Raw genomic sequence first — 42,040 nt, 5'->3', positions numbered from 1 at the left:
CAGGCGCGGATGATGGCGAGCACATTGTCGCATAGCGTGAGCAGCATGGCCCACCTGCTGTCAGCAAATCTGAGCAGAAATCCGCGCTGTTTGCGAGCAGAGGCCAGTATCTTTGCAATCGCCTACATCTATCAATCCTTCTAGGTGAGAATCTGGATGCCGCGCCGCTTCACCAGCGTCAGCAAGGCGAGCGCCGCGCCAGTCGGCCGCATCGTGCCGGCCTCCCAGCGCTGGACCGTGCGCTTGTGCGCCCACAGCAAGCGCGCAAACCCGGCCTGGCTCAAACCGCTCTCCTGGCGCACCGCCGGATTTCGGCCGCCTCCATCGGTGGATAAAGGATTTCGCCGTTTCGATCAGTCCCCGTCATGGTCGTTCATCCCGGCCATGCCGGCTGCTGCGCCGGCTTCGGCGATGGCGTCGTTGATTTCCTCGATCGTGAACCGCGCGCCGTTGCCCTTCACTATCCCGCGCAGGTCATCCCACGAGCTTTTGCGCGGTGCCGGCGGCGCGATGCCCGCCGCCGTCGCGGCGGTCATCAGGTCATCCAGCGAGAATCTGTTAAACTTCCCGCGCAGGAGGTCGTTGAGGCGGGGCGGCGTCAGCCCGAGCCGCTTGGCGGCCTCGCCCAGCGGCACGTCCCACGACTTCACCCGCGCGGTGATGCCCCGCATCAGGTCCGCGCGCGTCCTCAACTCCGTCGCCTCCTCCGGCGTGTCGGCGATTGCGTCAAAGACGCAGGCGAAGGTTTCGACCTTCATGTCGTCGGCGTTCATTGCCCTGCCTTCCAAACGTTCGGCCGTCGAGCCGATTACTCGAACAGTTCCGAATGGGTTCCCGCGCGCACGAAGTTCACCAGATTGCCCTCAATCGTGTAGATCAGCAGGAAATCGCCGCCGATATGGCACTCGCGATGATCGCTCCAATCGCCCTTGAGGGCGTGGTCCAGCCATTCCGGGCCAAGCGGCGCATCGTTGGCGATGAGCAGCATCATCGCTTCCTTGAGCTGGTTCATGTTGTAGCGGCCGCTGCGCGACAGCCGCTCCCAATCCTTGACGAACCGCTTTTCGTAGGATGCCTCTCTTGGGAACGAAGCCCGCTTACTGCTGGCGGGCTTCTTGGTCGAGGGCATCGAACAGTTCCTTGGGATCGGTGAAGCGCGCACGACGCGCCTTCATGGTCGCGCGGGACGATTCGATCGCGGCGCGCGTCTCGGCGTTGGGCACCTTCAGCTCGAACGGCAAGGCATGGTCCTTGGCGACCCGCGTAAGCGTCATGCGGACCACATCGGAAACCGTCAGCCCCAGCTCGGCTAGGACGGCGGCGGCTTCATCCTTCAATGTTTCGTCGATGCGCGCACGCACGAACGCGGTAGCAGCCATTGGAATCTCCCTAGTCAGACGAACGATGTAGCTCATTTGAGCAACAATTTCAATCTAGGCGAGGAGACTGCGCCTGCCGCTGCGCGGCACCGTGGCTCTACTCGCTTCGCTCCCCAAGCCCGCAAGCGGTCTTGGCCGAAGGTGACGACCCACATGGCGGGGCCGAGATCGCAAGCGGATCTCGGGCATGGTGCCGGCGTGCGCCGGCATGATGTTCGTTCGCATGGGGAAAGGCGGTCCCGGCCGCCTCTCCCCAGCAACGGCAATCAGCGGGACCGGGTTGGCGCGAAGCGCCCGCCCGCACCACTCCCGCAGATTCCCGCTGCCCCCCTCTCTCGCCGGCTGCTCCGCGCGAACTCGGGAGCGATGGCCGCAGCCATCGCCCCGCAGGGCGATTTGAAGGGAGTAGAAGGTATGGAACAGGACAACCGGGAAAGCTGGCTCAATCGGGTGGCGGCGGGCATGGCCCCCTTGTTCGCGGCGTTGGACGCTCCCCTGCCCGCGCGTATCCGCGTGGCGATCGGCTTCACCAGCTCGGGCCGGAAGGGCAAGGCGATCGGCGAGTGCTGGGATAACCGGCTGAGCGCGGACGGGCATTTTGAAATCTTCATCCGGCCCGACCTCGCGCACGCGCCTGACGCCATGCCGGCGCAGATCGCGGCCATCCTCGCGCATGAGCTGGTCCATGCCGCCGTCGGCATCCCGGCAGGGCATGGGAAAGCGTTTAAACGGATCGCGCTGGGGCTGGGGCTCGTCGGGCCGATGCGCGCCACCACCCCCGGCGAGGCGTTTCTTGCGGCCGTCGCGCCGATCTTGGACGCCGTTGGCCCCCTCCCCCATGCCCGTCTCGACACCGATGGGGAGTCGACCGCGCCGAAGAAGCAGAAAACCCGGATGCTCAAATGCGAGTGCGCGACGTGCGGCTATACCGTGAGGACCGCGCGCAAATGGCTTGAGCTGGCCGGAGCGCCGCTTTGCCCGATCGAGGATCACGGCCGCATGGAGCATGAGCCGCTGGACGACGGCAGCGAGGATGAGGGCGGCGACGACGGCTAGACCGCCCTCCCCTCCCCGCAATTCGGGGTTTCATTGACGCTGCGCGCCAGTTCGGGGTTTCGTTGACGCAACCGGAGCAAGCCAGTATGACCACATGCAAACATGCGATCATGTAAGGATATTCACATGCCAACAATCGCGATCATCAGCCAGAAGGGCGGCGCGGGGAAAACCACCCTCGCCTTGCACCTGGCCGCCGCCGCCGAGGATTCCGGGCATACCGCCCTTGTGATCGACGTCGACCCGCAGGCGACGGCGAGCCAGTGGGCGGCATGGCGACAGGATGCGCCCCCGGTCGTGATCGACAGCGCGCCCCCTCGCCTTGCCGCCAAGATCGAGCAGGCGACGGGCCAGGGCGCGGCGTTCATCGTAATCGACACCCCGCCCCACGCCGACAGCGCCGCCAGCGCCGCCGTCGAGGCGGCCGACCTAGTGTTGATCCCTTGCCGCCCCAGCGCGTTCGATTTGGCGGCGATCAAGACGACCGCCAGCCTTGTGAAGATGCGCGGCAAGCCTGCTTTCGTGATCTTCACGGCGGGAAGCCCGACCGCGCCGCGCATGTATGACGAAGCCGCGCAGCTCGTGCAGGATTATGGGCTTGACGCCTGCCCCCACCATATCGCGGATCGCGCCGCCTTTCGCCACGCGGCGGCCGAGGGCAAGACGGCGATGGAGATCGAGCCGAGCGGCAAGGCGGCCGATGAGGTGCGCCAGCTTTACAAGTGGACATGCGAGCATGTAAACATGCAAGCATCTAGGAAGCGGAGGGCCAACGCATGAGCCGGAAGGGATCATTGCTCGCATTGCGGGATCGCGATGCAGCGCCAGCGCCGGCGATGGTCGAGCCGGAGGGGAGGGCGGCCGCGCCGATCGCCCGTGGCACTGGCGCAGGCTCCGGCAGCGGATCGAGCAGCAACCCGGTTGCGCCGAGCCGTCAGGGCAAGAAGGCCATGACGGGCTATTTCAGCCCGGAAATGTCCTTCGCCATGCACATGACCGCCCGCAAGCACGGCATGAGCCTACAGGACGCGATGGCCGAGGCGTTCAACGACTGGCTTCGCAAGATGGGGGAAAGCCCTGTAGGCAAGTGAGCATGTCCACATGCAAACATGCGGGTAAGTAAACATGGCCGCTTGCCCGCATAGAGCAGGGGATCAGCGTAGTGGTTTGCGTTCGTGCCGTTTCTTGCAGAAGCCGAGGAAGGCCCCGGCAGGGCTTTTGAGTTCGGGCTTGCCCATGTCGTGCCACCACGACACCCATTCGTCATAGAGCGCATACACGTCATAGCCTGGCGCGGCCGTCTTGGCGTCGTGCATGGTTTCCGGGTCGATATAGGGCGCATCGTCGCCGGCGCTGGCGACCGGATCGGGCTTGGATTTGAGGCCCGAGCGGTTGCGGAACAAGATCACGTCATCATCCATCGTCACCGCATAGTCGGGGAAATGGCCGTGATCGGCGTCATGCTCGCAGACCTTCTTGACCAAGGCCCGGAACACTCGGAGCGGGCTGTTCGAGCCGCATTTCTTCTGTAGCAACTCTAGGCCGATCTTCCATTCGTCCTTCACGCCGCAATGCTTGCGCGCCAGTTCATACATGCGCCGCTCGAACGGCTTGCGGAGCCGGAAATAGTCGCGGTGGAGCGTCAGGACGTTCTTGCTGATGACCGAGCGATAGACCCAATCCGACAGGGTGATTTCGAGATCAAGCATCCGGCCATCGAACGTCTTGCGCGTGATCTTGGCCTCTTCGATCAGGCCGAAAATCCGCGTTTCTTCGACACCGCCCGTTTGAATATTGGTCCGCACCGTGGTCCCGCGCAGGCGGGTGAGGGCGTCGGCCATCAGTCGATAGCCTTCGCCGCTGGTTTGCCGGTTGGTGGCGACGAGCATGTCATAGGCTTGCAGGCGCACCGTGCGGCTAGGTTGCTCGCCCTGGTTCATCTTCGCGACGAGCTGCGAAATGCAGTAGATCAATATGTCCTTGTCGTGGATCGTCGCCAGCCCCTTGCCCGAGGGGATAATCTCGATGACGTTGCCGTTATGCTCGTAGCGCCGCGTCCGGTTGTCGGGCTTGGTCGAGAGCGAAAACACCGGATGCTCCATTGAGGCCATGTCATCCTTGGGGATGGCGTCCAGCACGTCGCAGATGAACAAGTCCTGGTTGGGATGGCGCACCGGCAGCAGCGGCGTGCGATCGTCGCCGTCCACGGCCGAGACCGGCGCGGCGATCGGCGCGTCAAACAGGGAAGGGGAGGGGTCTATCGTCATTTCACTAACGCTAGGGCTACTATCGTCATTTCACATACGCAAGCGGATTATCGTCATTTCAGATTCACCGCCGCGCTATCGTCATTTCGATTACGCTTGAGCGCGGCAGGGAAGGCCTGGCGCTATCGTCATAGTGGATTCGCCTTTTCGTCACTCTGGATTCGCTTTTTCGTCAGAGCGGATTCACCGCGCGGCAAATTTCTGCCAAAAAAGCGAGGATTTCTGCGCCTTTCCGGGCAGGCCGAATTTCCGTAACACATCACTAAACCCATATTTTAACACTAGGCTGACCTGTGGATAACTTCAGCGGAAGATTATGACGAGAGGCTGGATCATCGTGGTTTCACCCACCAGCGTCCCGCCAGATCGGACAGCTTGTCCCGAAAATCGGGACAACGGCAGCGCGACTCACCAGCGCCGCGCTTCAGGCACAATCAGAAAGAAGAAAAACACCGCCTCTTGGGGCTTCGCCCCGCCGGCTCGCGGCCTTCGGCCGCCCCGGATCGCTTTAGCGATCCTCCCACCCGGCATCCCCATGATGAGCCGGCTTCGCCGGCACGCTTTTTGTTAGAAAGGGGATCGTTTAAACGCTGCGCCTCCATCGCAGCCACAGCGCCAGCAGCACCGTCGCAATTGGCTTTCCAGAAAAGCCAGGCGGATAGGACAGCGATCAATCCGAGAGGGCAGGGCAGGCGGAAATGTCGCCACAGGCGCGATTTCCGGGCCGCTGGGCCTCATTTCAGACGTTCGGCAAGGTCGGGGAGGGTTCGGCCGGCATGGCGCTCTACGGGCTTCCCAGGCGGCTGATTTTTTGGAAAGCTAGATCCTCGCGGGGTCAGAGGATCTAGCGCGTAGAATTTGAGCCGGTCCTAATGGCGCGTCCGCTTCTGTGGCGGCGGCGCTGCCATAAGCCCATCAAAGGCGGAGTCATCGCCCAATGCGTAGCGGCGCAGCGGATCATCCTCCGTCATGCGACCGGCCTGCACCTCGCGCCCGGTCACATACCGCAGCCGGTCCCGGTCCAGCACGCCATCGACAAGGCATTCCGCGCGCAGGAACATCCATATCTGGCCCTGGCGGTGTTGGGCGAAGGCTTCAACATTGCCGTTCGTCTCTTGGAGATGCACGGCCACCAGGTCGCAAACGAGATTGAATATCCGCATGAGGCCAAGCCGGCTTTCCTCATCGGTAATCGCCGCGTGCAGCTCCAACACTTCATCGCGGATCGCGGGGAGAGGGGCGGAACCGCTCTCTCCATAGGCCATGAGCCGGTCCCAAAGATCAATGACGCGCTGATCCATATCCTATCCTTCCGCCCTTGGCGGCGGTTCTGACACTATACAACAATCGGCCTATCCCCTTGCTCGATAGTCCGGTTCACGGTTTGTCGAATCTCCCGGCGAACTCGCGATCGGCATAGTAAGCGAGCTTGGTCGCGACGATCGGGCGTTGCCCCGCGAGGAACAACAATTCCAGATTGGCCGGCATGGTGCGGACCTCATCGGGCGTGAGTAGGGGCCGCGCGACATGCTGCGACCCGAACGATATGCCGGTTTCCTCCGCGTCGATCGCGCGGCTCATGGTCTCGAACACGACCGTCTCCTGGCCGAGCAGATCGGAGACGAGCTTGGCGCTGTCGTGATCGTTGACCCCGAATATCTGCAAGACGCCGGCGTTGGACAGGAAGGTGCCGGCGCGGCGCTCGTAGAGCGCGCGGAGCTGGTGAACGTCCTGCAAGATCGGCCAGAGCTGGATGCCGTAACCGGCCATCAGGCCCATAGCGCGCTCGACAGGTTCGAGGCGGCCGAGCGCGGCAAATTCATCGAGCAGGAACAGGACGGGGCGGGCAGGGGAGGCGGGTGCGCGCGCCAGATCGGTCAGCCCTTGCGCCAGCATCAGGCGCAGCCAGCGGGCATAGGTGGCGAGCCGATCGGGCGGCAGCACCAGATAAACGGTTGTGGGCTGCGCCTTCACATCGGCGAAGGTGAAATCCGAGCGGCCCAGCACGGCCGACATGCGCGGGGAATCGAGAAAATGGGTATGGCGCTGCGCGGCCGACAGCACGCCGGCTGCCTCGCGGTCGGACTTGCCCAGGTGGCGGTTGGCGGCACGCGCGATCAGGCCCCGCGCCTGCGTGCTGCGCGACATTTCCCGCAGCATCCGCTGGAAATTATCAGGGGCGAAGGTGAGGCAGTCGCGCAGGGCTTCCAGCGTGCGATCCTGGCCTTGCGCTTGCGGGTCACAGGCCACCCACAGGAGGATGCCGGCGATCAGCGCCTTGGCTTCCTCGTTCCAATGCGCCTCGCCGGCTTCGCCGGGAGCGTCATAGACCAGCGCATCGGCCAGAGTCATCGCGTCGTCGGCGAGATCGAGGCCGGCAGGGTCGAGGCGATCGAGCGGGTTGAACGCGGCCGAGGCGATGCCCGTCACCCCGAAGGGATCGAGGACATGGACCGGGCCGAACCTGGCGCGATGGCGGGCGGTGATGCGGGCGTTCTCGCCCTTGGGGTCGATGCAGATGACCGAACCGGGATAGTCGAGCAGATTGGGAATGATGGTCCCCACGCCCTTGCCGGTGCGCGTCGGCGCGATCGTCAGCAGATGGGAGGGGCCGGCGTAGCGCAGCAGCTTGCCCGACTTGCGATCACGACCGATCAGCAGGCCGTCGCCATTTTGGGCGAGGGGCTTTGTCTCGCGATCGGTGGCGAAACGGGCCGAGCCGTGCGTGTCGTCGCCGGCAGGACCGCCATAACGCAGGATCAGCGGTTGGAAGAGGGCGCGCAGCGTGACGAGGAAGATGACCAGGCCCGTCAGCATCATCACGATCTGGTAGATATTGGAATCGCGGGGCAGGCCGAGCAGCTTGCCGAGGATGAGCGGCACCCCAAGCCCCAGCACCAGGGCGGTGATGAGGAACAGCACCAGGACGCCGAACAGATGGCGGATGAGGGCGACCGGGCTGACCACAAGGGCGGTGATCGCCCATATCGGGTTGGTCCGCGCGATGCGCGCAAGGTTACGGATCGCGCGGCCGAGCTGGCGGAACCATTCCATCATCAGGACTCCCTCCCATCGTCATTTCCCAATATCCGGCGCGGATCACGGCCGATCGCGGGCCTCCCATGCGGCTTCGAGTTCTGCGAGGCTGGCGAAATAGTCCTGCGCCGGCGCGCTTGCGGGCAGGCTGTTGGCATGAGCGAGCGCGGCGGCGATGTATTCGCTTTCGGAGAGTTCGCCGGCGACGAACCGGACGCCCAGCGCCGCCATTCCCGGCGAGAGAGCGAAGCCCGACAGCTCGATATTGGTCCGCGCGAAATCGATCGCCTTCTGGCGTCGGGCGCGTTCGTCGTCCGATATGGGATGCTCATTCATCGGCGGGGCTTTTCTCGGGGGTGTCGTCGCCGGCGAGGTGTTCGGCGCAGATCGCGCCGGCGATCGTGTGGAGATGCTTCACGCGGTCAACGAGCCAGGCCAGTTCGTCGGCGGTGATTTCATAGGCATGGGAATAGCGGGCCTCGACATAGGCGCGCTGCAACTGCGCGAAATGGCGGCGGGCGGCGCGGGTATCGCGCGGCCAGGCTTCGATCAGCCGGGGATCGAGATTTTCGGCGAGCGAGCGCAGGATGCCGAGACGGTGCGATTTGGGCGCGTAGAGCGTCAGGACGAGCAGCACGGCGTTATAGACCCGCTCGACGGCCTGGTGGAGCATGAACGCGGCATCGCGCGGCACGCCATCGGCAATGCTGTCCCGGGCGAGCTTGAGCGCGTGCGCGGCGAGCGGGAACCAGTGGTCGCGATGGCGCAGGGCTTCGGCGTGGCGTTCCTGCGCGTCGAGCTGGCGCGGCACGGCGAGGGCTTGCCCTGGCGCTTCGTAGAGGGCGATGCCGTCGCGGGCTATGTCGGCGAAGAAGGGACGGCCGCGCGCGAGCTGGTCGTTCACGTCCATCAGCGAATGCACGATGAAATTGACGGGTGTGGCGAGGTGCCTGGTGACGGTCAGCTCGCGCACCAGATGATCGTCGGCGACCGCCCACCATGTTTGCAGATCGGTGAAGGTGTCGGCGTTGACGACGACGAGCAGGTCATAATCGGAAATGTAACCGCTGGCGCGATCCTCGACCCAATCGCCGCGTGCGTAGGAGCCGAACAGGATCAGCTTGAGGATGCGGCCGCCCTTGCGCTTGTCCGAGAGCTTGGTTTTGACGGCATCCTCAAATTCATCGAACAGGACGCGGGCGACCCGTTCCAGCTCGCGGCGCTTGACGGCGGGCAGATGGTCGAGGCCGGTCCGCATCGTCATCCGATCGTCGCCGGCGAGATCGCCAGCGTCGGGTCGGCGTCGGGATGATCGAGGAGCTTGAGGACGATCGCGGTGGCGAGGGGAGGGGGCACGGATTCCTCGCGGAGCATGTCGAACAGGGCGTGTTCAGCCAAGTCGAGGTCCATGCCTTCGATCGCGAGATTGGCGCGTGCGTCGGCATCGTCCTCGCGCCATAGCGCGACTTCGGCCGGGGTGCCGCGCGTGAAATCGAGCGCGCGGACCTGGGCGCGGATCGCTTCGACATCGAGCCTGTTCATGGTGCGTCTCTCCCTTCCGCTTCCGCGTCGAACGCGCGCTTGCCGCGCCGCTTCCAGAGCATGAGCCGGTCGCGGTCCTCGCGCGCCTTGGCGGCCAGTTCGAGCAGCGCGCCGTAGAGGGTGGCGCGATCGTCGTCGGCCAGCTCGACCAAGCCGGCTTTCTGGACCAGGCCGCCCAGCTCTATGAGGTGGCGGGTGCGTTCGCGGCGAGCCACGGCCCATTCCCTCGTATCGGTGCGGCGCTGTGCGGCTTCAACCCTGCGTCTCGCCTGCGCCAGTTTTGCTTCCGCCTCCCGCGTTGCCGCCAGTGCTTCGGCCAGCCTTTCGGCCGCGTCCTTGAAAGAAGGCGGACCCCTTCGCGCGCCACGCCTCCTTTTCGTCGGCGCTGGCAGATTCGACGGCGGCGAGCAGCACCCCGGCCAGCACATCGAGATCGAGCGCATCGGCCCCGGTGGATGTGACCAGCTCGCCTAGCTGCTGGACCTTCTTCGCCTTGAGGGCGCGGGCCTTGTCGCCCAGCGCCTTCAACTCGGCGTCATAGTCGCGGACCTTACGCATATTCTCTCCCTCGCGCCCATGATCGGGAGTGGCAGCGTAGCACGGTCGCGGTGACAGGACAGCAGCTCCGGATAAAAAATGCGGCAAAGTCAATCATGCGAACGGCAGAGAGTGTGAGTGCGCGCTTATACGTCGTTGCCGACGTGCGCTAAGAAAGGCAGTATAGCGGCCGTCATGGCGATCTACCATTTCTCGGCCAAGGTCATCAGTCGCGCCAACGGATCGAGCGCCGTTGCCAGCGCGGCCTATCGTGCGGCGGAACGGCTGCACGACGACCGGCTAGGACGCGACCATGATTTCTCGAACAAGGCCGGCGTCGTCCATTCGGAAATCATGTTACCCGAAGGTACACCGGAGCGTTTAAACGATCGCGCGACCCTATGGAACGAGGTCGAGGCGGGCGAGAAACGCAAGGACGCGCAGCTCGCCCGCGAAGTCGAGTTCTCGATTCCGCGCGAGCTGGACCAGAAAGAGGGCATCCGGCTCGCCCGCGATTTTGTCGAAAAGCAGTTTGTCGAGCGCGGCATGGTCGCGGACATGAACGTGCATTGGGACTTGGGAAAGGACGGGCAATCCAAGCCACACGCGCATGTCATGCTGTCGATGCGCGAGGTAGGGCTGGAGGGCTTCGGCCAGAAGGTGCGCGAGTGGAACAGCACGGCGCTGTTGCAGGAGTGGCGCGAGGCGTGGGCCGATCATGTGAACGAGCGCCTCGCCGAACTGGATATAGACGCGCGCATAGATCATCGCAGCTATGAGGCGCAGGGGATCGAGCTTGAGCCGCAGCACAAGATCGGGCCGGCGGCGTCGCGTATGCCCGAACAGGGGCTTGAGGCCGAGCGGGTCGAGGACCATGCCCGGATCGCGCGGGAGAATGGCGAGAAGATCATCGCCAATCCGCAAATCGCGCTCGACGCGATCACGCGCCAACAGGCGACGTTCACGCGGCGCGACCTGGCGCAGTTCGCGTTCCGGCATAGCGACGGCAAGGACCAGTTCGATCAGGTGATGAGCGCGGTGCGGACCTCGCCCGAGCTGGTAGCGCTGGGGAAGGACGGACGCGGCGAGGACCGGTTCACGTCGCGCGAGATGATCGACACCGAGCAGCGGTTGGAGCGCGCCGGCTACGGCCTAGCGGATCGGGCCGGGCATGGTCTCCCGGCGGCGTCTAAAATGGGGGGGCGAGACACCGCCGAGAGGGTTGGCCTTGCGCTGGGAAGCCAGCAGAAGGACGCGCTCGCGCATATCACCGGCAAGAACGACTTGGCAATTGTCGTCGGCTATGCCGGCACCGGCAAATCGACCATGCTGGGCGTTGCGCGCGACGAATGGGAGCGGGCGGGCTATCAGGTGCGCGGTGCGGCCTTGTCGGGGATCGCGGCCGAGGGGCTTGAGGGCGGTTCCGGTATCGCCTCGCGCACGATCGCCAGCATGGAATATCAGTGGGAGCAGGGCCGCGAGCTGCTAGGTCCGCGCGACGTGCTGGTGATTGACGAGGCCGGCATGATCGGCACGCGCCAGATGGAGCGGGTGCTGTCCGAGGCCGAACGGGCAGGGGCCAAGGTGATCCTTGTCGGCGACGCCGAGCAGTTGCAGGCGATCGAGGCTGGCGCTGCGTTCCGATCGCTGGCCGAGCGCTACGGCGCGGCCGAGATCAGCGATGTTCGCCGGCAGCATGAGGACTGGCAGAAAGACGCCACGCGGGCGCTCGCAACAGGCCGCACCGGCGAGGCGATCCATGCCTATGCCGAGCATGGCATGGTCCACGCGGCCGAGACGCGCGAGGCTGCGCGGGAAAGCCTTGTGGAGGGCTGGGATCGCGCTCGCATCGCCGATCCCGACAAGACGCGGATCATCCTCACCCATACCAATGCCGAGGTGCGCGACCTGAACCTGGCTGCGCGCGATCGGCTGCGCGACGCCGGCGAGCTGGGCCAGGACGTGCGCGTGTCGGCCGAGCGGGGCGCGCGGGAGTTCGCGACCGGCGACCGCATCATGTTCCTCAAGAACGATCGCGGCCTTGGGGTGAAGAACGGCACGCTGGGCAAGGTCGAGCGCGTGTCGCCCGACAGCATGGCGGTGAAGTTGGACGATGGCCGTCAAGTCGCGTTCGACCTGAAAGATTATGCCCATGTCGATCATGGCTATGCGGCGACCATCCACAAATCGCAGGGCGTGACGGTCGATCGGGCGCATGTGCTGGCGACCCCCGGCATGGACCGCCATTCGGCCTATGTGGCGCTGTCCCGGCATCGCGACGGGGTGCAGCTCCATTACGGCCGCGATGACTTCGCCGACGATCGCCGGCTTGTCCGCACGCTGTCGCGCGAGCGGGCGAAGGATATGGCGTCCGACTATCCGATGTATCGGGATCGCGATGCCGAGGCGCAATCCTTCGCCGATCGGCGCGGGCTGTCGGGTGAGATCCGCGTTGCGGATGCACCCGAGCGGAAGGGCGTGGAGATCCTCGCGCCCCGCGCGGGAACTTCACGCCAGATGGGCGAGGATTCCCGCACGCCCGATATTGGCGGCGACCGCGGTGCCGGCGAGGCGAAGGCCGCGGCCGAGCGTCAGTCGCGGCGCGGTATGTTCGACGGCTTGAAGCTGTCGGCCGCGCCGGTGAAGGCGGCCGAGCCAGCACAGGGTGCGAAGGAAAAGCCGGCTCCCAAGCGGGGCATGTTTGACGGGCTGAAACTGCCCCAGCGCACGCCGACGCCGGAGCCGGCGAAGGAATTGCCCGCGCGGGCCGAGCAGGGCCAGGATCGCGATTTCCGGCGCGCGGTCGAGCGGGCCTCGCGTTCGGCGGAGGCGGTGTTGCAGGCGCGGGCGTCGGGCGGGCCGGTGCTGGAACATCAGAAGGTCGCGCTCGAGCGCGCGGTTCAGGCGCTCGACACGCTCCGGCCGCGAGCTTCGGACGATATGGCCGAGGCGATGAAGCGCGATTCCGGCTTGCTGCGCGAGGCGGCGGCGGGGCGCAGCGGCCCGATGATCGAGGCGATACGCCAAGAGGCGCGCGTGCGGGCCGATCCGAACTTGCGCGCCGATCGGTTCGTGGAACGCTGGCAACAGCTCTCCCAGGATCGCGACCGGCTTTATCGCGCCGGCGACATGGCGGGCCGCAAGACGCTCGGGCAGGAGATGGCGGGCATGGCGAAAAGCCTTGAGCGCGATCCCCAGGTGGAATCGATCCTGCGCGGTCGCACCCGCGAGCTGGGGCTTGAGATCGGAATGAGTCCGGGCCGCGAGCTTGGGCGCGAGCTGTCGCGGGGGTTGGGGATCAGTCACGATCGCGGATTGAGCCGATAGGGAGAGGATGATGGACGAGGATGAATATCGCGAACCCGATGCTGGTGACGATCCGGCGCTGGCGTTCGCGCGGGTCGAGGATCGGTTGGCGTCGGTGCATGGCGAGGTCGGGTTGCTGCGCGCCGCGATCGCGGGGCTGGCTGCTACGCGCGAGTCCATCGAGATACCCGATTACGAGCCGACGCTGGCCCGCACCGAAAAGGTGCTGGGGGTGCTGGTGCAGCAGATCGACCCCATCGCCAAAAGTCCTCTCCTGTCGATGACGCCTCACAACATGGCGGGCGAGATCGTATCGGCGGCGCTCCATGCCCGTCGCGAGGATCAACGGCTGATCGCCGAAGCCCGGACAGGACTGGACCAGGCCGCGCGCGAGGTCGGCAACCGGCTCGCATCCGCACGGCGCGGCGATGTGCAAAACCGCTGGCTGATCGGGACCGGGCTGGGGGGCGCGGCGCTGGGGATGCTGCTCTATGCGGCGCTCGCCGGCCCGGTCGCGCGGATGATGCCGGCGAGTTGGCACTGGCCCGAGCGGCGGGCGATGCACGCGCTTGGCGAACCGACGATGTGGGATGCGGGGCAACGGTTGATGCAGACCGCCGCGCCCGAGAGCTGGGCGTTGATCGTCGCGGCCTCGCCGCTCGTCGATGGCAACCGCGAGGCGGTGCAGAAATGCCGCGAGCAGGCTGACAAGGCGAAAAAGCCGGTGCGCTGCACGATCGAGGTCAGGCCCGATGGCGGAAGGTGATACCGGCATGAACTCTGCGAGAGAAAGACTGTGGCGTCGCCTCAAGATTATCGCACGAGAGCAACGCCTATACGTAACCGGCGGGTGCGCCGGTTATAATCGAGCAGATTTTCACCATAGCCGTAGAAGGACTGGGCGAAGAGATAGAGATCGGGACCACCGCCGAGGAGACGGGGCAACGGATAGGACAGGTCGGCATTGACAGCCCCTTTGCCCGAACCGAAGTTGAAACGGGTGGAGGTGGAGAGGCGCAGTCCATTATCCTCTCCGACCTCCATGAACAATCCGGCATGTCCGCGATAATGGACGATATCCGGATTGTCGGATTTGTTACCGACATACAGGGAAAGCCTGGGGGCGAATGTTAGCCTGTAATCGCCGGCGATCGGAAGGGTTGCCATTGGAGCGATGTAGATGCTGTTGATGCTGCGCGACTGGGGACCGTCCCGCCCGTTGGACTCATGACGAATACCCGCCTGCACGGTCATGGCGATGTCGCCGGTAAGGCCAACTGTCGGTGTGATGTAGATAAGTTCGGGCTGGAAATCGATGTTGCGGAACGGGGAGGATTTGCTTTCAAGGTCCCAGAACATTCTCTGGGTGTAGGCGAGGTACAGCCCGTCTCGCCAATTGGAAGACGTCTGGCTGTTCGCCGAGGCTCCGAACAGGCGATATTTGAAGCTCAGTTGAATGCGAGCTTCGCTGTCGGTGCCTGGCCCGTAAACGGCATAGATGGGTTCATACAGGTCGAGATTGTCCACAAAGGCGTTGCCGGCTTTTCTGTCGGTAGGTGGCGGTGGAAGAATCGGTGCATTCGGATTCGAGCGATTTTCGGCCTCATGCGTAGCGGTCTTCACAATGGGCGCAAGCACCACCTCCTGAGTTGACCAGGCAGGAATGGAGACCATGGCTCTGACGAGGGGTTCATTTGCGGGCAGGCGATAATGGGCCTGCCCAAATCCATGCGCGTCGATGGCAAGATGCGGCTCTGTATCGTTAGCGCGCGCCAACAGGAGCGTGCGTTCACGATTCTCCTGCCGGACTTTCGCTTCGATCCTGTCCGGCAGGGCGAGGATTTCTTGTCTGTCAGTCCGGTTCAGAAAGCGCAGTGCAACGACCTGTTCGCCACTGGCATCGGTTTCTACCTGGCCGGTCAGTAGAACTTCCATGTCGGGCGGTGAAGCCCACACGGTGCCGGGAAGAACAAGCCAGAATGCACCGAGGATCAGGCAGCTTCGTTGGTGAAGGCGGCCCATGTCAGGCCAGGCGCTCGCGCCGGCGCACCGAGGTGTCGAGGGTATCGGCAAGCCACAGCAGGCTACCGCGAACCGGTCCATAAATTCGCGCCTGATGCCGCCGATAGAGCAGCGCATGCCCAAGCTGCGCCATGCGCCCGTGCAGGAACCCACCCCGGAACAACCCGAAGCGGCCAAGCGTCCCATAAGCGTCATAACCGCCGAGCGACACCAATGACCCGAAGTCATGGTAGCGAAATGGCGGCACGGGCTTTCCTTCCAATATTGTAGGCAAAGTGCGGCCAAGATAAACGCTCTGCTGATAGGCTGCTTGGGCCGTGGTCGGCAATGGACTCTCGCGGTCCGGAAGCATGACACTCGCACAGTCGCCCAGCGCGAAGATATCGGGGTCATTGGGTGTCGCCAAATTCGGGTTTACGATGACCTGCCCGAGCCTGCTGTGGTCCAGGCCATCTATCGCAGCGACAAACTCGGGCGCACGCACCCCGGCCGCCCAGAGTTTGATGGATGCCTCGATCCTGCGTCCATCGGCAAGCTGGAACCCATCGGCATCGCCCGCCAGAACGCGCGCCTGCGTCAACACCTCGATGCCCAGCGACTCCAGGACCGTGTGCGCGGCATGCGCTACGCGCTCGGGAAAGGGGCCGAGAATGCGCGGCTGAGATTCGATAAGGTATATTTTCAGCCCGCTTCGCGCTCCCGAAGCGCCATGCTGTTCCAGCACATCGGCCAGCCGCACCAGTTCGGAGGCAAGCTCTACCCCGGTCGCGCCAGCCCCAACGATAGCAATCGAAAGATGGTCGTTCGAGGCGATCGCCTGAAGCATTGCGACACGCAGCCGCTCGCTGAAGGCAATGGCTTCGCGCCGGCAATCGATCGTCATGCAATGCTCTACGACGCCGGGTGTGCCGAAGTCGTTGGCTCGGCTTCCCGCAGCCAGCACCAGCTTGTCATAGGGCAGGCTGCGCGCGGGGAGAATCTCCGCCCCATCGACGACGAGCGGCGCCAGAAGGACTTGCTTCGCTGCGCGGTCGACGGCCATCACTTCGCCCATCTCGAAACGGAAGCCACGCTGCTGAGCCTGAACCAGATAGGCGGTCTGGTTGGCGCCGGTGTCGGCCGTTCCGGCCGCGATCGTATGGAGCATGGGCTTCCAGACATGGGCCGGCTCACGATCTATGAGGCGTATGTCAAGGCCCAGCCGCTTCGCCGGGGCGCCCGCCAGTTGGCCCGCAAGGTCGAGTCCGGCCACACCGCCACCGACGATCAGGATGTTTTTGCGCGGGCTCATCGTTTCAATCCTTCTGACCTGGCCGGCAGCAATGATCGCCGCCGGGCGCTTCAGTGCATGTGTGCGCCGCCATTGATATCCAGCGTGGTTCCAGTGATGTAGGACGCCTGCGGCGATGCCAGGAACACGACGCCAAAGCCGACTTCCTCGGGCGTCCCCAAACGGTTGAGCAATGCAGATCGCGCGGTTTGTGCCCTGAATTCTTCGCTCGTATTGCGGTAGAATTCCGGTGTTCCGACCACGCCTGGAGCGATGGTGTTGACGGTGATGTTGGCGTGAGCCAGATCGTAGGCGACCTGACGGGTGAGGCCGATCAGCGCGGCCTTTGACGCCACATAGGCGGGGTTGGCCGGGCTTACCGCAAGCTGGCCGGTTCCCGAGGTCATCGTTATGATCCGGCTGTGCTCAAGAGGGCGGGCCAGACGCAACTGGGCAAATTTGCGAATACAGAAGAAAACCCCGCTGAGGTTCAGAGCGATACCCCGGTTCCAGTCCTCGGTGGCCGTCGTCGCAATATTGGGATGAGGATTATCCGGGTTCACGGGAGCGCCGCCGGACGCCACCACCAGCACGCTGGCCGGCCCATCCGCCTCGATGCTATCGAATGCGGCATCCACCGCCCTATCTTTTGTGACATCGAACACGCTTACGTCGTGGCCCTCGCCCGCCAAAGTGCGCAAGACTTCACGGGCTCGGTCTTCATTATAGTCTGCAACGACGACGCGATACCCTTCCAGCGCCATGCGCCGGCATATGTCACTGCCGATCCCGCCGGCGGCGCCCACAACAATGGCTCTGCGCCGTTCCATCGGCACGGTTTCGGAAATATTCATCACAGGCTCCTTGATTTCATTCATTGCGGGGAACGGGTCCAGCGCGGCGAGAGGCGTTTGCGAGGCTGGTTCTCGGTGAGGACGCGAACGAGATTGAGCCAGTCATTGACCTGGACAGCGGCGGTGGTCTCGGTGAGACGATAGTGTTCGATCATCCGGTTGAGCAACTCGTCGATATCGTGGATCACGAGATTGCGCGCGGCATTCAGGTCATCGCGGTTGTCCGGATCGAATGGCGTTTGAGGCTCCCACCGATCCTGCATCGCCGTGCGAAAGCGCTGCCATTGCGCGTTGAGCAGGGATCGGGGCCGATTTTCCGCTGTCCATCGGGTGATGGCCTGTTCGGCCTTCCGATCACCAAGGGCAAACTCGTCGCGGACAAGAATGCCGATATCATGAAGATCGCCCCGCATCGCGCGATCATAGTTGTCGAGGCGGTCCACCCAAAGATCATGGATGCGGGCGGAGATTACTTCCCAGTCCGCGATGCATTCATCGGCCATCTTCAATGTCCTGTTGCGCGAGAGCGGCGAGCTCGGACAGCCTGTCCGCGCCCAAATGATCTCGCAGGGCGAGCAAGGCCTTGAGACGCTGGCGCGTTCGAATAAGATGCGTCTTGTCGAGCCGGTCGCCGGTTATTCCGGTCAGGATACCCATTTGTGTGTCGGCCAGAACGATGGCGAGGAACATGTCCGCCAGAAAATCCGACGCGGCTTCGTCACGGCAGAACGAGGCACCAGTCTGTTCACGGAACATACGGCGCATCCATGCCTGGATCCTGGGTACGATCTGGCGATAGATTTCCCCGATACCCGGATAATGCTGCCGCTCGGCAATCACCATCCGCAACAGATCGATCGTTTCCTCGCTGGTGGCGACGGCGATCAACCGTTCCGCCATGGCATCGAGATCGCCGCTGGCGGCGGGCGCGATGGTTTCGGTGACGGCCTGCGCGAAGCGCTCGGCCTCTTCCTCGACAATCGCCTCGAAAAGAGCGAGCTTGCCGTCGAAATGGCCATAGAGCGTTCCGCGCGACCCACCGGTGCGAGCCATGATGTCGTCGATGGTGGCTGCGGCGAATCCCTTTTCGTGAAAGACCGAGCGGGCTGCGGCGATAAGCAGGCGCCGCCGCTCTTCCTTCCGCTCCGCACGCCTGGAGCTTTGCGCGACCGGACGGATCGCCGCTCCCTCCTTATTCGACATAGGTTTCTTCCATTTCACAAACCGAATTCCTCCTGGCCCCTGTCAGTGACCCGCGTTGGTATCGATCGGTCCCTTGGGCTTGGGCGCAAGCCAGATGAGGGCGGCAGCGACGGCGAAGCACATTACAATCGCCGCGAACGTATTGAGGGTTGCCAGCATGACGCTTTGCCCTTCGACGATATTGGTCAGCATGACCCTCGCCGATTCCGGGGATGCGCCGCCCGCGATCATGCCATCCAGGGTCGATTGTCCCTGGTGCATGGCGCCGGCCAGTTCGGTCTGGTTTTCTCGCGTCGCGTTGGCCCAGCGGGTCTGGACAAGCGATGTTGCGAACGCACCGGCCAGCGTTCTTAGGAAGTTGGACATGCCAGCAGCGTTCGCCGTCTCATCGGGATTGACTGTCGCAATGGCGAGTCCCGTGATCGGCACGAAGAACAGGCTCTGTTGCAAAGATTGGCGGCAGTCAGAGGTAGGCTGTCGCTCTGCGCCGATCAGGCGGCTGCTGCGAAATGGTGGTTGAGCATGCCCATGGCCTCCGTCAGCGCCGAGGGCCCAATGCCAAAAGCTCTCTCCACAAGGCGCACCTCGCCCCTGATGCCGGGCTGCAGGCACCAGGGGCGAGCCTGTCCTTTGCGCAGGGCTCGCATGACTTCGAATCCCTTGATCGTGGCATAGGCCGTGGGGATCGATTTGAAACCGCGCACCGGCTTGATCAGTATCTTGAGCTTTCCGTGATCGGCCTCGATCACGTTATTGAGATACTTCACCTGCCGGTGGGCCGTCTCCCGGTCCAGCTTTCCTTCGCGCTTCAATTCGGTGATCGCTGCACCATAGCTCGGCGCTTTGTCGGTATTGAGCGTGGCAGGCTTTTCCCAGTGCTTCAGGCCTCGCAGGGCCTTGTCCAGGAACCGCTTCGCTGCCTTGGCGCTGCGGGTCGGCGACAGGTAGAAATCGATCGTGTCGCCCCGCTTGTCGACTGCCCGGTACAGGTAGGTCCACTTGCCCCGCACCTTGACGTAGGTTTCATCCAGGCGCCAGCTCGGATCAAAGCCACGCCGCCAGAACCAGCGCAGCCGCTTCTCCATCTCCGGGGCGTAGCACTGGACCCAGCGATAGATCGTCGTATGGTCGACCGAAATGCCGCGTTCCGCCAGCATTTCCTCAAGGTCGCGATAGCTGATCGGATAGCGACAATACCAGCGCACCGCCCACAGGATCACATCACCCTGGAAATGGCGCCACTTGAAATCCGTCATCGTTCCGTCCGTCCAATCTCCGCCAAGCATGCTCAAGCTTCACGATTTTTGCAACAGAGCCGACAGGCTCGCCCCTGGTGCCTGCAGCCCGGCATCAGGGGCGAGGTGCGCCTTGTGGAGAGAGCTTTTGGCATTGGGCCCTCGGCGCTGACGGAGGCCATGGGCATGCTCAACCACCATTTCGCAGCAGCCGCCTGATCGGCGCAGAGCGACAGCCTACCTCTGACTGCCGCCAATCTTTGCAACAGAGCCTTTTTTGTTACGCGTACTTCGAGAAGTGTTTGATCCATATAAGAAATCCATGCTCGTCCTGGATTCGAGCGCTGTTGAATGGTCTCGGCCCTGCCGGACGACGCGTTCAGGGCATGGACCGCGTCGCTTGCGGACGGCGCGGTGGTTGCCTTTAGGCGTTGCTCAGGAGATGGATGACATTCTCGCTCGGCGGATGGCCGGGCCACTGGATGATCGCATCCTTGACGGAGGGCCGCGCGAAGAGCCGATTGGCATAGGCCTCGACACGGGGCTTGCCTGCACCGTCTTTCCAGAAACCCGAATAGCCGAGCCAGAGGAAGCGGTAGAGACTGACGGCCCAGAACAGGTCGGCGAGCGTGAAGCGGTCGCCGAACAGCCAAGGTCCGGTGGACGCCCCGAGGTCGCGATCGAGATCGGTAACCAGCTGCTCCGCCTTCGAGATGGCGGTCCGCATTTGCGGCTCGTTGATGACGAACGAGGCGGCGGCTTCCTCCTTCACAATCTTGTGTTGGTAGGCTTCGAGGAGAAGCGGGTCGCCGTCCGCGAGCGGGATATTGCGGCGCACGGCGTCGATCTTGTGTGCGTGGATGCCGGGCATGACCGCCTGCATGCTTTCGGGCCGACGATCACCGTCCGGATCGGCGCCGTAGAGCAGGGCTACATGGGGCGTCGTGTCAGCGAGCTGGACCTGCTTGAGCACAGCCTCCCGTATGTCGGCGGGCAGAAGATCGGTACCGCCGGACAAGGCGTCGCAGAGGTAGAGGCAGATTGCCTTGGAATCGGCGAGGATCCGGCCGGTCTCATGGTCGACGAGGGTCGGTACGACGAGCGGGTCGAACCCTTCGGAATCAACAGACGACTGCCCAGTGAACGAGCTGACAGGACGGTGCTTGGCTGCGGCTTCCGATCGCAACCGCAGCCGGACATATTGCGGACAATAATTCTCATTCTGCGGGGGAAGGATCGTCAACTCGTTGGAGCCGAAGGTCACGCCCTTCTCCATTAGGGTGCCGCGCACCTTTTGCGAGCAGACTGAGAACACGAAGTGGAACAGTTCGAACCGCGGTTCGACCGTCGCTTCGCGGCGAAGGAGGCTCGGTGACTGTCGATCCGGGCTAATCAGAGTCGATTGCTCAGGCTTGATAACCTCTTCACGGACTTTCCTCGCCAGGGTTTCTGTATCAGCGCTCATATTTTTATGATCCTTTTGCCTGGAACTGAGACGTTCGGGGATTTTTGCGGGCTAAATCGTCATGTAGAATGAGTGTGTTCCGCCGGCGGCCGGATGGCTGGTGAACTTTCCCGGCGCTCCTGCCCCACGCAGCGCGCAAGGCCGGTAAGCAGCGGCAGTGCAACATAGGTCGCGGCGGGCACGACAAGCCCCACGACCAAGAAGGAGCGCAGCAAAACGGGAAGATGGGCAATGGTGTCGCCCAAGAGAATGTTGACGAGGGCCACTAGCGGCGCGAGCGTGGTGATCAGCAGCAACACTCTGAGATGGCGTGTGCGGAGCGAAGGTTGGGGCGCAGCGCTCACCCCTTCCTTATTCAGACTTTGATGCGCTGCGTCTTGTCTCTCGACGTTCGCCCCTTGCCAGGGGTATCGCCGATCGAACCCGCCCATCCGCCATTCAAGAATGTCGATGCTTTGACGTGCCCCGGACACGGTCATGGGGTCTTCGGCGATGAAGGCCCGGGCTGCGTTCCAATCGTCGACATCAACGAGATATGTCGATCCGACCAAATCGCCGCCTTCGGCGAAGGTGGTCCCCACTGCCAAAATGCTTGCGGTGTGCGACGCAAGATAGGCGCGGTGTGCCGGTATGGCTGCTGTGCGCTCTGCCAGCTTTTCAGGCGAGATGGTGGTTATGACGGAGAACAGCATGGGACGTTCAATCCGTCAGACTTGGCGTGCTTTGCGGCACGAGCGGCTGATGTCGCGGCCCGCGCGTAGGGACCGGCGGGTTCAGCTCGAAGCGTGCGATCAGGGTGTCTCGCAACAACGCGATCTCGTCCGCCCCAATTCCATGGTCCTTGATCGGTTGAATATACTCGCCGACATCAGCACCAGAGAGTCTAAAGCGCTCAGCTGTCTCCCGCACATGCTCTGCCTTGACCCAATCGTCGTTCAGACCACCTGTGAATATCGCCTTGAGACCGGTAAACCGAGGCTCAACTGGCGCGGTTGGGAGCTCAAAACCCGGGAGGCTTCCGGTCAGCGAGCCCAGGAACCCCATTTTCGCAGCGCCGCACCACATGAAGTGACTGGCGAGGCAGGCACCCTGGCTGAAGCCGACTATGCCCTGACGGTCTAGCGCGACCCAGGCTGCTTCCAGCCGCGAGGAGATCTCAGCCAAGGCGGTGCAGGCGTCAGCCACAGACCTGTCGCCGTCTGGATCGAACCCGTCATATTTGGGCGAGTACCACGCCCCGGCGGGCGCTTGCAGGGCAAGCCAGGCGACAGAGGGCAGATCGAGCTGTCTCGCAAGTTCCAGCATCGCTTGCGCACGCTGGCCACGGCCGTGCAGAAGAATGATCGCAGCATTTGCCTGTTCGACAGGCGGGCCGGTCACGATTGTCCCATAGGGTCCTTCAGGGGAAAACGTCATCGCGGCGCTCCAGCAATATGGCGGCATAGCCGGTCCGCAAAGGCGACAGGATGCTGCATCGCGACCTGGTGCGCGGCACCCGTCACAACTTCGAATGCGGCACCTGGAATGAGAGCGGCGGTCGCGCGGACCGCCTCCGGTGGCACGGCGGCATCGTTCGCACCGGCTATGACGAGCGTTGGCGTTTCGACCTGCGGAAGAAGGCTTCTCGCGTCATGGCCCTTGATCGCTGCGACAGCGCCGGTGAATCCGGCAACTGTCGTGGCCAAGATCATCGACTCAGCAAGATCCAGCAGACCTTGGTCGACCGCTCCGGAAAACCATGCCGGATACACGATCGGCACCTGCGTAATGAGCCCGCCGCTGCGCACTGCGGCCACCCGCTTGTCCCAGATCGGCCAAGCTGGCTCTGGAACGAGAGAACCTGCTGCCACGAGTGTCAGCGAGATAAGCCGGTGTCCCGCCGTGGCGCCAAGATATTGCGCGACCATCGACCCGACCGACGTGCCAACAAGATGAACTCTTGCAAACGCGAGGTTATCCATTACATTAAGCACGTCGGCCGCCAGTTCGGCTAGACTGTAGTCGCCGGCACTCGGCGAACTCGTTCCATGACCCCGCAGGTCCATCGTGATCGCATATACCCCTGAAGGTAAACGACCGGCCACGTCATTCCAGGACCGCCAGTCGGCCAGCAGGGAAGAAAGGAGCAGGATCGGCTCACCGCTCGGCAAGCCAGTGGTATGAACACCGATCCGCGCACCATTTCGGCTATTGACTGCCCGATGTCGCCACATTCTCTTCACCCAGCCTGCGGAGTCATCCTTGCGATCAAATGACGATCGGATCGTTCATCGTCCGGAGGAGCTCGTCCTTTACACCTTCGAGCTGCGGCGCGACCTTGACCTCGCTGCCGAGCTTCTCGGGGCTCTCGTCATGGGTGAAACCAAGCGTGACCGAGGCTTCGAACAACACGCCGCCCGGCGTACGAACGTAGATCGATTCGAAGTAGCCGCGGTGCTTGCGATCTGAGAAATCGGTGTAGCCGAGGCCTTCCACGTCAAATTTGAGCGCGGCCTGCACGTCGAGGTCGGCGACTTCAAACGCGGCGTGATGAACTTGGCCTTCGCCAAGCGCCCAGGTGCCGGGCCTTTCGTCCTCATCGATATAGACGTCTAGCACCTTGGCCGCACCGCCATTGCCGAAAGCGTAGCGCTGGTAATTGCCGTCGCGTCCCTGGGGCTTCAGGTTCCAGGCATTGCGCATGAAGGAGTCCATCTCCTCATTGCGATTTAGGGTGGCCGTCCAGCTGTGAAAGCCCCGCAGCGCGACCTCCTTGGGCACATAGGGAGAGTCCCAGGGCTCGAACTGGCCGTCCGTGTCCTGCTCGATGATTTCGAAGCCGACACCGCAGTCGGGGTGCTCGAACGACAGATATTTCTGCCCGAACCGCTCACGCACTTCCGAGACGGTCACAGCGCGCTTTATGAGATGCTCCTGCCACCAGGAAAGCGTACCGACGGGTGCGTTATAGGAAACCGCCGATATCTGCCCTGCACCACGCTTTCCGGTGTAGCCAGCCTGGCGAACGGGGAAAGTGGTGTACAGCGTGCCCGGTTCGCCAAGCTCATTGCCGAAATACAGATGATAGACCGGCCGTGCGCCGTCGTAGAACATCGTCTTCTTGACGAGCCGCTGTCCCAGCGTCTTGACGAGAAGATCCACGTCGCCTTGCGCGGATCCGGTCGCGACGGTGATGTGATGAAGTCCTTCGACGCGTTCGGGCAGTTGCATCATGATCGCTCTCCACTATTTTCTGCGATTGCGGATCGTCTCTTCAAACCTGCACAACGATCGCTGCTGCAGCCTGTTTGAGGGATCAGGGAGTATTTGACAATTGGCGGACCTTCATAGATACAATTCAGATTGTGAATATAGATGACCTGGATTTTCGGCACTTGGTGCTTTTGGATGCGCTGTTAAAGCGGCACAGCGTCAGCGCCGCTGCACGAGAACTCGACCTACCGCAGCCCACCGCCAGCCATGGGCTGGCGCGCCTGCGCAAAGCATTGGGCGACCCGCTTCTCGTCCGGGCGCGCGACGGCATGGAGCCGACACCACGTGCCGAGGCGATCGCCGGGGTTGTTCAGCAACTGCTGGAACTGCGTCGCGACCTGGCTGAAGGCGGGCAGACATTCTCACCTGACCGTCTCAAGCGCGAATTCATCATTGCCGGATCGGACATCGCCCATCTTGTCGTTTTGACGGCGTTGCATTCGGCGGCGCGGTTCGAGGCACCACACACCAGCTACCGCGCACTCACGCTGAGCGGCGATGAAATGGTGAGCGCGCTCGAGACCGGGCATGTCGATATCGCCGTCGGCGCCTATCCGAGCCTTGTTGCCGGCATCAAGACGCAACGGCTCTACCAGGAGGAATATCTGTGCTTCGGAAAGGAAGGTCATCCGTTCATCAAGTCCGGTGAGACCGATGACTTCATGGCCGCAGATCATATCGTGGTCAGCACCAAGGGTATGGCCCATGCCCATCGTGCCGTCGAACGCGCTCTCCTCGACAAGATCCATCCCGATCGGATCAGGATCGTCGCGAGCAGCTTTCTCGTGGCGTTGGCAGCTTGCTTCGAGTCGGACCTTATTCTTACCGCTCCGGCTCGCGTGATTGGTCGGCTCGCCGAGGTCTACGGACTCCGGGCCGTGCGGCCGCCAATTCTTATGGAAGCATTTGAGGTCAGGCAATATTGGCATGCGAGGAACCAAGACGACCCGCCTCACCGCTGGTTGCGACAGCTCCTGCACAAGGTGCTGTCCGCGCGGATGTGAGAAAGCTGCCATCGACCTAGCAAAGAAAGCCCGGCCTAGGTTAAACCCGGGCCGGACAGATAGGAGCATCCGGAGTGGGATCAGTCCGGGTCGATCAGAATTTAAACCTCAAAGTCGCATAATATTCAGACGGCCTGTTCGGCACCGCGCTCAGCAGGCCAGCTCCATTGAGCTGATTGACGCCATTTGCGATGTAGCGTTTGTTGAAAACATTGTTCCCGCCAATTGCGAGAGACCAGTCGTCGCCGGGCGCGCTGTACGTGAGCGAGGCATTGACGAGGCTGACATTCCCACTGAACAACTCGGGCGTGTTTTCCGCATCCGCCGCCATGGTGGACTTGTAGGAATAATCCGCCCGCAGTGTGACCCGACCTTCATTGGCCAGGAAAACGTTGAACTCGGGAGATAGCGTCGCGGTCCACTTCGGGACACGCGGCAGCCGGCTCGCCAGCGTGATCGTGCCCGACGGATCGTTGATCCTCCGATAGTAAGCGTCAATGTATCCCGCCGACGCGCTCACGCGGAAGACGCGGCTCGGCGCGAAGATCGTCTCGACCTCGAAACCCTTGATTCTGGCGTTGCCGGCGTTCTCGAAGGAGGCACCGATGCCGCGCTGGATCTGGATCTGGATGCCCTTGTAGTCCGTGTAGAATGCCGCAGCATTGACTTGCAGCATTCGATCGAAAAGCTGCGACTTGAAGCCGATCTCGAACGTGTCGGCTTTCTCCGGATTGAAGCTCGGCGCCTGCTTGTCCGCAGGCTTGGTCGGATCCGGCGGGACCGGAGCGGCGACGCGGGTCGTCCAGCCGCCCGACTTGAACCCCTTCGAGAATGATCCGTACAGCATTATCCGCTCGGTCGGATGGAGTTCGATGCCGACGCGCGGCGAAACATTGCTGAACGAGAGCTTCTGCTCCCCTGTCGGGTAGAATTGCGACAGGTCTGTCGGATCCGGGAACAGAAATGCCGGAGTACCGAGTTTGGTGAGAAGCATATTGAGGTCCCGCTGGCTTCCAACGAGCGTCTTATCTTCCTTGGTATAACGTCCGCCCAGCGTGATCCCGATGAGATCGTTCACACGGTAGTTGAGGTGCGTGAAGAGCGCGTAGGACTTGGTGTTGAACCGATAGTTTCCGACGATCTGCAACAGACCGCCGGGAAATGCGACATCCTCCGATTCCCTACCACCTTCTGAGAAATAATACGCGCCGACGAGATAATCGAGTTTGTCATTGAACGCCTTGCCCGAAAGCTGCAGCTCTTCGCTGAACTGATGCTGCTTCACCCGGAATGAGCCCTCGAACCCCACGACCGGTGAGTTGTCGAGATCCTGTCCGAAACGGGTGTCGAGATTGCGATAGGCGGTGATCGACTTCAAGGCAGGTCCACCCAAGTCGATATCGACGGTCCCTGTGAATCCGAAATTGCGCGTGTTGGTAAAATTGATACCCGTGCCGTAACCACGGTTGAGGCTACCGGTAACGAAGCGGTTATCGATCGGAAGCCGACTATTGGTGGGATCGGCGTCCGCGTTCGCGCCGGCGATAGCCGGGAGGCCGCCCGCACGCGGGCCACAGGCGCCGCCGAGACCAATCGCGCCGAGCACTGACTCCGGAAGGCTGATGCAGGTATTATAGAGGCCGGCCAAAGTGGAGTCCGGGACGCCGTTTCCGTCCGCATCGACTGGCGTTCCGGCCGGTGACAACACAGTTGACCGTGTACCGAGAAGAGTGCTTGGCGAAGCGCTCGTTTCCGAGTTGAGATAGTCGCCCTCCAGCGTCACATCGATCGCATTGGTCGCGTTCCATAGCAATTTACCGCGAACGCCCTGTTCGCTGATGCCGCCTGCTGCGGTCCGCGAGGTATAATCGATCTGCTGGAAGGCTTCTGAAGGATCCGAAGCAAAGCCTGCAGCTCCAGGGAACGGGATCCGTTTCTGCCAAGCGTTCCGGTTCTTCGACGAGAAGGCAATGCTGCTCTTGAGCTTGCCCTCGACGATCGGGATGTTGATGACGCCACCGACATCGATTCGGTTGAAGCGACCGCCCGAGACCTGACCCATCACGCTGAAATCGTCTGTCGGTTTGCGGGTGACGACGCTGATCGCGCCACCGATGGTGTTGCGTCCGAACAGCGTACCCTGAGGGCCCTTCAGGATCTCGATGCGTTCCACGTCGAGAAGATCGACATTCGACCCGGCGGTACGCGCGAGGTAGACACCATCGACATAGGTGCCGACGCCCGGGTCGAAGTTGAGTGCGAAGTCGTCCTGGCCGATGCCGCGGATGAATCCGGACAACATCGATGGCGAACTGAAAATCTGCGACGTGGACGATAGCTGCACGCCGGGGGTGAGGTTCGCGAGCTGCGAAACATTGTCGACGCCTTTTTCCTGCAGGGCCGCACCGGAAAAAGCTGCAACGGCAATCGGGACCTGTTGGACATTCTCCGCGCGGCGCTGCGCCGTGACCACGATGTCCCCGATGCCGACATTGGACGCGGGGTCTGTGCTTTCCGCCTGAGCAGGCGCCACGGCTTGAGGCAGCGCCGGAGCAATCTGTGCCTCAGCGGGGGCCTGCGCGTATGCCGGGGTCCAGCCGAGCGCACCAGCCGTGCCGAGCATCAGCCCAATTTTGATGCGGTTTTTCATATTGTACCTCTCCCTCCCTCTTTATTTTTCGCAAGCTGGCTGGCTGCTTTGGCAGCCAGTGGCACTTGCGCGCTTTCAAACAGCGTTAATGCAAGAAGTCATCACACCTGACTTTCAACTCACGTGCAGACTGGATCTCGCTAGACTTACGACAGAAGCGACAGTCAGCCAGGAAACAGGCGGACTGAATCCTAAGCGTCCACTGACTGCTTCTGATCGCTCGCCTCTTCGCCGTTGGATTGCTCCTGCGCGATAAGTTTACGCAGCATGCGACGAGCGCGCACCGCGCCAGCATCGCCAGCCAGGAGCACAGGCCGCATGGACATGATGTCCCGATCGCCGACTTGCGCCTGTTGGAGAGCGATCATCGGCTTGTCCTCTTCCTCGAACGCATATTCGATGCCGGCGCGCAATTTTGCGGAGAACTCCTCATTGTCCGGATGGATGTCGCGCCCGAAAGCCCAGAAATAATGTGTGGTGTCCGGTGACTCCGGCGTCATCACGTGGATGGACGTGTGCATATGCCCGTCCTCCTTTGGCGTGCCAGGCTCGGCATAATAGCTGAGCAGCGACATCGACCCGGGCGCTGTCCACTGAACGTCCGTCCATGCGTCGAAGCGCTTGCCATGCGAGTTGAACATGTTGTTCATGATGTCCGAGATGAAGTCGTTAGGATGAGAGACATTGCTCCACACCGTGTCGCCATCCTGGAACACGTGCCTCTTGCCGATGGTGAAGGCCGGCGCGCTTAGATGTAGGCGCTTGCAACCGTAGCAGCTTCTGCTCGCAAACAGCGCCTTTTCCTGCCCAGATTACCTGACAACGAGCCGACTATGCTGCTCACGCTATCCGACAATGTGCTCGCCATCATCCGCGTCTGCTCGCAAACGGCAAAGGGCCGCTCATGGTATCTGCCAACTACAAAGTCGAGATTAGCAGTCATTTGCTGATGCGCGATGCTCACGCAGCTTTGTGGAACCCAAGATCAGAAAGTACACGATGGGGCAAACCACCATCAGCATCACTGCTGGATCGGTAGCCCATCTCGTTGGGCCATCGCTGTCCGGCTCACTTGCTACCGCGAGCATGAGCGCGATTGATCCTCGCACAGCGGCGTAGGTGGCAGGAACAAGCAGGATGTGGAGAAGCCACCCGTAGCGGAACCGCATGGCGCCAAACCAGCAGAGTACAGCTATGGCGGGTGGAGCGAGTGTGGCGGCTACGAAGCCGCAGAACCAAATGGCAAACCCTGCCGGAGTCAGCGTATCGCGATAGTAGCTGGCGATCCCATCCGGTCGCAATCCGAGAGCGACGAAAGAGCCTGCGACGACAACGGCACCCAAAGCCGTCAGTCCGACGCCACGCAATGTCCCGTGTCTCGGCATCAATCTATGCAATCCAGTAAGCCATTGATCAGGCTGCTCGCACTTTGGCTCGGAAGAAGGTCGTTTCCGACCCAATCAGATCGGGGTCGATCCCGCTCTCCTCGGCGGCCAGTTGCTGGATGATCCGCCAAATCTCGGGGGCGGTGAGGCGCGCGCCGTCGCGGGCAAGCCTGCCACGGTTCTGCTCCGTGACCAGTCGGGCGAGATCGCCGATAGTGTCGCACCTCCGAGGTAATCGCCGGCGGTCGAGGTGCCGTAACCATAGCCCCGCGTAGGCGCTCGCTCCAGCAGCGAAGATGCGAAGGGGAGGTGCCAGCGTCGTGAAGGCGAGGATCGCGACCGCGACAGCGAAGCAGAGACCACTGACAATCCCAAGCCATCCGGCTCGCGTCGCCGGCATCTTGAGGTCGGTATCGGCTTCCAGGTCGCTGAACGCTTGGCGCAGCTTCCCACCGATCAGCGGCGCCAACGGCGCATCCGGCCCGACGTGCCGGCCAAGCCCGAGCGCGCGTCGAAGCCTGTAGAACGTCATCTGCGTGGCGCATGTCGTGCCGCCCCCGCTGTAGGCTGCGACATGCGCGACGACATGGTCACGCACCTCGCCGAACGTTGTCCAAGGCAGGTTCGAGCGCAGGCGCAGATCGAAGGTGCGCTCGATTGCGAGGAAGAAGTCGGTGTCGTCGCCATCACCGACCCAGCCAACCGTATCGAGCACCTGCATGAACCCGGCTCCTCAGCGGTTCTGCAAAACGACCGTTTCTGACGAGCCGATCGCCTTGCTGGGCCGGCAACGTAAATCTGCGGGCCGCACTTTGTCAAAACTGTTCTGGAAACCCGCGTCGCAAAACGGTATGCCCCGCACGAGTTTGGAGAAGATCAGACGCTCATGCGGGTCGGCTATGCCAGGGTCAGCACCAGCGACCAGAACCCCGAGCTCCAGCTCGATGCGCTGCGGCGGGCCGGCTGCGAGCGGGTGTTCACCGAAAAGGCGTCGGGCGCGCGCGATGACCGGCCCGAACTGGCGCGCATTCTGGAAGACGTGCTGCGCGCAGGCGACACGCTGGTTGTTTGGAAGCTCGACCGCCTCGCCCGCTCGCTCAAGAAGTTGATCGCCACGGCCGAGGATCTGGAGCGCGAGAAGATCGGGCTGGTGTCGCTGACCGAGAGCATCGACACGACAACGCCGGGTGGCATGCTCACCTTTCACGTGTTCGGCGCCATCGCGCAGTTCGAGCGTGCCCTGATCCGCGAGCGAACTACCGCGGGGCTAGTGGAGGCGCGCCGGCAGGGTCGCAAGGGTGGCCGCCCATCGGCAATGCGCCCGAGCGACGTCGCCGCGGCACGGGCGATGATGAAGGAGGGCACGTTGCCGGTGCGCGACATCGCCAAGCGCATGGGCGTGTCGGTCGCGACCCTCTATCGCTATGCAGGCAAGCGCGGCAGCGGTGCATCGATCAAGGAGGCTGCAACAGCCCATGGCTGACCGGGCGAAGCGACCGCCTGGAGAGGCGCTGATCGATCTTCGCCGACGGTTGTCGCTGTTGCCCCCACGCGACCCCGGTCGCACCGAGATCATCGCCCGTGCGGCCGAGGCCTATGGCATCTCCATCTGGACCCTTTACCGGGCGTTGCGCGAGCTGAACCGCCCCAAGTCGGTGCGCCGGTCCGACCATGGTGCGACGCGGGTTGCCCCGCAGGCCGAGATGGAGCGCTACGCCGAGATCGTCGCCGCACTGAAGATCAGGACCACCAACAAGAAGGGCCGGCACGTTTCGACCGCCCGCGCCATCGAGTTCCTGGAAACCGATGGCGTCGAGACGCCGGAGGGCCTGGTCAAGGTAGCACCCGGCCTGCTGAAGCGGGCGACCATCGACCGGCTGCTCCGCTCATCAGGGCTGGACTATGCCCGCGTGACCCGCCCCCACGCAGCCGTTCGTTTTCAGGCGCGGCGATCCAACGAGCTGTGGCACTTCGACATGAGCCCGTCCGACCTCAAGCAGGTCGAGGCGCCGCTCTGGATCGAGCAGGGTCGCGGCAAACCCACGCTGATGCTGTTCTCGGCCGTCGATGACTGCTCGGGCGTGGTCTACCAGGAATATCGCAGCGTCTATGGCGAGGATGCCGAGTCCGCGCTGCGCTTTCTATTCAACGCCTTCGCCGCCAAGCCTGAGCCCGAACTGCCGTTCCAGGGCCTGCCGGTCACGATCTACATGGACAACGGCCCGGTCAGCCGGTCGCGCGTGTTCCAGTCGGTGATGGGCAGCCTCGGCGTGCGCGTCCTCACCCATCTGCCGCCGAAGGCCGACGACCGGCACACCGCGGCCCGCGCCAAGGGCAAGGTCGAGCGGCCGTTCCGCACGGTGAAGGAGGTGCACGAGACGTTGTACCACTTCCACAAACCCAAGGACGAGGCGGAAGCCAATCTGTGGATGCGGCGTGCGCTGGTCACCTACAACAACGGCGACCATCGTTCCGAGCCACACGCGCGGATCGAGCACTGGCTGCGGCACCTGCCCGGCGATGGCGTGCGGGCCATGTGTTCATGGGAGCGGTTCTGCGCCTTCGCTCGTGAGCCCGAGCGGCGCACCGTTGCGGGCGACGCGACCGTCTCGGTTGAGGGCGCTTCCTACGAGGTCGAGCCCGAGCTCGCCGGCGAGACGGTGACGCTGCTCTGGGGGCTGTTCGACCAGCAGCTCTTCGTGGAGCATGACGGCAAGCGGCATGGCCCTTACGAGCCGTCGCGCGGCGCCGTGCCGCTCTACCGCTATCGCAAGTATCAGAAGAGCCGCGCCGAGGAGCGGCTCGACAAGGTGGTCCGGCTCGCTGACCAGCTGGGGCTGCCCCGCGCGACCGTGACGGGCGGCGACCGGCCGCTGCCGTCGCTGCCGCCCTCCACCGCAGGGCTCGCGGTGCGGCAAACACCTTTTCCGGAGCCGGCGGTCGAGACGGCATACCCGACCGGGCTCGCGGCGCGCCACGCCATCGTCGACCAGCTCCGGCGACCGCTCGGCTCGCTGCCTGAGGCAGACCGCGCCTTCATCGACGCGCTGCTGGGCGAAACGCTCGACAAGACCATCATCGCTGACCGCATCCGAGAGCGGTTCCAGTCAAGACGGGGGACAAGCTGATGCTCGCCGACGTTCAATCCAGCTACGGGCTCGCCCGCCCGTTCCAAGGCGTCGGCAACTTCGAGACAGAGCATCAGCGCAACCTCGTGCGCGAGGTCTGTGCGGCCGTGCAGACCGGCAGGTTGATCGTCGTCTCCGGCCTGGTCGGATCGGGCAAGACGCACCTGCTGCGCCGCATCGAGGACGAGCTGGCCCGGGCGGGCAAGGTCGCCGTCGCCAAGTCGCTTGCGGTCGACAAGCGCCGCACCTCGTTGCCCTCGCTGATCGAGGCGCTGTTCTACGATCTCTCGCCCGGTGACCGTGCCCAGGTGAAGATTCCCAAGCAGGCCGAGCGCCGCGAGCGCGACCTGCGCGACATCATGCGCAAGGGCAAGCGCCCGGTCGTACTGGTGGTCGACGAGGCGCATGACCTGCACCACAAGACGCTGACCGGCCTCAAGCGGTTGATGGAGGTGGTGGCTGATGCCGGCGTGCTGCTGTCGGTCCTTCTGGTCGGCCATCCTCGGCTACGCAACGACCTGCGCCGCCCGCAAATGGAAGAGATCGGCTACCGCACGACCACCTTCGACTATGAGGGCATCGGCGCCGAACGCCGCGACTATGTTGCCTGGCTGCTCGGCGCCTGTGCGGCCGAGGGGGTCAAGGTTGCCGACTTGATGAACGAGGACGCGATCGACCTCATCGCCGAGCGCCTGCGCACCCCGCTCCAGATCGAGATGCACCTGACACTCGCCTTCGAGCAGGGCTTCCGCTTCGCTGCCAAGCCCGTCACGGCCGAGATCGTCGAGCAGGTGCTGTCGCGGGCGATTGACGACCTCGAACCCACGCTGACGCGCAACGGTTACGATGCGGGCGCGCTCGCCAGCCAGCTCAACACCCGGCCGTCCGACATACGCGCGTTCCTCGCCGGAACGCTGGACGCCGAACACACCCGCGACCTGACCGAGCGGCTCCGCGAAGCCGGTGTGCCGATATGATACTGGCTGTCCTCGCCTTGGTATCTCCCGCACGCGGACGCAACGCATGTCGTCTGTGCCACCGATTGTGGACGTTGCGCTTCTCTCATAGCCTGCCGGCATGAACAGGCATCTTACCGCAGCTTCTTTATCGATCGTCAGCTTGCTCAGCGCGTGCTCGGCCTCGGCCGAGAGGAGGTTGGAGGGACGAGTCTTCGACATCCCGAGAGCCAACGACATATCCGACAATGATAAGCCGTTCTTTCTACCAGCGCTCGATCCCAGCGACGGGTTCTCGTTCTACCTAAATCCGAGCGCAAGCTTGCCGGAGCGAAACTTGGTGGGCGTGGCAAGCAAGAAGCGGATGTGTGCCCGCGCAGCGGGAACAGAGGCGCTTGTCAACTCGACTGTCTGCGCAAGTCGCCCGCTTTCATGGCGCGGCCGAACACTGCGCAAGGTAAGTGATGGTGTTTTCTGGACATACCAGTTGCCAGCCGAAGCAGGTCAGAAGCGTCCTCCATCGCTGGCGAGTTGCTCCGCCATGGGCGGAGGCTCGCGGCCGGGGCTCTGCACGGCCAATCTGCCGTATGACAATCTCGTGCTGACGATTCACTTCCGAGACAATCAGGTCGGCTCGCTCCAGGCATTATACGATCAATCCGTTGCTAGCCTGAGGAAGTGGGAGCGCTGATGCTTACGGCAAACCCGGCGGGAACGATCGCTGCCAGACCGCTCACCGGCACTCCTCGCTATTGGCAGAAAGCGAGAACAGGCCTTCTCCGTTTGCGAGCAGGCGCGGATGATGGCGAGCACATTGTCGCATAGCGTGAGCAGCATGGCCCACCTGCTGTCAGCAAATCTGAGCAGAAATCCGCGCTGTTTGCGAGCAGAGGCCAGTATCTTTGCAATCGCCTACAAATATGGCATGACCGTGCGCTTCAAGTTCCAGTAATGAAACCGGAACGCCGATAAGAAACTGTTGGAGGGATAGATGTCTGATTTGAGCGGCAAGACGATAATCGTGACGGGTGGTGGCAGCGGCATCGGGCGCGCCACCGTGGAATTGCTGGTGGCCAGTGGTGCCAACGTCGCGGTGGCGGACATCAACGACGAGGCCGGTGAGGCGGTCGTCGCTGCGTCTGGCGGGAAGGCCGCCTATTTCCGGTGCGACATCGCACAGGAAGAGGACGTGAAGGCACTTGTCGCGCAGACTCTGGCGGCGTTCGGCGGGCTTGACGGCGCGTTCAACAATGCGGCGATCCCGCAGGCCGGACTGCCGCTTGCCGAAGTGTCGCTCGAACGGTTTCGGCAGAGCATGGATATCAATGTAACCGGCACGTTCCTGTGCATGAAGTACCAGATCCTTGCGATGATCGAGCGCGGGACGAAGGGATCGATCGTCAACACCGCATCCGCCGCTGGCGTGGTCGGCGTGCCGATGCACGGCGAATATGTCGGCGCGAAGCATGCGGTGGTCGGGCTGACCCGCGTGGCGGCGGCAGACTATGGCAAGCACGGCATTCGCGTGAACGCGCTTGTGCCCGGCGCGGTGCGCACGCCTATGCTGCAGCGCGCGATGGACAATGATGCGGGCCTTGAGCCCTATCTGAACTCGATCCACCCGATCGGCCGTTTCAGCGAACCGCACGAGCAGGCCCAGGCCGCCGTATGGTTGCTGTCCGACGCGGCTTCGTTCGTCACCGGCTCCTGCCTTGCAGCAGACGGCGGCTTTACCGCGATCTGATCATTTTACGGAGCAGCCTCCATGCACAGCATCAAGATACTCGCGACGATCCCGCGCCGGAAGGACATTTCGGAACAGCAGTTCCACGATCACTGGCGCCATCCGCACGGCACACTCAGCAAGAAGATCGCGTGCCTGCGCGGCTATGTGCAATCGCACCGGATCGTCTCTCCGCTGCTGCCTGATACACAGCTGGCCTACGACGGCATTACCGAGCTGTGGTATGACAGTCTCGACGATGCGCTCAACATGGGCAAAGATCCCGCGCATCGCAAATACAACATCCCCGACGAACCGCTGTTCGTCGACATGGACGGACTGAAGTTCACCTTCTTCGAGGAGGACATTATCCGCTCGCGACCGGCGGTGGACGATCCCGATGATGCGGCCGTGCAGTGGTCGCCCACCGAATGGTCGGTAAGCGTCAAGATCCTGCAACTGGTCAAGGCGGATGGCAATCCGGCCTGGGCAGGCGATCAGGACAAGGCGCTGGGCGATCGCATCGGCGCGTTTCGGCATGTCCGCTCGTTCGCGATAGACGCGGTGCACAAGGGCACCTCGCCGTTCATCGGCGCGCGCGAACTGTGGTGGCCGACGCTATCCGATTTCGAACGCGGCGTGGCGGGTGATCGCGCGGCGTTCGATGCGCTCCTGGCACAGGCCGGCCAGCATTACACGATGCTGGCATCGGCCGAGCGGGTGATCTGATGCCGGCCCCCGCGCTCGACGAGGAGCCCGTGCTGCCCCCCGGCTTCGAGGATCTTCTCGAATTCGTGCCGCACTGGATCGGCGAGACGGCGCAGGAACGATGGGATATCCGGGCGCGCGCGACTATGGCGGAGATAACCCGCTTCTACGATGTGCTGCTCTCCCGTTCGGAAGCCATCCTCGACCATGTCGAGACCTTTCCGCTCGACGCGATGCCGGCGCCGACGCTGCGCCTGTTCAGGCTACAGCTGGCGCTGGCTCACGCGGCGATGTCCGTAGAATTGCACAAGCAGCCGCGCGCGCACAATTCGCCCTATCCGCACCAGGTCCGCATCCTGCGGACGGCAGAGCCAACGCTGTAAAGGAGTTCGTCGCATGAACGAGATGACCGAGCTTGCCAGCATCTGCACCAGCGATCTGACGCAAACCGCCGGACTGGGCACCGGTCCAGTCTCCTGCGAGCCTTATCGTTCACCCGCCTATTTCGAGCGAGAACGCGAAAATCTGTTCAAGCGCGCCTGGCTGACCGTGGGCCGGGTGGAACAGCTTCCCGAAAAGGGCAGCTTCTTCACCAAGACCATCGAGATCTGGAACGCGCCGATCGTGGTGACGCGCGGCAGCGATGACAGAATTCAGGCGTTCTACAATGTCTGCGCCCATCGCGGCAATCAGGTGGTGTTGACCGAGCGCGGCCGCGCCTCGCGCTTCTCCTGCAATTACCACAACTGGGTCTACCGCAACGACGGCAGCCTGATGGGCGTGCCAGACGAGGCGAACTTCTTCGATCTCGACAAGAAGAAATGCGGCCTCGTGCCGATCGCCACCGATGTGTGGGAAGGCTGGATATTCCTCAACCACCAGAAGCAGCCCGAAGTCAGCCTGCAGGAATTCCTTGGAGACTTCGGAACGCGGTTTGCCGGGGTTTCTTGGGAAAATACGGATACGTCACTCTATTTCGAGGCGCATCTCGATGCGAACTGGAAAGTGCTGGCCGATGCCTTTTCGGAAACCTACCATATCCCTTCGATCCACCCGGCGACGATCGGCAAGACTTTCGCCAGCGCGGTCAATCCGCATTCCCGCCCGCTCGATGCACGCTTCTGGGGACCACACCGCCAGTTTTCCACTTTCGGCAATCCGGACTACGCTCCGCCCGAAGATGCGATGGTCGAAAAGATGGCCTATGCGAACCGCGATACCGGCAACGTGCTGGGTGCCGCGGAAACGGCGGGGATGACCGAGTATCTCGATCATCCCGCGATCAATCCCAAGCAATCGAAACACTGGGCGCTGGACATCGCCGTCGCTTTTCCCACGCTGCACATAAACCTTTCGCCCGGCGGTTTCTGGTCGCACAGGTTCTGGCCGATCAGCGTCAATCGCACGCGGTGGGAAGCCGAGTTTCATGTACCCAAGCCACTGACCGGGCGGGAAAAGCTGCAACAGGAACTCTATATCACGCGCATCGCGGAAATCCTGCTGGAGGACGTGACGAACACCGAACGCACCCAGCGCGGCATCGAGGCCGGCGCATACGATACGATGCAGTTGCAGGATGGCGAAGTACAGATCCGCCACAACCTTCACCACGTCGATCGCTGGGTGAACGCCAGGACCGTGCGCGAAGCGCTGGGCATCTGACAGGCAGCGCCCTTCACTTGCCCGTCAGTCAAAAATGGGGTCCTCAATGTCCGGATTGGAGCAACGCAGCTATATCGTGACGGGCGCAGGCGGCAGTATCGGCCGCGCTGCCGCCCTTATTCTTGCCCGTCGGGGCGCGAATGTGGTTGTCGCCGATATCGTCGAAGCCGCAGCCGAGGAAACGGTCAGACTGATACGCGCGGAAGGTGGCAACGCCGTCTACAGCCATTGCGACGTCAGTATCGAGGACAACGCGTGGTCGACCGTGGAACTCGCCATCACCGAATTCGGTCGCCTTGATGGCGCATTCAACAATGCGGGGCTGCCGCCGGTCAACGTGCCGCTTCATCAACTGACGAGCGCCGATTTCCAACGATCCCTGGATATCAACGTGCTCGGCGTTTTTCATTGCATGAAACATCAGATCGCAGCGATGCTGAAAGCGGGGAGCGGCGGTTCGATCGTGAACACGGCGTCGGTTGGCGGCACCGTCGCGATCCCCGCACATGGCGAGTACATCGCAGCCAAACATGCCGTTATCGGGCTGACGCGGATCGCTGCCGTCGATTACGGGCAACAGGGAATCCGCGTGAACGCAGTTCTACCGGGCGCTATCCGCACTCCGATGCTGATGTCGGTGATCGAGAACGAGCCTTCGCACGCGGAATTCCTGAAAACCGCCCACCCGATCGGTCGATATGGCGAACCGGCGGAGATCGGCGAAACGGCAGCCTGGTTGCTGTCGGATGCCTCTTCGTTCGTCACCGGCGCCGCCATTGCTGCCGATGGCGGCTACACCGCAATCTGAACTGCCAGAACCGTTGGGAACCGGACTATGAGCGCAATACGAATGATGGCGGTCTTCGCACGGAGAGTGGGAATGACGCCTCAGGCGTTTCACGATCACTGGCGCTATCCCCACGGCTCGCTGGGACAAGGCATCCGGATTATCAAGCGCTATGTCCAGAGCCATCAGGTCGACGTCGATTTCCTCGATGCCGATCAGAACCGCTACGAAGGCATCGCCGAAGTCTGGTTCGACAGCGAAGCGGACGCTGCCGCCTTCGTGACCGATCCTGATTATGTGGCCTATGCGCTGAAAGATGAGCCGAATTTCGTCGACATGGACAACTTCTTTGCCGTTTTCGCACGCGAAGAGGTTCTCAAAAGCCGCGCCGAAGCGCTGCGCGGTGACGAGGCGGCCTATAACTGGTCGATCGACCGACGACCGAACTTCGCCAAGCTTACCCAGGTGGTGTTCGAGGAAGGCGGCACGGCCTGGGCCGGAGACGACGATTTCGCACTTGGCGAGCGTCTTGGCGCATTTCGCCATACCCGGTGCCATCCGATCGAAAAGCTCGTCCTCCCCGGCCCCTCGGTGATCGGTGTGCGCGAACTTTATTGGCCGACGCGGACATTGGCAGAACAGGGCATAGCTGCAGCAGGTGACGCTTTCCATGCGCTGTTTAGCCGAGCGCCAAAGGCACAAACGATCTTCTCGATAAGTGAGCGCTACGTCTGACGGTGCAGGTTAACCGCCCCTGCGCCTCAAGACGCTTCTCAACCAGACGCCGCTCCTGCGCAGCCCATGGTAGAGCCAGAATGCGATCCATACCGAGCTTCAGCGGCCCTTCCAGGCGCTTCTGCAAATAGCGGCCGATCTCGAACGGGTTAGTCTTCGCCTGCCCTTCCACCACGGTCTTGCCGTCGGGATCGAGAACACAGATGCTCGTGCTGCGCTGGCTGACATCCAGACCCACGCTGTATGTTGCTTCGTGCCGGATAGGCGAGCCGTCCGATCAGGCGCAGGATGTTGCGCTCTGCCGGCGATTGTGGCGCATTGCGCAGCCAGGATAGCCATGTCGCGGCCTGCCCCGGTCGTCGGGCTAGCAAATCGTCCAGACCCTGAGCCAGCCAGCGCGGACGACGGCGATGCTGGCCGATGCGCGAAATCGTCGAAGCCATTTTCTATCTGCTACGGGCAGGATGTCCCTGGCGGCTTTTGCCCGACAGTTTTCCGCCATGGCGCACGGTATACCAGTGGTTCTGCACCTTGCGCGACGATGGGGTATTCGAAAGCCTCAATCATCATCTCGTTCGGATCGATCGCATCCGGACAGGGCGAGAACCAGCACCATCCGCGGCAGTCATCGACAGCCAGAGCGTGAAGACCACCGAAGCAGGCGGACCTCGTGGTTACGACGCAGGCAAGAAGACCATGGGACGCAAACGCCATGCAATGGTCGATACCGATGGTCGCGCCCTTATCATACTGGTCCATCCTGCCGATGTGCAGGACCGCGATGGCGCGGTGCCCTTGCTCCAGCAGTCTCACCAGCGGCATCCCTTCGTCGCGCGCGCCTATGCCGACAGCGCCTACAACAGCGATCGCGTCCGGGACGCCACCTCCATTACGATCGAAATCGTCCGCAAATTCGCCGATCAGACCGGCTTCGTCGTCCATCCCAGACGATGGATCGTCGAACGCACCTTCGCATGGATCAACCGCAATCGCCGTCTGGCCAAAGACTTCGAGCGGACCATCAAATCCGCAACCGCGCTCCTCTATGCCGCCGCTGCCATCGTCCTCATCCGACGCATCGCTCGTTACCCATGAGATTCAAGACAGACTCTTAACAAAATTTCGTTACTTGACGGATTTCTTGGACTTAGGGTTGCAGTGCGCCGCATGTAGATGGCTGTTCGTGGAGAAAGACAACGTGATACGTATGTTGGGTGAATTTTGGCCAGATATATTCGTGATCTTACTGGTCTGTTCGCTCGTATCATTTGCAAACCAAAAATTCGGAATATTTGTCGCTACTCCGATAACATTGGGATCGACTGCATTAACGCTATTGCTCGGAGCCGCTGGGGCGACATGATTCTACTCTTATCTTCCTTTTGGCCTTGGCTTGTTCCAGCAATTGCGTGGATCGGATTTTTCACCGGTCGCTATTTTAGAAGAAAGAGCATAGCGAAAAACACATGATTGCCGCAACTCTGGCGGCTTCGCGCGCCTACGCCGGGCCGGGTTACTCCCGGCCGTGAAAGCGGCATCCATCTGCGGCCTGCACGTCAAGCGTGTCGGCGCTCCTTCGCAGCCGCCAACATCTCGCGCCGAAGGATTGCGTTCATGCGAGCCTGATAGCCCTTGCCCTGGGATTTGAGCCAAGCAAGCACATCGGCGTCGAGCCGCGCCGTTACCTGCTGCTTGATCGGCTTATAGAACCGTCCACGCTCGGCGGTCTTCCAGAAATCCTCTGTCAGCGTCGGGGCATCACTATAGTCGATACCGCTATCCGGCATCGCCTGCAGGGCATCCAGCTCGGCCTTCTGTGCCTCGGTCAAGGGGGGCAGATTGCCCGGATCGAGCTGGAAGCGGACGGTATCAGCGTCTTTCTTCTTCATAACGTCGTCTTTCCTTTCGATCGGCTTTTCGGGCCGAAATGATATGGATGATCTCCACATATTCGCCGTCGTCGTCATCCTCAGCGACGGTGTGGGCCACCAGCAGGAGTAAATGTCCTTCGACCAGGCCCAAGGTCTGCCATCGTTGCTCGCCGCCTTCGATCCGATCATGCACGCTAAGCGCAAAGGGGTCTGCGAAGGCGCTGGCGGCCGTCTCGAAACTGATGCCATGCTTTCTCAGATTGCTCTCGGCTTTGGCTGGGTGCCAGGAAAAGCGCATGGATAACATGACGGGAATATAATTATATTTTTGTCGTTATTCAAGGCGTATCCTTGACCGGCGCTGACCACCCGATCCGCTCCAACGTGTCCGTCAATGTTGATCGCGGCACGCTGAACGTGCGAGAAACCGACGCTTTGCTGGCCCCATTGGACAGAGCGGCAACTATCAACTGCATCTTTTCCGCGGCGATCGTCGGCGGTCGTCCACCTTGTCGGCCCCGCCGCTTTGCGGCGGCCAGGCCCGCCATGATCCGCTCCCGCGTCAACGCTCGCTCGTATTGGGCGAGCGCGCCGAACAGCGAGAACAGCAACTCGCCATGCGGCGTGGTGGTATCCATCTGTTCGGTCAGCGACCGGAAGGCGATGCCGCGTTCCTTGAGGTCGGTGACGATCGCCAGCAGGTGCGGCAGCGAGCGGCCGAGCCGATCGAGCTTCCAGACAACCAGCGTGTCGCCGGCGTTCATGTAGTCGAGGCAGGCTTTCAGGCCGGCGCGATCGTCGCGCGCACCGGAAGCCTTGTCGGAGTAGAGGTGCCGTTGATCGACACCAGCGGCCGTGAGCGCATCGCGTTGCAGATCGACCGGCTCTGTTGCAAAAATCGTGAAGCTTGAGCATGCTTGGCGGAGATTGGACGGACGGAACGATGACGGATTTCAAGTGGCGCCATTTCCAGGGTGATGTGATCCTGTGGGCGGTGCGCTGGTATT

47 protein-coding genes and 2 pseudogenes are annotated in these 42,040 nt (G+C 62.6%); 18 read left to right on the top strand and 31 right to left on the bottom strand.

Annotated features, from left to right (window positions below; genetic code table 11):
- Positions 1–140 precede the first annotated feature (140 nt).
- Genes CVO77_RS20920 through CVO77_RS20905 form a run of 4 tightly spaced genes read right to left on the bottom strand, consistent with a single transcriptional unit; the run spans position 141 to position 1,379 of the window.
- Positions 141–302, bottom strand: a complete 162-nt coding sequence (locus CVO77_RS20920; protein ID WP_015449421.1) for a helix-turn-helix domain-containing protein — start codon at positions 300–302, stop codon at positions 141–143.
- A 51-nt stretch (positions 303–353) separates the two neighbouring features.
- The gene (locus CVO77_RS20915; protein WP_007685989.1) at positions 354–773 is read right to left on the bottom strand and encodes a helix-turn-helix domain-containing protein; all 420 of its coding nucleotides are present in this window, start codon (positions 771–773) and stop codon (positions 354–356) included.
- A gap of 35 nt (positions 774–808) precedes the next feature.
- Positions 809–1,129 (bottom strand): type II toxin-antitoxin system YafQ family toxin, encoded by a 321-nt coding sequence (locus tag CVO77_RS20910; protein ID WP_007685988.1) that lies wholly within the window; start codon positions 1,127–1,129, stop codon positions 809–811.
- A complete protein-coding gene (locus CVO77_RS20905; RefSeq protein WP_007685985.1) occupies positions 1,098–1,379 on the bottom strand; it encodes a type II toxin-antitoxin system RelB/DinJ family antitoxin in 282 nt (93 codons plus the stop codon). Before CVO77_RS20905 ends, CVO77_RS20910 begins: the two co-directional genes overlap by 32 nt.
- Before the next feature lie 414 nt (positions 1,380–1,793).
- Between CVO77_RS20905 and CVO77_RS20895 the strand changes: the two genes are divergently transcribed.
- The 3 genes from CVO77_RS20895 to CVO77_RS20885 all read left to right on the top strand — a co-directional run bounded on the left by CVO77_RS20895 (position 1,794) and on the right by CVO77_RS20885 (position 3,526).
- Positions 1,794–2,435, top strand: coding sequence for a SprT-like domain-containing protein (locus CVO77_RS20895; RefSeq protein ID WP_008831324.1), 642 nt, complete (start codon positions 1,794–1,796; stop codon positions 2,433–2,435).
- Between the two features lie 126 nt (positions 2,436–2,561).
- Complete coding sequence (gene parA, locus CVO77_RS20890; protein WP_007686145.1) at positions 2,562–3,215, top strand: ParA family partition ATPase; 654 nt, start codon at positions 2,562–2,564, stop codon at positions 3,213–3,215.
- Positions 3,212–3,526, top strand: a complete 315-nt coding sequence (locus tag CVO77_RS20885; RefSeq protein WP_007686146.1) for a ribbon-helix-helix domain-containing protein — start codon at positions 3,212–3,214, stop codon at positions 3,524–3,526. Before parA ends, CVO77_RS20885 begins: the two co-directional genes overlap by 4 nt.
- 63 nt (positions 3,527–3,589) lie before the next feature.
- On the opposite strand, the gene CVO77_RS20880 is transcribed toward CVO77_RS20885, so the two are convergent.
- From CVO77_RS20880 to CVO77_RS20845, 8 genes are all read right to left on the bottom strand, one after another.
- Positions 3,590–4,702, bottom strand: coding sequence for a replication initiator protein A (locus CVO77_RS20880; protein WP_007686147.1), 1,113 nt, complete (start codon positions 4,700–4,702; stop codon positions 3,590–3,592).
- An 869-nt stretch (positions 4,703–5,571) separates the two neighbouring features.
- A complete protein-coding gene (locus tag CVO77_RS20875) occupies positions 5,572–6,003 on the bottom strand; it encodes a hypothetical protein (protein WP_007686151.1) in 432 nt (143 codons plus the stop codon).
- Between the two features lie 76 nt (positions 6,004–6,079).
- On the bottom strand, positions 6,080–7,756 hold the full coding sequence (locus tag CVO77_RS20870; protein ID WP_007686152.1) for a type IV secretory system conjugative DNA transfer family protein: 1,677 nt from the start codon (positions 7,754–7,756) through the stop codon (positions 6,080–6,082).
- 45 nt (positions 7,757–7,801) lie between these two features.
- A complete protein-coding gene (locus CVO77_RS20865; RefSeq protein WP_007686155.1) occupies positions 7,802–8,074 on the bottom strand; it encodes an antitoxin VbhA family protein in 273 nt (90 codons plus the stop codon).
- Complete coding sequence (locus tag CVO77_RS20860) at positions 8,067–9,002, bottom strand: HEPN domain-containing protein (protein WP_007686157.1); 936 nt, start codon at positions 9,000–9,002, stop codon at positions 8,067–8,069. Before CVO77_RS20860 ends, CVO77_RS20865 begins: the two co-directional genes overlap by 8 nt.
- Positions 8,999–9,280: a hypothetical protein gene (locus CVO77_RS20855; protein ID WP_007686159.1), complete on the bottom strand. Its 282-nt coding sequence runs from the start codon at positions 9,278–9,280 to the stop codon at positions 8,999–9,001. Before CVO77_RS20855 ends, CVO77_RS20860 begins: the two co-directional genes overlap by 4 nt.
- Entirely contained in the window at positions 9,277–9,495 is a 219-nt protein-coding gene (locus tag CVO77_RS20850) for a conjugal transfer protein TraD (RefSeq protein WP_007686160.1), read from the bottom strand. The genes CVO77_RS20855 and CVO77_RS20850 overlap by 4 nt, the downstream gene beginning before the upstream one ends.
- A 37-nt stretch (positions 9,496–9,532) precedes the next feature.
- Positions 9,533–9,838, bottom strand: coding sequence for a conjugal transfer protein TraD (locus tag CVO77_RS20845; RefSeq protein ID WP_007686162.1), 306 nt, complete (start codon positions 9,836–9,838; stop codon positions 9,533–9,535).
- 174 nt (positions 9,839–10,012) lie between these two features.
- Between CVO77_RS20845 and traA the strand changes: the two genes are divergently transcribed.
- Positions 10,013–13,144, top strand: a complete 3,132-nt coding sequence (traA, locus tag CVO77_RS20840) for a Ti-type conjugative transfer relaxase TraA (RefSeq protein WP_007686163.1) — start codon at positions 10,013–10,015, stop codon at positions 13,142–13,144.
- A 7-nt stretch (positions 13,145–13,151) separates the two neighbouring features.
- Positions 13,152–13,889 carry a DUF6118 family protein gene (locus tag CVO77_RS20835; protein ID WP_007686165.1) on the top strand — a complete coding sequence of 246 codons (738 nt, stop codon included), beginning with the start codon at positions 13,152–13,154 and terminating at the stop codon, positions 13,887–13,889.
- A gap of 47 nt (positions 13,890–13,936) precedes the next feature.
- Here CVO77_RS20835 and CVO77_RS21765 read toward each other — a convergent pair whose 3' ends face one another.
- Genes CVO77_RS21765 through CVO77_RS20790 form a run of 7 tightly spaced genes read right to left on the bottom strand, consistent with a single transcriptional unit; the run spans position 13,937 to position 19,728 of the window.
- Positions 13,937–15,145, bottom strand: a complete 1,209-nt coding sequence (locus CVO77_RS21765; RefSeq protein WP_231923484.1) for a phospholipase A — start codon at positions 15,143–15,145, stop codon at positions 13,937–13,939.
- A 1-nt stretch (position 15,146) separates the two neighbouring features.
- Positions 15,147–16,436, bottom strand: a complete 1,290-nt coding sequence (locus tag CVO77_RS20820; protein ID WP_007686170.1) for an NAD(P)/FAD-dependent oxidoreductase — start codon at positions 16,434–16,436, stop codon at positions 15,147–15,149.
- Between the two features lie 50 nt (positions 16,437–16,486).
- Positions 16,487–17,269: an SDR family NAD(P)-dependent oxidoreductase gene (locus CVO77_RS20815; protein ID WP_037522127.1), complete on the bottom strand. Its 783-nt coding sequence runs from the start codon at positions 17,267–17,269 to the stop codon at positions 16,487–16,489.
- Between the two features lie 20 nt (positions 17,270–17,289).
- Complete coding sequence (locus tag CVO77_RS20810) at positions 17,290–17,772, bottom strand: hypothetical protein (RefSeq protein ID WP_007686174.1); 483 nt, start codon at positions 17,770–17,772, stop codon at positions 17,290–17,292.
- The gene (locus CVO77_RS20805; protein WP_007686175.1) at positions 17,762–18,472 is read right to left on the bottom strand and encodes a TetR/AcrR family transcriptional regulator; all 711 of its coding nucleotides are present in this window, start codon (positions 18,470–18,472) and stop codon (positions 17,762–17,764) included. Before CVO77_RS20805 ends, CVO77_RS20810 begins: the two co-directional genes overlap by 11 nt.
- 42 nt (positions 18,473–18,514) lie before the next feature.
- Positions 18,515–18,922 (bottom strand): hypothetical protein, encoded by a 408-nt coding sequence (locus tag CVO77_RS20800; protein WP_021244922.1) that lies wholly within the window; start codon positions 18,920–18,922, stop codon positions 18,515–18,517.
- Between the two features lie 41 nt (positions 18,923–18,963).
- Complete coding sequence (locus tag CVO77_RS20790) at positions 18,964–19,728, bottom strand: IS6-like element IS6100 family transposase (RefSeq protein WP_015449415.1); 765 nt, start codon at positions 19,726–19,728, stop codon at positions 18,964–18,966.
- 93 nt (positions 19,729–19,821) lie between these two features.
- Between CVO77_RS20790 and CVO77_RS21760 the strand changes: the two are divergent.
- A pseudogene (locus CVO77_RS21760) lies at positions 19,822–19,926 on the top strand (IS6 family transposase); the annotation flags it as partial.
- A 205-nt stretch (positions 19,927–20,131) separates the two neighbouring features.
- Here CVO77_RS21760 and linD read toward each other — a convergent pair.
- The 5 genes from linD to linE form a co-directional block, all read right to left on the bottom strand.
- Positions 20,132–21,172, bottom strand: coding sequence for a 2,5-dichlorohydroquinone reductive dechlorinase (gene linD / locus CVO77_RS20770; RefSeq protein WP_013035740.1), 1,041 nt, complete (start codon positions 21,170–21,172; stop codon positions 20,132–20,134).
- Positions 21,173–21,231: 59 nt separating this feature from the next.
- Complete coding sequence (locus tag CVO77_RS20765) at positions 21,232–21,864, bottom strand: YciI family protein (protein ID WP_007686013.1); 633 nt, start codon at positions 21,862–21,864, stop codon at positions 21,232–21,234.
- A 7-nt stretch (positions 21,865–21,871) separates the two neighbouring features.
- On the bottom strand, positions 21,872–22,588 hold the full coding sequence (locus CVO77_RS20760) for an alpha/beta hydrolase (RefSeq protein ID WP_007686010.1): 717 nt from the start codon (positions 22,586–22,588) through the stop codon (positions 21,872–21,874).
- Positions 22,585–23,322: an alpha/beta fold hydrolase gene (locus CVO77_RS20755; protein ID WP_020817419.1), complete on the bottom strand. Its 738-nt coding sequence runs from the start codon at positions 23,320–23,322 to the stop codon at positions 22,585–22,587. Before CVO77_RS20755 ends, CVO77_RS20760 begins: the two co-directional genes overlap by 4 nt.
- A 97-nt stretch (positions 23,323–23,419) precedes the next feature.
- A complete protein-coding gene (gene linE, locus CVO77_RS20750) occupies positions 23,420–24,385 on the bottom strand; it encodes a chlorohydroquinone/hydroquinone 1,2-dioxygenase (RefSeq protein ID WP_007686007.1) in 966 nt (321 codons plus the stop codon).
- 131 nt (positions 24,386–24,516) lie between these two features.
- Between linE and CVO77_RS20745 the strand changes: the two genes are divergently transcribed.
- Positions 24,517–25,428, top strand: coding sequence for a LysR family transcriptional regulator (locus CVO77_RS20745; protein WP_013041683.1), 912 nt, complete (start codon positions 24,517–24,519; stop codon positions 25,426–25,428).
- Positions 25,429–25,522: 94 nt separating this feature from the next.
- Here the strand turns inward: CVO77_RS20745 and CVO77_RS20740 are convergent, their stop codons facing one another.
- The 3 genes from CVO77_RS20740 to CVO77_RS20725 all read right to left on the bottom strand — a co-directional run bounded on the left by CVO77_RS20740 (position 25,523) and on the right by CVO77_RS20725 (position 30,184).
- The gene (locus CVO77_RS20740; protein ID WP_007685998.1) at positions 25,523–28,078 is read right to left on the bottom strand and encodes a TonB-dependent receptor; all 2,556 of its coding nucleotides are present in this window, start codon (positions 28,076–28,078) and stop codon (positions 25,523–25,525) included.
- Positions 28,079–28,269: 191 nt separating this feature from the next.
- Positions 28,270–28,809 (bottom strand): vanillate O-demethylase oxygenase, encoded by a 540-nt coding sequence (locus CVO77_RS20735; RefSeq protein WP_257721833.1) that lies wholly within the window; start codon positions 28,807–28,809, stop codon positions 28,270–28,272.
- Positions 28,810–29,491: 682 nt separating this feature from the next.
- Positions 29,492–30,184: a hypothetical protein gene (locus CVO77_RS20725; RefSeq protein WP_007685994.1), complete on the bottom strand. Its 693-nt coding sequence runs from the start codon at positions 30,182–30,184 to the stop codon at positions 29,492–29,494.
- A gap of 165 nt (positions 30,185–30,349) precedes the next feature.
- Here CVO77_RS20725 and CVO77_RS20720 point away from each other — a divergent pair, with 165 nt between their 5' ends.
- The 10 genes from CVO77_RS20720 (at position 30,350) to CVO77_RS20680 (ending at position 39,162) form a co-directional block, all read left to right on the top strand.
- Positions 30,350–30,946: a recombinase family protein gene (locus CVO77_RS20720; protein WP_007685993.1), complete on the top strand. Its 597-nt coding sequence runs from the start codon at positions 30,350–30,352 to the stop codon at positions 30,944–30,946.
- Positions 30,939–32,591 carry an IS481 family transposase gene (locus CVO77_RS20715; protein ID WP_007685992.1) on the top strand — a complete coding sequence of 551 codons (1,653 nt, stop codon included), beginning with the start codon at positions 30,939–30,941 and terminating at the stop codon, positions 32,589–32,591. Before CVO77_RS20720 ends, CVO77_RS20715 begins: the two co-directional genes overlap by 8 nt.
- Entirely contained in the window at positions 32,591–33,568 is a 978-nt protein-coding gene (locus CVO77_RS20710) for an ExeA family protein (RefSeq protein WP_007685991.1), read from the top strand. Before CVO77_RS20715 ends, CVO77_RS20710 begins: the two co-directional genes overlap by 1 nt.
- Positions 33,569–33,668: 100 nt before the next feature.
- Positions 33,669–34,238, top strand: coding sequence for a hypothetical protein (locus CVO77_RS21140; protein WP_062121710.1), 570 nt, complete (start codon positions 33,669–33,671; stop codon positions 34,236–34,238).
- A gap of 300 nt (positions 34,239–34,538) precedes the next feature.
- On the top strand, positions 34,539–35,291 hold the full coding sequence (gene linC, locus CVO77_RS20705) for a 2,5-dichloro-2,5-cyclohexadiene-1,4-diol dehydrogenase LinC (RefSeq protein WP_013039118.1): 753 nt from the start codon (positions 34,539–34,541) through the stop codon (positions 35,289–35,291).
- A 21-nt stretch (positions 35,292–35,312) separates the two neighbouring features.
- Entirely contained in the window at positions 35,313–35,999 is a 687-nt protein-coding gene (locus CVO77_RS20700; RefSeq protein ID WP_007682394.1) for an EthD domain-containing protein, read from the top strand.
- Positions 35,999–36,361, top strand: a complete 363-nt coding sequence (locus CVO77_RS20695; RefSeq protein ID WP_007682395.1) for a hypothetical protein — start codon at positions 35,999–36,001, stop codon at positions 36,359–36,361. The genes CVO77_RS20700 and CVO77_RS20695 overlap by 1 nt, the downstream gene beginning before the upstream one ends.
- Positions 36,362–36,374: 13 nt before the next feature.
- Positions 36,375–37,640 (top strand): aromatic ring-hydroxylating oxygenase subunit alpha, encoded by a 1,266-nt coding sequence (locus tag CVO77_RS20690; protein ID WP_106000995.1) that lies wholly within the window; start codon positions 36,375–36,377, stop codon positions 37,638–37,640.
- Between the two features lie 46 nt (positions 37,641–37,686).
- Positions 37,687–38,448 (top strand): SDR family NAD(P)-dependent oxidoreductase, encoded by a 762-nt coding sequence (locus tag CVO77_RS20685; protein ID WP_007682039.1) that lies wholly within the window; start codon positions 37,687–37,689, stop codon positions 38,446–38,448.
- Between the two features lie 27 nt (positions 38,449–38,475).
- Positions 38,476–39,162, top strand: coding sequence for an EthD domain-containing protein (locus CVO77_RS20680; RefSeq protein WP_011627728.1), 687 nt, complete (start codon positions 38,476–38,478; stop codon positions 39,160–39,162).
- Here the strand turns inward: CVO77_RS20680 and CVO77_RS21385 are convergent.
- Positions 39,107–39,400: a hypothetical protein gene (locus tag CVO77_RS21385; protein WP_145907151.1), complete on the bottom strand. Its 294-nt coding sequence runs from the start codon at positions 39,398–39,400 to the stop codon at positions 39,107–39,109. The two genes, CVO77_RS20680 and CVO77_RS21385, sit on opposite strands and share 56 nt — an antisense overlap.
- Before the next feature lie 155 nt (positions 39,401–39,555).
- Here CVO77_RS21385 and CVO77_RS20675 point away from each other — a divergent pair.
- Positions 39,556–40,257: pseudogene (locus CVO77_RS20675) on the top strand (IS5 family transposase); the annotation flags it as partial.
- Between the two features lie 461 nt (positions 40,258–40,718).
- Here CVO77_RS20675 and CVO77_RS20670 read toward each other — a convergent pair.
- The 3 genes from CVO77_RS20670 to CVO77_RS20660 are packed head-to-tail and all read right to left on the bottom strand — an operon-like array spanning position 40,719 to position 41,932.
- A complete protein-coding gene (locus CVO77_RS20670) occupies positions 40,719–41,051 on the bottom strand; it encodes a BrnA antitoxin family protein (protein ID WP_007682049.1) in 333 nt (110 codons plus the stop codon).
- Positions 41,032–41,340: a BrnT family toxin gene (locus CVO77_RS20665; protein WP_007682056.1), complete on the bottom strand. Its 309-nt coding sequence runs from the start codon at positions 41,338–41,340 to the stop codon at positions 41,032–41,034. Before CVO77_RS20665 ends, CVO77_RS20670 begins: the two co-directional genes overlap by 20 nt.
- Before the next feature lie 31 nt (positions 41,341–41,371).
- The gene (locus tag CVO77_RS20660; protein ID WP_029987071.1) at positions 41,372–41,932 is read right to left on the bottom strand and encodes a recombinase family protein; all 561 of its coding nucleotides are present in this window, start codon (positions 41,930–41,932) and stop codon (positions 41,372–41,374) included.
- Positions 41,933–42,040: the final 108 nt, after the last annotated feature.

It is taken from the genome of Sphingopyxis lindanitolerans (assembly GCF_002993885.1).
Classification (GTDB): domain Bacteria; phylum Pseudomonadota; class Alphaproteobacteria; order Sphingomonadales; family Sphingomonadaceae; genus Sphingopyxis; species Sphingopyxis lindanitolerans.
Note: the sequence above shows the minus strand (reverse complement) of the source record. Positions and strands in the feature narration are given on the sequence as shown.

Coding starts and splice junctions, on each gene's coding strand:
- CVO77_RS20790 (WP_015449415.1), bottom strand. CDS start 19,728: ATGACGGATTTCAAGTGGCGCCATTTCCAGGGTGATGTGATCCTGTGG.
- CVO77_RS20865 (WP_007686155.1), bottom strand. CDS start 8,074: ATGAATGAGCATCCCATATCGGACGACGAACGCGCCCGACGCCAGAAG.
- CVO77_RS20835 (WP_007686165.1), top strand. CDS start 13,152: ATGATGGACGAGGATGAATATCGCGAACCCGATGCTGGTGACGATCCG.
- CVO77_RS21765 (WP_231923484.1), bottom strand. CDS start 15,145: ATGGGCCGCCTTCACCAACGAAGCTGCCTGATCCTCGGTGCATTCTGG.
- CVO77_RS20715 (WP_007685992.1), top strand. CDS start 30,939: ATGGCTGACCGGGCGAAGCGACCGCCTGGAGAGGCGCTGATCGATCTT.
- parA (WP_007686145.1), top strand. CDS start 2,562: ATGCCAACAATCGCGATCATCAGCCAGAAGGGCGGCGCGGGGAAAACC.
- linC (WP_013039118.1), top strand. CDS start 34,539: ATGTCTGATTTGAGCGGCAAGACGATAATCGTGACGGGTGGTGGCAGC.
- CVO77_RS20725 (WP_007685994.1), bottom strand. CDS start 30,184: ATGCAGGTGCTCGATACGGTTGGCTGGGTCGGTGATGGCGACGACACC.
- CVO77_RS20710 (WP_007685991.1), top strand. CDS start 32,591: ATGCTCGCCGACGTTCAATCCAGCTACGGGCTCGCCCGCCCGTTCCAA.
- CVO77_RS20820 (WP_007686170.1), bottom strand. CDS start 16,436: ATGAGCCCGCGCAAAAACATCCTGATCGTCGGTGGCGGTGTGGCCGGA.
- CVO77_RS20805 (WP_007686175.1), bottom strand. CDS start 18,472: ATGTCGAATAAGGAGGGAGCGGCGATCCGTCCGGTCGCGCAAAGCTCC.
- CVO77_RS20860 (WP_007686157.1), bottom strand. CDS start 9,002: ATGACGATGCGGACCGGCCTCGACCATCTGCCCGCCGTCAAGCGCCGC.
- CVO77_RS20765 (WP_007686013.1), bottom strand. CDS start 21,864: ATGCTGTTCTCCGTCATAACCACCATCTCGCCTGAAAAGCTGGCAGAG.
- CVO77_RS20680 (WP_011627728.1), top strand. CDS start 38,476: ATGAGCGCAATACGAATGATGGCGGTCTTCGCACGGAGAGTGGGAATG.
- CVO77_RS20880 (WP_007686147.1), bottom strand. CDS start 4,702: ATGACGATAGACCCCTCCCCTTCCCTGTTTGACGCGCCGATCGCCGCG.
- CVO77_RS20870 (WP_007686152.1), bottom strand. CDS start 7,756: ATGGAATGGTTCCGCCAGCTCGGCCGCGCGATCCGTAACCTTGCGCGC.
- CVO77_RS20855 (WP_007686159.1), bottom strand. CDS start 9,280: ATGAACAGGCTCGATGTCGAAGCGATCCGCGCCCAGGTCCGCGCGCTC.
- linE (WP_007686007.1), bottom strand. CDS start 24,385: ATGATGCAACTGCCCGAACGCGTCGAAGGACTTCATCACATCACCGTC.
- CVO77_RS20810 (WP_007686174.1), bottom strand. CDS start 17,772: ATGGCCGATGAATGCATCGCGGACTGGGAAGTAATCTCCGCCCGCATC.
- CVO77_RS20700 (WP_007682394.1), top strand. CDS start 35,313: ATGCACAGCATCAAGATACTCGCGACGATCCCGCGCCGGAAGGACATT.
- CVO77_RS20670 (WP_007682049.1), bottom strand. CDS start 41,051: ATGAAGAAGAAAGACGCTGATACCGTCCGCTTCCAGCTCGATCCGGGC.
- CVO77_RS20905 (WP_007685985.1), bottom strand. CDS start 1,379: ATGGCTGCTACCGCGTTCGTGCGTGCGCGCATCGACGAAACATTGAAG.
- linD (WP_013035740.1), bottom strand. CDS start 21,172: ATGAGCGCTGATACAGAAACCCTGGCGAGGAAAGTCCGTGAAGAGGTT.
- CVO77_RS20915 (WP_007685989.1), bottom strand. CDS start 773: ATGAACGCCGACGACATGAAGGTCGAAACCTTCGCCTGCGTCTTTGAC.
- CVO77_RS20695 (WP_007682395.1), top strand. CDS start 35,999: ATGCCGGCCCCCGCGCTCGACGAGGAGCCCGTGCTGCCCCCCGGCTTC.
- CVO77_RS20885 (WP_007686146.1), top strand. CDS start 3,212: ATGAGCCGGAAGGGATCATTGCTCGCATTGCGGGATCGCGATGCAGCG.
- CVO77_RS20740 (WP_007685998.1), bottom strand. CDS start 28,078: ATGAAAAACCGCATCAAAATTGGGCTGATGCTCGGCACGGCTGGTGCG.
- CVO77_RS20720 (WP_007685993.1), top strand. CDS start 30,350: ATGCGGGTCGGCTATGCCAGGGTCAGCACCAGCGACCAGAACCCCGAG.
- CVO77_RS20690 (WP_106000995.1), top strand. CDS start 36,375: ATGAACGAGATGACCGAGCTTGCCAGCATCTGCACCAGCGATCTGACG.
- CVO77_RS20845 (WP_007686162.1), bottom strand. CDS start 9,838: ATGCGTAAGGTCCGCGACTATGACGCCGAGTTGAAGGCGCTGGGCGAC.
- CVO77_RS20760 (WP_007686010.1), bottom strand. CDS start 22,588: ATGACGTTTTCCCCTGAAGGACCCTATGGGACAATCGTGACCGGCCCG.
- CVO77_RS20895 (WP_008831324.1), top strand. CDS start 1,794: ATGGAACAGGACAACCGGGAAAGCTGGCTCAATCGGGTGGCGGCGGGC.
- CVO77_RS21140 (WP_062121710.1), top strand. CDS start 33,669: ATGAACAGGCATCTTACCGCAGCTTCTTTATCGATCGTCAGCTTGCTC.
- CVO77_RS20815 (WP_037522127.1), bottom strand. CDS start 17,269: ATGAATATTTCCGAAACCGTGCCGATGGAACGGCGCAGAGCCATTGTT.
- CVO77_RS20910 (WP_007685988.1), bottom strand. CDS start 1,129: ATGCCCTCGACCAAGAAGCCCGCCAGCAGTAAGCGGGCTTCGTTCCCA.
- CVO77_RS20665 (WP_007682056.1), bottom strand. CDS start 41,340: ATGTTATCCATGCGCTTTTCCTGGCACCCAGCCAAAGCCGAGAGCAAT.
- traA (WP_007686163.1), top strand. CDS start 10,013: ATGGCGATCTACCATTTCTCGGCCAAGGTCATCAGTCGCGCCAACGGA.
- CVO77_RS20875 (WP_007686151.1), bottom strand. CDS start 6,003: ATGGATCAGCGCGTCATTGATCTTTGGGACCGGCTCATGGCCTATGGA.
- CVO77_RS20685 (WP_007682039.1), top strand. CDS start 37,687: ATGTCCGGATTGGAGCAACGCAGCTATATCGTGACGGGCGCAGGCGGC.